This window comes from Streptomyces sp. col6 (genome assembly GCF_008042035.1).
GTDB lineage: Bacteria > Actinomycetota > Actinomycetes > Streptomycetales > Streptomycetaceae > Streptomyces.
Map to the genome: position 1 here is coordinate 1,654,837 of NZ_RDBL01000006.1, position 57,671 is coordinate 1,712,507.

The following is a 57,671-nucleotide window of genomic DNA, read 5'->3' on the forward strand; positions in this document are numbered from 1 at the left end:
CAGCAGCGGCGGCACCGCGTCCCCGCCCTTGCGGACGACGATCAGCGCCTGCCCCTGCACGGTACGGGGGAGCCCGAGCCACTTCACCGGCTGCTGCACCGTCCGTACGGCCGTCGCCCCGTTCCACGGCACGGTCGTCGTCCGGAAGAAGCCCACACGGCGCACACCGTGCCGGCTCACCCAGGCACCGATGCGCAGCATCCGCAGCGCGGACAGGATGATCGCGAGGGCGAGCGCGAGGCACGCCCCCGCTCCGGGCAGCGCTCCGGCGAACGCGATGATCATCCCCGCGAACAGGATGAACGAGGCGAGCAGAAGCAGACCGGCCGCGGCGGCGACCCGCCACGGTCCGGGACGGTAGGGCCGCCGCCAGCTGTCGTGGTCGTCGAACGGCAGCGCGACGTCCTCAGCGTTCGCGTCAAACGCGCGGTCGGCCGTCAGGAAGGGCAGGGGCACGACTGATCCTCACTCACAAGCACGCTCGATTGCTGTGCCCGGTGAGGCTACCGAGGAGATGCCCGGACCGACCACCCCAGGGGGTCCGTCCGGGTCAGCGCCCGTGCGCGGCCTCGGTCTGCTGCGTGTGTGCCGGTGCCTGCTCGGGCCCCAGCGCGGGCAGACCCAGGAGCAGCGATCCGACGAGGCCGCCGACGACGACGAGGCCGACCAGGACCCGTCCCGCCCGCTCGGAGACGGTACTGCGGGGGCGGGGCGGCGGGGTGACGTTACTGCGGAATCGGTCGGCCTCGGCCACGAACGAGAACGGGACGGATTCACGCCGGCGGAACATGGGGTGGCTCTCCTTCGAAACTCTTTCGGGTGGTGCTACCGAGTCAGACGCACGACTACCCCGATCGGTGCCCCGAATCGCCGATTCGTCCGGGAAATCATAAGAAAGCCACCGGGCGGAAGCGGGGGCGGGGCGGCCCGTAGAGTGGACGCCGCCCGAGCGACGCCATTGGAAGGACCCCGTCGGTGACCGACACCCCCGAGCCCACAAAGGCCCACTTCCGCAGCGATGTCACCGTTGACCTGGTGAAATCGGCCGCGGGTGACGCCGACGTACTGTTCGCAGCCCGTGTCTCCACGGCCGGCGAGCAGTCCCTGGAGGAGGTCACCAAGGACCCCGAGCGTTCGAAGGGGCTCATCAACTACCTGATGCGGGACCGGCACGGCAGCCCGTTCGAGCACAACTCGATGACCTTCTTCATCAGCGCCCCGATCTTCGTGTTCCGCGAGTTCATGCGGCACCGCGTCGGCTGGTCGTACAACGAGGAGTCGGGTCGCTACAGGGAGCTGCAGCCGGTCTTCTACGTCCCGGACACGTCCCGCAAGCTCATCCAGCAGGGCCGGCCCGGCAAGTACGAGTTCGTCGAGGGCACCCCGGAGCAGCACGCGCTCACCAGCCGGGCCATGGAGGACTCCTACCGGCAGGCCTACGACGCGTACCAGGAGATGCTGGCGGCGGGCGTGGCCCGCGAGGTGGCCCGCGCGGTGCTTCCGGTCGGCCTGTTCTCCACGATGTACGCCACCTGCAACGCCCGCTCGCTCATGCACTTCCTCGGCCTGCGTACGCAGCACGAGATGGCGAAGGTGCCGTCGTTCCCGCAGCGGGAGATCGAGATGGTCGGCGAGCAGATGGAGGCCCACTGGGCGCGCCTCATGCCGCTCACCCATGCAGCCTTCAACAAAAATGGACGTGTCGCCCCATAGGGCGGTGTCCGTATTGCGGCGTTTCGAGAAGTTCATCTAGGCTGATCAAACGGACCCGGCACTGCTTGAACCCCCGAGCAGGCAGTGCCGGGCTCCTCTTGCTTGTCCCCCCGAGGGGGCACCGTGTGCCGAGCAACGAGTAGCGTGTTACCCATGGCTCCGATCTCCACTCCGCAGACCCCCTTCGGGCGGGTCCTCACCGCTATGGTCACGCCGTTCACGGCGGACGGCGCTCTCGACATCGAGGGCGCGCAGCGGCTCGCCACCCACCTGGTGGACGCAGGCAACGACGGCCTGATCATCAACGGCACCACCGGCGAGTCCCCGACCACCAGCGACGCGGAGAAAGACCAGCTCGTCAGGGCTGTCCTCGAAGCGGTGGGCGACCGGGCGCACGTCGTCGCCGGCATTGGAACCAACGACACCCGCCACAGCATCGAGCTCGCCCGCACCGCCGAGCGCAGCGGTGTCCACGGCCTGCTCGCCGTGACCCCGTACTACAACAAGCCGCCGCAGGAGGGCCTGCTGCGGCACTTCACCGCCATCGCGGACGCCACCGGCCTGCCGGTCATGCTGTACGACATCCCGGGCCGCAGCGGTGTGCCGATCGACACGGAGACGCTCGTACGTCTCTCCGAGCACCCCCGCATCGTCGCGAACAAGGACGCCAAGGGCGACCTCGGCCGCGCCAGCTGGGCCATCGCCCGCTCGGGTCTCGCCTGGTACTCCGGCGACGACATGCTGAACCTGCCCCTCCTGTCGGTGGGCGCGGTCGGCGTCGTCTCGGTCGTCGGGCACGTCGTCACCCCGGACCTCCGGGCGCTCATCGAGGCCCACCTCGGCGGAGACGTACAGAAGGCCACCGAGATCCATCAGAAGCTGCTGCCGGTCTTCACCGGAATGTTCCGCACACAGGGTGTGATCACCACCAAGGCCGCGCTGACGCTCCAGGGCCTCCCGGCAGGCCCGCTGCGCCTGCCCCTGGTTGAGCTCACCGAGCAGGAGACCGCCCAGCTCAAGATCGATCTCGCCGCCGGCGGGGTAGAGCTCTGACAACGGACTTCACAACTGAATACGTGCTTCACCACTGAAGGCGCGAAGAAACACCGAAACACCCGCTCCACAGCACCACCCAAGACAACAGCAAGTGCACGAATGACATGCGCGCCACGTGCCCAAGCGGTACGTGGCGCGCGTGGTAAGGAGAGTCTTTTGAGTCATCCGCATCCTGAACTCGGCACCCCGCCGAAGCTCGCGAAGGGCGCCCTCCGGGTCACCCCGCTCGGCGGCCTCGGCGAGATCGGCCGCAATATGACGGTCTTCGAGTACGGCGGCCGTCTGCTCATCGTCGACTGCGGCGTCCTCTTCCCCGAGGAGGAGCAGCCCGGCATCGACCTGATCCTGCCGGACTTCACGACCATCCGGGACCGCCTCGACGACATCGAGGGCATCGTTCTCACGCACGGCCACGAGGACCACATCGGTGGCGTCCCGTATCTGCTGCGCCTGAAGCCGGACATCCCGCTGATCGGCTCCAAGCTGACCCTCGCCCTGATCGAGGCCAAGCTCCAGGAGCACCGCATCCGTCCGTACACCCTGGAGGTCGCGGAGGGGCAGCGTGAACGCCTCGGGGTCTTCGACTGCGAGTTCATCGCGGTCAACCACTCCATCCCGGACGCCCTCGCGGTCGCCATCCGGACCCCTGCGGGCATGGCCGTCGCCACCGGCGACTTCAAGATGGACCAGCTCCCGCTGGACGGCCGCCTCACTGACCTGCACGCCTTCGCCCGGCTGAGCGAGGAGGGCATCGACCTTCTGCTCTCCGACTCGACGAACGCGGAGGTGCCGGGCTTCGTACCGCCCGAGCGGGACATCCAGAACGTTCTGCGCAACGTCTTCGCCAATGCGCAGAAGCGCATCATCGTGGCGAGCTTCGCCAGCCATGTGCACCGCATCCAGCAGATCCTGGACACCGCTCACGAGTACGGCCGCCGGGTCGCCTTCGTCGGGCGTTCGATGGTCCGCAACATGGGCATCGCCCGCGACCTGGGATACTTGAAGGTCCCCGCCGGTCTGGTCGTCGATGTGAAGACCCTCGACGACCTGCCGGACGACGAGGTCGTGCTCGTCTGCACGGGCTCGCAGGGTGAGCCGATGGCCGCCCTGTCCCGGATGGCCAACCGAGACCACCAGATCCGCATCGTCCAGGGCGACACCGTCATCCTGGCCTCGTCCCTGATCCCGGGGAACGAGAACGCGGTCTACCGCGTGATCAACGGGCTCTCCCGCTGGGGGGCCAACGTCGTCCACAAGGGCAACGCCAAGGTCCACGTCTCGGGCCACGCCTCTGCCGGTGAGCTGCTGTACTTCTACAACATCTGCCGGCCGAAGAACCTGATGCCGGTGCACGGCGAGTGGCGCCATCTGCGAGCCAACGCCGAGCTCGGTGCCCTCACCGGCGTGCCGAAGGACCACATCGTCATCGCCGAGGACGGCGTGGTCGTCGACCTCATCGACGGCAAGGCCAAGATCGTCGGCAAGGTCCAGGCCGGGTACGTGTACGTCGACGGCCTCTCGGTCGGCGATGTCACCGAGACCTCGCTCAAGGACCGCCGCATCCTCGGCGATGAAGGCATCATCTCGGTGTTCCTGGTCGTCGACAGCACCTCGGGCAAGATCGTGGGCGGCCCCCACATCCAGGCCCGGGGCTCCGGCATCGACGACTCGGCGTTCACCGCGGTCGTGCCGAAGATCGAAGAAGCGCTCAACAAGTCGGCCCAGGACGGCGTGATGGAGCCCCACCAGCTCCAGCAGCTGATCCGCCGCACGGTGGGCAAGTGGGTCTCCGACACCTACCGCCGGCGCCCGATGATCCTCCCCGTGGTGGTTGAGGTCTGACCCTCCGGCAGGCTCGAACTCAGGAGCGGGGCCCCCGATTTGCATCGGGGCGCCCCGCTCCAGTACGTTTACGTCTCCGCCTCACCGGGAAGCACCGCGCGCACTCGTGCGCCCAGAAGCTTCCGAAGAGGGGCGGGAATTCCGACTCAGAACTTCTGATAAAGTCGGAGTCGCCGGAAAGGGAAACGCGAAAGCGAAGAACTGGAAAGCGAAACCCGCTTCGGCCGGGAATCGGACACGAAAGAGTCTGATAGAGTCGGAAACGCAAGACCGAAGGGAAGCGCCCGGAGGAAAGCCCGAGAGGGTGAGTACAAAGGAAGCGTCCGTTCCTTGAGAACTCAACAGCGTGCCAAAAGTCAACGCCAGATATGTTGATACCCCGGCCTGCTTCAGCAGGTTGGTGGTTCCTTTGAAAGCCCTGCCGAGTCATTGACTGGGCAGGCAAAAACACAGCGAGGACGCAGTGGACAACGGGTCTTATTCCGGCCTTTGTTGTTCCGCTCTCGTGATGTGTTCCCCGATTACGGGAAAACATTCACGGAGAGTTTGATCCTGGCTCAGGACGAACGCTGGCGGCGTGCTTAACACATGCAAGTCGAACGATGAAGCCCTTCGGGGTGGATTAGTGGCGAACGGGTGAGTAACACGTGGGCAATCTGCCCTTCACTCTGGGACAAGCCCTGGAAACGGGGTCTAATACCGGATAATACTGAAGGGTTAAGGCTCCCAGTAGACGACTGGGTTGATAGGCCAGATGTGGAAGCCCGGTAACGGGTGGAGCTGACTGGTACTAATAGGCCGAGGGCTTGTCCTCAGTTGCTCGCGTCCACTGTGTTAGTTCTGAAATAACGAACGGCCGTGTTTTCATCCGGTTGGTTCAATTTCATAGTGTTTCGGTGGTCATTGCGTTAGGGAAACGCCCGGTTACATTCCGAACCCGGAAGCTAAGCCTTTCAGCGCCGATGGTACTGCAGGGGGGACCCTGTGGGAGAGTAGGACGCCGCCGAACTCCTTTTAGGAAGAGCCCCGTGCCCTTGTGGCACGGGGCTCTTTCGCGTTCCGGGACGATCCTGGTTCATCCACCCCGCCGGCCCGTAGAAGGCGGGCGGGAACGGTGTGTCGGGTGGTTTTGCATAACCCCTGGCTCAGGGTATGCTTTAGCTCGTTGCCGCAGGGCAGCAAGGCCCCAATAGCTCAGTCGGTAGAGCGTCTCCATGGTAAGGAGAAGGTCTGCGGTTCGATTCCGCATTGGGGCTCAGAACAAGAAAGGCCCCGCCTGTCGGCGGGGCCTTTCTTCATGTGTGGGCGAGGGTCAACCGGGCCCGGCTAAGCCGGGTGCGGTTCCGGGACGCGCATCGTGAGGATGGCCATGTCGTCCGAGGGCGGGTCGGCGGCGAAGCGCTCGACGGCCCGGAGAATGCGTGCGGCGACCGCGCCCGCCGTAAGCCCCGTGCAGTGGGCGAGCACGTCCGCCAGGCCGTCGTCGCCGAGCATCCGCGTACCCTCCCGGCGTTCCGTCACACCGTCCGTCACGCACAACAGGACGTCGCCCGGCTCCAGCGTGAACTCCTGCTCGTACAGCTCCAGGTCCTCCATGACGCCCAGCAGCGGCTGCGGGTCCGCCGCCGGCTCGACCGAGCCGTCCTGGCGCAGCCGTAGCGGCAGCGGGTGGCCGGCGCAGACGACCTTCAGCAGCGCGCTGCCGTCCTCCTGCGGCCACAGCTCGCCGTAGAGCAGCGTGAGGAAGCGGCTGCGGCTCCCCTCGTCGAGGATGGCGGCATTGAGTCGTTCCAGGACCGCGGGGCCGCCGAAGCCCTCCCGGGCCAGCAGACGCAGCGCGTGGCGGGCCAGACCCGTGACGGCCGCCGCCTCCGGCCCCGTACCGCAGACGTCGCCGATGGCGAACCCGTAAGCGCCGTCGCGGATCGGGAAGACGTCGTAGAAGTCGCCGCCGACCTCGTTGCCCTCGCCGGCCGCGCGGTAGATGACGTCGACCTCGACGTTGGGCACGGTCGGCAGGCCCGGCGGCAGCAGGCTGCGCTGGAGGGACTGGCTGATCGCCGTGCGCTCCGAGTAGAGGCGGGCGTTGTCCAGGGCCAGGGCGGCCCGGCGGGACAGGTCCTCGGCCAGTTCCAGGATCTCCTGGCGGAAGTGGTCGTCGGACGGCTTGCCGAGCGTGAGCATGCCGATGACCCGGTTGCGGGCGACGAGGGGCAGGACCACGGTCTCCCCGCCGACCGCCGCGGCGGTCGCGAGTGTCGTACGGGTGCCCGCGCCGAGGCCGCCGGGGTCGCCGATGCCGATACTGCGCATCGAGGTCTGCAGCGCCGCCTCGTGGGCGGCCCGGGACGGCGCGGTCCAGACGCGGGCGCCGGGGGTCGGCACCGGCTCCGGCGGGGAGATCTTGGTGAGCAGGGCCTTGAGGCCGTCGATGCGCTCCTCGTCCTCGTGCAGCACGTAGGAGAGCTCCGGCTCCGATGCCTGGTCGGCGATCGTGTAGACGGCGCACCACGTCGCCAGCGTCGGGACCGTCATCTGGGCCATCAGCGCCAGCGTCTGGTCCCGGTCCAGGGTGCCCGCCAGCAGGTCCGACGCCTCGACGAGGAAGGACAGCGAGCCGCGGCGCAGCCGTTCCAGCTCGCCCAGCCGTGCCGACTCGACCGCGAGGGCGATCCGGTCCGCGGCGAACTGGAGACGCAGTGCCTCCTCGTTGGAGTAGCGGCCGGCGGCCTCGGCCGCGACGCCCAGGGAGCCCGTGAGGCGCCCCTCGACCTTCAGCGGGACCGTGACCACCGAACGCATGCCGGTGTTGCCGAGCAGCGGGACCGCGCCCGGCACGGCGTCCAGGTCCTCGTGGACGGCGGGCATCCGTGCGGAGCCGTACCGTCCGGTGCCGGCCTCGACGGGAACGCGGGCGAACCGTTGGCGGGCGGAGGGCAGGCCGGTTGTGGCCCGCACCTCCAGTTCGGTCTCGTCGTCCGTGGCCAGCAGCAGGAAGGCGGCGTCGGCGTCGAGCATGTCGCGTGCCCGCTCGACGGTGCGCTGGAGCAGGCCGTCCAGGTCGTCGGGGGCGGGGGAGCCGATGAAGACCTCGAAGGGGTCCGTCTTGCGGCTCTCGGCGGCGTCGGAGACGGGGACGCGCACCGGGGTCTGGAGGACCGCGCGTTCGTAGTCGCGCACCAGGAGGCAGACGGTCGACGGTTCGCCCTCGGTGTCCCGGACGCGCAGGTGGGAGCCGTAGACCGGGATGGTGCGGCCGTCGGCGCCCCGGATGCCGTAGCTGCCCTCCCAGCGCGAGAGGCGCAGGGCGTCGGCGATGCCGGTGCTGGTCCCGGGGGTCTGCGGCCAGGCGGTGAAGTCCGTGAGCTGCTTGCCGGTGACCTGGTCCGCAGTGTGGCCGAACAGGTACGTGGCGTCGTCGTTCCACGCGGCGATCGCGCCCGAGCTGTCGATCTGGACGACGGCGACCCTGACCCGCTCGTCCGCGACCGGGAGCAGGCCGACGGGCAGGAGCGGCCCGGCCGAGCGGACGCCCACCGGGCGGTCCGGAAGATCGAGCTGGAACCAGACATGTTTGTGGGTGGGGGAGTACTCGACGCCCCACCGGGAAGCGAGAGCCGCGCAGAGCAGCAGACCGCGGCCGTTCTCGCTGTCGGAGTTGCCGAAGTTCAGCCCGGCCGGCTGGAGCGGGATCTCCCGCTCCGGGTAATGGTCGGCGATCTCGACCCGGACGCCGTCCTCCGTGCGCAGACACAGCACGTCCGCGGCGGTGCCCGCGTGGACCACTGCATTGGTGACGAGTTCGCTGGTCAGGACCACCGCGTCGTCGACGACGTCGGTGTAGCCCCAGCCCTGGAGCGTGTCGCGGACAAAGGCACGGGCCGTCGCGACGGAGCGCGCCACCGGGTCGAAAGTGGCAGTCGCACGCGCCGTGATCACAGCACTCCCCATATGGTGTCTCGTCGCTTCCCCGAGTCCTGTGCCCGTTTCTCGCCGCTTCGATTCGCCTGCCAGGCTAGACGTTCCTCCCGCGCACCGGGTACACGAGGTCCGACTTCGGACAGGGCCGGGCGGGAACGGACGGGTGACCGACCAGGATGGGCTTCCCCTCGGAGGGATGTGGGACAACCATGGGACGTTCCACCCCGACCGGTTCCCGCCTGGTAGGTTTCAACGATTTGACGTCCGCATGGTCACCCGTCGACGGTGGGCTGTGGCGGTGAGCCGGCGAAGTTGTGGGCAAGCTCTCGGACGAGGTCCTAGCGAGATGGTCAACCCCTGCGGGAGGGACACGGTGGAGTCTGACGTGGCGGCGCGGGGTTCAGGCACGCGCAGTAAAGGCGGACAGTCCGTGAAGAAGCAGCGCAATGGAACCGTCGAGGTCGACGCCGCGGCGCTCCACAGACTGCTGGCCGGTCTGGTCGCCATGCGCGACGGGAACTTCCGCAGGCGCGTCACGGTCTCCGGCGAAGGCGTGATGGCGGAGCTCGCCGCGGTCTTCAACGAGGTCGCCGACCGTAATGTGCACCTCACCGGCGAGCTGGCGCGGGTCAGGCGCGTGGTCGGCCGCGAGGGCAAGCTCACCGAGCGTCTGGAGACGGGCGCCTGCGAGGGCTCCTGGGCGGCCGCGATCGATGCGTCCAACGAGCTGGTCGACGATCTCGCGCGGCCCGTCTCCGAGGTCGGGCGGGTGCTGTCGGCGGTGGCCGACGGTGATCTCGAACAGCGGATGGAGCTGCGTTCCCACACGGCGGACGAGACGGTACGGCCGCTGCGCGGGGAGTTCCTGAAGGTCGCCCGTACGGTCAACAACCTCGTCGACCAGCTGTCGGCGTTCACCGAGCAGGTGACGCGGGTCGCGGTCGAGGTGGGCACCGAGGGCAAGCTCGGCGGCCAGGCCCAGGTGCGCGGGATGTCCGGGTCGTGGAAGGACCTCACGGACTCCGTCAACACCATGGCGTACCGGCTGACCGCACAGGTGCGCGACATCGCCCTGGTGACGACGGCGGTCGCGAAGGGCGACCTGTCGCGGAAGGTCACCGTCCATGTCGCCGGCGAGATGCTCCAGCTGAAGAACACCGTCAACACGATGGTGGACCAGCTGTCCTCGTTCTCCTCCGAGGTGACCCGGGTCGCCCGTGAGGTGGGGACGGAGGGCGAGCTGGGCGGCCAGGCGGTCGTGCCGGGCGTGGCCGGGGTGTGGAAGGACCTCACGGACTCCGTCAACACGATGGCCGGCAACCTCACCTCCCAGGTGCGGGGCATCGCGGAGGTGACGACGGCGGTCGCCAACGGCGACCTGTCGCAGAAGGTGCAGGTGAGTGCGCGCGGCGAGGTCGCCCAGCTCGCCGAGACGATCAACCAGATGACCGAGACGTTGCGCACCTTCGCGGACGAGGTCACCCGTGTGGCCAGCGAGGTCGGTGGTCAGGGTGTGCTCGGCGGCCAGGCGCAGGTGCCGGGCGCCGCGGGCACCTGGAAGGACCTCACCGACTCGGTGAACACGGTCTTCCGTAACCTGACGATCCAGGTGCGGGACATCGCCCAGGTGACCACGGCGGTCGCCAGCGGTGACATGACGCAGAAGGTCACCGTCAACGTGGCCGGCGAGATGCTGGAGCTGAAGAACACCGTCAACACGATGGTCGACCAGCTCCAGTCCTTCGGTTCGGAAGTGACCCGGGTGGCCCGGGAGGTCGGTGTCGAGGGCCGGCTCGGCGGGCAGGCCGAGGTGCCGGGCGCCGCGGGCACCTGGAAGGACCTCACGGACTCCGTGAACACGGCGTTCCGGAACCTGACCGGTCAGGTGCGGGACATCGCGCAGGTGACGACGGCGGTCGCCAACGGCGACCTGTCGCAGAAGGTCACCGTCGATGTCGCGGGCGAGATGCTGGAGCTGAAGAACACCGTCAACACGATGGTGGCGCAGCTGTCCTCCTTCGCCGACCAGGTCACGCGGATGGCGCGGGACGTGGGCACCGAGGGCCGCCTCGGCGGTCAGGCGCGGGTGGACGGTGTCTCCGGTACGTGGAAGGAGCTGACCGACTCCGTCAACTTCATGGCGGGGAACCTGACCTCCCAGGTGCGCCAGATCGCCCAGGTCACGACGGCGGTGGCGCGGGGCGACCTGTCGCAGAAGATCGACGTGGACGCGCGCGGCGAGATCCTGGAGCTGAAGAACACCATCAACACGATGGTCGACCAGCTCTCCGCCTTCGCGGAGCAGGTGACGCGGGTGGCCCGCGAGGTGGGCACCGACGGCCGCCTCGGCGGCCAGGCCCAGGTGCCCGGCGTGGCCGGTGTGTGGCGTGATCTGACGGACTCGGTGAACGGCATGGCCGGGAACCTCACCGCTCAGGTCCGTAACATCGCGCAGGTCGCCACGGCGGTGGCGCGCGGTGACCTGTCGCAGAAGATCGACGTGGACGCGCGCGGCGAGATCCTGGAGCTGAAGAACACCCTCAACACCATGGTCGACCAGCTCTCGAACTTCGCGGAGCAGGTGACGCGGGTGGCCCGCGAGGTGGGCACCGAGGGGATCCTCGGCGGTCAGGCCGAGGTGCAGGGGGTCTCCGGTACGTGGAAGGACCTCACGCAGTCCGTCAACGGCATGGCGAACAACCTCACCCTGCAGGTGCGGAACATCGCCGAGGTGACCACCGCGGTCGCCAACGGCGACCTGTCCAAGAAGATCACCGTCGACGCCAAGGGCGAGATCCTCGAACTGGTGACGACCGTCAACACGATGGTCGACCAGCTGCTCAACTTCGCCGACGAGGTGACGCGTGTCGCCCGTGAGGTGGGCACCGAGGGCATCCTCGGCGGCCAGGCGCGGGTGCGCGGGGCGACCGGCATCTGGAAGGACCTCAGCGACAACGTCAACCTGATGGCCAACAACCTGACCAGCCAGGTGCGCAACATCTCCCGGGTCTCGTCCGCCGTCGCCAACGGCGACCTGACGAAGAAGGTCACCGTCGAGGCGCGCGGCGAGGTCGCCGAGCTGGCCGACACCGTCAACACGATGGTGACGACCCTGTCCTCGTTCGCGGACGAGGTGACCCGTGTCGCCCGCGAGGTGGGCACCGAGGGCGAACTGGGCGGCCAGGCGCGCGTCCCGGGCGTCTCGGGTACGTGGAAGGACCTCACCGAGTCCGTGAACTCGATGGCGTCGAACCTGACGGGTCAGGTGCGCCAGATCGCCGCCGTCACGACGGCCATCGCCAAGGGCGACCTGACCAAGAAGATCGACATCGACGCGCGCGGCGAGATCCAGCAGCTGAAGAACACCATCAACACGATGGTCGACCAGCTGTCGTCGTTCGCCGAGCAGGTCACCCGCGTCGCCCGTGAGGTGGGTACCGAGGGCCAGCTGGGCGGCCAGGCGCGGGTGCGGGACGTGGACGGCACCTGGCGCGACCTCACCGAGTCGGTGAACGAGATGGCGGGGAACCTGACCCGTCAGGTGCGGGCCATCGCGGCCGTCGCCACGGCGGTGACGCGCGGCGATCTCAACCTGAAGATCGACGTGGACGCGGCGGGCGAGATCCAGGCCCTGCAGGACAACATCAACACGATGATCGCGAACCTGCGCGACACCACCGCCACCAACAAGGAGCAGGACTGGCTCAAGGGCAACCTCGCCCGGATCTCCGGTCTGATGCAGGGGCGGCGCGACCTGGACGACGTCGCCTCGCTGATCATGAGCGAGCTGACGCCCGTGGTCTCCGCGCAGCACGGCGCCTTCTTCCTGGCCACGCCCACCGGCGAGACCGACGCGCTGGGCGGCGAGGCCGAAGGGGCCTACGAGCTCCGCATGCGGGGAAGCTACGGCTACTCGGCCGGCTCCATGCCGACGTCGTTCCGGCCGGGCGAGACGCTCATCGGCACGGCAGCCGAGGAGAAGCGGACGATCCAGGTGGACAACGTTCCGCCGGGCTACCTGAAGATCTCCTCGGGGCTCGGCGAGGCGCCGCCCGCGCATGTGATCGTGCTGCCGGTGCTGTTCGAGGGCAAGGTCCTCGGCGTCATCGAACTGGCCTCCTTCCAGCCGTTCACGCACATCCAGCGGGACTTCCTCAACCAGCTCGCGGAAATGATCGCGACGAGCGTCAACACCATCAGCGTCAACACGACGACCGAGAAGCTGCTCGAACAGTCGCAGGAGCTCACCGAGCAACTGCGCGACCGCTCGCAGGAATTGGAGAACCGGCAGAAGGCCCTCCAGGCGTCCAACGCCGAACTGGAGGAGAAGGCCGAGCTGCTGGCCCGCCAGAACCGCGACATCGAGGTCAAGAACACCGAGATCGAGGAAGCGCGCCAGGTCCTGGAGGAGCGCGCCGAACAGCTCGCCGTCTCGATGCGCTACAAGTCCGAGTTCCTGGCGAACATGTCGCACGAGCTGCGCACCCCGCTCAACTCGCTGCTCATCCTGGCCAAGTTGCTGGCGGACAACGCCGAGGGCAATCTCTCGCCGAAGCAGGTGGAATTCGCCGAGACGATCCACGGGGCCGGTTCCGACCTGCTCCAGCTGATCAACGACATCCTCGACCTGTCGAAGGTCGAGGCGGGCAAGATGGACGTCAGCCCGACCCGGATCGCCCTGGTGCAGCTGGTCGACTACGTGGAGGCGACCTTCCGGCCGCTCACCGCGGAAAAGGGGCTGGATTTCTCCGTACGAGTGTCGCCGGAGCTGCCGGCGACGCTGCACACCGACGAGCAGCGGCTGCTCCAGGTGCTGCGCAACCTGCTCTCCAACGCGGTGAAGTTCACCGACAGCGGGGCCGTCGAGCTGGTGATCAGGCACGCCGGCCAGGAGGTGCCGGACGCCATCCGCGAGCAGCTGCTGGAGGCCGGTTCGCTGCGGGACGCGGACGGCGATCTGATCGCCTTCTCGGTGACCGACACGGGTATCGGGATCGCCGCCAGCAAGATGCGGGTCATCTTCGAGGCGTTCAAGCAGGCGGACGGCACGACCAGCCGCAAGTACGGCGGTACGGGTCTCGGCCTCTCCATCAGCCGCGAGATCGCGCGGCTGCTGGGCGGCGAGATCCACGCGGCGAGCGAACCCGGCCGGGGCTCGACGTTCACGCTGTACCTCCCGCTGCACCCGAGTGAACTCCCGCCGCAGGGCTACCCGCAGATCGCTCCCGGACCGGCCGAGGGCCAGACCGGCACGGCCGAGGGCGGTCGGGCTGTCGAGGCCGGGCAGGTGTATGTGCCGGGCCCCCAGGACATCACGCAGTCCTCGCCGCTTTCGCGCGGTGGACAGGAGCCCGGAGGCGCGGCGGGACGGCTGAGCCAGCGGCGCAAGGCGCTGGGAGGCGGGCGGCAGCAGCCCGCGCTGCCGCCGCGTCCGGCACCCGTACCCGCTCCGCAGCCGGCCCCGGCAGCGCCGCAGGAGTCGTGGGCCCTGGGCGGTCAGGACGAGCCCGAGGTGCGCAGGACGTTCCGGTTCAACGGCGAGAAGGTACTGATCGTCGACGACGACATCCGCAACGTCTTCGCGCTCACCAGCGTGCTGGAGCAGCACGGACTGACGGTCCTGTACGCCGAGAACGGACGCGAGGGCATCGAAGTCCTGGAGCAGCACGATGATCTGACGGTGGTGCTGATGGACATCATGATGCCGGAGATGGACGGTTACGCGACCACCTCGGCGATCCGCAGGATGCCGCAGTTCGCCGAGCTGCCGATCGTGGCGCTGACCGCGAAGGCGATGAAGGGCGACAAGGAGAAGGCGCTGGAATCCGGAGCGTCGGACTATGTCACGAAGCCGGTCGATCCCGACCATCTGCTTTCGGTCATGGAGCGGTGGATGCGCGGAGAGTGAGCGCTCGCTGAGCGAATCCACGTAGATTTGTTGATCGATGATGTCCGGAGGGGTGTGGGAACGCGGATTGCCGGGAACCTTCTGGTCTCCCGCCGCGTTTTCGGTACGTGCACAGTGACATCGCGGTGACAGGGTGTGGTGACCGCCGGGGTGCGGCTACCATGACCGGCACAAGGACGGACGGCGTAAGGGAGCCGTCCCCCGGGGCGGCGCCCGGTGCAATTCCGGGGCGAGGAGGACGGGCCATGGTGCAGAAGGCCAAGATCCTCCTGGTCGATGACCGGCCGGAGAATCTGCTGGCGCTGGAGGCCATCCTCTCTGCGCTCGATCAGACACTGGTACGGGCATCGTCAGGGGAGGAGGCGCTCAAAGCGCTGCTCACGGACGACTTCGCGGTCATTCTGCTGGACGTCCAGATGCCGGGCATGGACGGTTTCGAAACCGCCGCGCACATCAAGCGACGGGAGCGGACCCGGGACATCCCGATCATCTTCCTCACCGCGATCAATCACGGTCCGCACCACACCTTCCGGGGTTACGCGGCCGGCGCGGTGGACTACATCTCGAAGCCGTTCGACCCGTGGGTGCTGCGGGCCAAGGTCTCGGTCTTCGTCGAGCTGTACATGAAGAACTGCCAGCTGCGGGAGCAGGCGGCCCTGCTGCGGCTCCAGCTGGAGGGCGGCGCATCGGCGAGCGCCCAGCAGGAGAAGGAGCCGGCCGGTCTGCTGGCCGAGCTCTCCGCGCGGCTCGCTGCCGTCGAGGAGCAGGCGGAGGCGCTGTCCAAGCAGCTCGACGACGAGTCCGCGGACGCGGGCGCGGTGGCGACGGCCGCCCATCTCGAACGGAAGCTGACCGGACTGCGCCGCGCGCTGGACGCGCTGGAGCCCGGCACCGGCGGGGCATCGGCGGCCGTTCCCTCGTAAGGGCGCACCCGCCTTGTGTGCGGGGCGCCTTCGGGCGGGCCGGGGACAACTGACCGGCGGGTGCGGGCTTTCGGCATGCGCCGGCCGGTGAGGGCGCGTCAGTTTCCGGCCCCCGCAGGGCGACACGGACGGGTGAACCGGTACGCGCACGTGTTCACCGGCGTGGACACCGGTAACCTCGGGCCCATGGCCTCACGTACGTCCGGCAAGGGTTCCCAGGGCACTGCGGACACCGCGAAGCGCGTCGGCGGTGGCCCGGGTCCGGCGAAGAAAGCCGCGCCCGCCAAGAAGACCGCAGCCAAGAAGAGCGCGCCCGCGAAGAAGGCGCCCGCCAGGAAGCCACCGGCCAAGAAGGCCGCCCCGCCGCCACCGGCGCCCTCGCCCACGAACGGGGTGTACCGGCTGGCGCGGGCCGTCTGGCTCGGCGCGGCCCATGCCGTCGGGGCGATGTTCCGTGGCATAGGGCGCGGCGCCAAGGGCCTCGACCCCGCCCACCGCAAGGACGGCGTCGCGCTGCTGCTGCTCGGCCTCGCGCTGATCGTCGCCGCGGGCACCTGGTCGAACCTGCGCGGTCCCGTGGGCGACCTCGTGGAGATGCTGGTCACCGGCGCGTTCGGCCGGCTCGACCTGCTGGTGCCGATACTGCTGGGTGCCATCGCGGTGCGGCTGATCCTCTATCCCGAGAAGCCCGAGGCCAACGGCCGCATCGTCATCGGACTGTCCGCCCTGGTCATCGGGGTGCTCGGCCAGGTCCACATCGCGTGCGGCTCGCCGGGGCGCGACGAGGGAACCGAGGCCATGCAGGACGCGGGCGGCCTCATCGGCTGGGCCGCGTCCAAACCGCTGATCTTCGCCATGGGCGAGGTGCTGGCCGTCCCGCTGCTCCTGCTCCTCACCGTCTTCGGCCTGCTGGTCGTCACGGCGACCCCGGTGAACGCCATCCCGCAGCGGCTGAGGCTGCTCGGCGTCAAGCTCGGCATCGTCGAACCGGCATACGACCCTGAGGCGCCGGAGGACAACGACGACGAGCGGTACGACGACCAGTGGCGCGAGAGCCTGCCGGCGCGCTCGCGCCGCTCCCAGGCGCCCGACGCGTACGACCCGGACCATGCCGAGGCCGAGGCGCTGTCCAAGCGCCGCAGGCCGCGCAGGCCCTCGGTGCAGCCCGCGATGAACCGCCCGATGGACGCGGTCGACGTCGCTGCCGCCGCTGCCGCGGCGCTGGACGGGGCCGTGCTCAACGGCATGCCGCCCTCGCCGGTCGTCGCCGACCTGACCCAGGGCGTCTCGGTGGACCGCGAGCGTACGGGCACGCCGGTGCCGGGTGCCAGGGAGGCGGAGTCCGCCGAGAGGCCCGCCGGGAAGCGCAGGGAGACCACACCGGCCGGTGGCGTACCCGATCTGACCAAGCCCGTTCCCGACCGCTCCGAGTCGCAGCCGCTGCCCGCCCGCGCCGAGCAGCTCCAGCTCTCGGGCGACATCACGTACGCGCTGCCCTCGCTCGATCTCCTGGAGCGCGGCGGCCCCGGCAAGACCCGCAGCGCCGCCAACGACGCGATCGTGGCCTCACTGACCAACGTCTTCACCGAGTTCAAGGTGGACGCCGCGGTCACCGGCTTCACCCGCGGGCCGACGGTGACGCGGTACGAGGTGGAGCTCGGCCCGGCCGTGAAGGTCGAGCGGATCACCGCGCTCGCCAAGAACATCGCGTACGCCGTCGCCAGCCCCGACGTCCGCATCATCTCGCCGATCCCGGGCAAGTCCGCGGTCGGCATCGAGATCCCCAACTCGGACCGGGAGATGGTCAACCTCGGCGACGTGCTGCGGCTCGCGGACGCGGCGGAGGACGACCACCCCATGCTCGTCGCGCTCGGCAAGAACGTCGAGGGCGGCTACGAGATGGCCAACCTGGCGAAGATGCCGCACGTCCTGGTGGCCGGTGCGACCGGCTCCGGCAAGTCCTCCTGCATCAACTGCCTGATCACTTCGATCATGGTGCGGGCGACGCCGGAGGACGTCCGGATGGTCCTCGTCGACCCCAAGCGCGTCGAGCTGACCGCGTACGAGGGCATCCCGCACCTGATCACGCCTATCATCACCAACCCCAAGAAGGCCGCCGAGGCCCTGCAGTGGGTCGTGCGGGAGATGGATCTGCGCTACGACGACCTCGCGGCCTTCGGCTACCGGCACATCGACGACTTCAACCACGCCGTGCGCACGGGCAAGCTCAAGACGCCCGAGGGCAGTGAACGGGAGCTCGCGCCGTACCCGTATCTGCTGGTGATCGTCGACGAGCTGGCCGACCTGATGATGGTCGCCCCGCGCGACGTCGAGGACTCGATCGTCCGCATCACCCAGCTGGCCCGCGCCGCCGGCATCCATCTGGTGCTCGCCACGCAGCGGCCCTCGGTGGACGTCGTCACCGGTCTGATCAAGGCGAACGTGCCCTCCCGGCTCGCCTTCGCCACCTCCTCGCTCGCCGACAGCCGGGTCATCCTGGACCAGCCCGGCGCCGAGAAGCTCATCGGAAAGGGTGACGGTCTGTTCCTGCCGATGGGGGCGAACAAGCCGACCCGCATGCAGGGCGCCTTCGTCACCGAGGACGAGGTCGCGGCCGTCGTCCAGCACTGCAAGGACCAGATGGCCCCCGTCTTCCGCGACGACGTGGTGGTCGGGACGAAGCAGAAGAAGGAGATCGACGAGGACATCGGCGACGACCTCGACCTGCTGTGCCAGGCCGCCGAGCTGGTCGTCTCCACCCAGTTCGGATCGACCTCGATGCTCCAGCGCAAGCTGCGGGTGGGCTTCGCCAAGGCCGGGCGGCTGATGGACCTGATGGAGTCCCGCAACATCGTGGGACCCAGCGAGGGCTCCAAGGCCCGCGACGTCCTGGTGAAACCGGACGAGCTGGACGGGGTGTTGGCACAGATTCGCGGGGAAACCGGTTCGTAAGAGTTTTGCGGGCAACCGTTTCGTCGGGCCGTACGTCAAGTTGAAGGGAGGGACGGAACGTCCTTCCCCGGGGCGGCCCGGCGAAACCGGCTCTGTTCGAATCTGATGGCGTACAAAGTCCACCCGCCCGGTTGCCCCACCCTTTCGTACCCCCCCTAGACTGAACACCCAGCAGGTGGCTCACGCTCGAAAGGCGCCCCCGTGTCCATCGGCAACTCCCCCGAAGAAGACCGGCCTTCGATCGGTCGAGTGCTCCAGCAGGCTCGCATCGCCGCAGGTCTCACGGTCGAAGAGGTCAGCACGTCCACCCGGGTGCGCATCCCCATCGTGCACGCGATCGAGCAGGACGACTTCTCCCGCTGCGGCGGCGACGTGTACGCCCGCGGCCATATCCGCACGCTCGCCCGTGCCGTCGGCACCGATCCGGAACCCCTGGTCACGGAGTACGACGCCGAGCACGGCGGCCGTCCCGCGCCCACTCCGGCGGCGCCGCTGTTCGAGGCCGAACGCATCCGTTCCGAACCCCGCCGGCCCAACTGGACGGCGGCCATGGTCGCGGCGATCGTCGCCGTGATCGGCTTCGTCGGCTTCACCTTCTTCAAGGGCGGTGACGAACCCTCGACCGCCGGCCGTGTCGCCGAGGGACCGACGTCCGACAAGATCGCGCCGAAGCCCTCCGCCAGCAAGCCCGCCGACCCCAAGCCGGCCCCCTCCGAGAGCGCCATCGCCGCGGCGCCCCAGGACAAGGTCACGGTCAAGCTCAGCGCCACCCAGGGCCGCAGCTGGATCTCGGCCAAGGACCACAACGGCCGGTCCCTCTTCGACGGCACCCTCCAGCAGGGCCAGTCGAAGACCTTCCAGGACAAGGAGCGCGTCGACCTCGTTCTCGGCAACGCCGGATCGATCGAGCTCTTCGTCAACGGCAAGAAGGTCGAGGACGAGTTCCAGCCCGGACAGGTCGAGCGGCTCTCGTACACGAAGGGCGACCCCGAGGTCGGCTGACCGTACGGACGGAAACACAGCGGCGCGGCGAGCGCCCGGCCACCCGGCCGGGCGCTCGCCGCTTTGTGACTCCGGGTAACGGACCAACCCTCCGCGGCGGGGCCGACGCCGGGACAAAGTAGTCTTGAGTCCATGCCCGAACGCCGTACCGTCGCCCTTGTCACTCTTGGCTGCGCCCGTAACGAGGTGGACTCGGAGGAGCTTGCAGGCCGCCTGGCAGCGGACGGCTGGGAGCTCGTCGAGGAAGCCTCCGATGCCGATGTCGCCGTCGTCAACACCTGTGGGTTCGTCGAGGCCGCCAAGAAGGACTCCGTCGATGCCCTGCTCGAAGCCAATGATCTGAAGGACCACGGCCGCACCCAGGCCGTCGTCGCCGTCGGCTGCATGGCCGAGCGCTACGGCAAGGACCTCGCCGAGGCCCTGCCGGAAGCGGACGGCGTCCTCGGTTTCGACGACTACGCCGACATCTCCGACCGCCTCCAGACCATCCTCAACGGGGGCATCCACGCCTCCCACACCCCCCGCGACCGCCGGAAGCTGCTGCCGATCAGCCCCGCCGAGCGGCAGGACGCCGCGGTGGCCCTGCCGGGCCACGCACAGGAGGTGGCTCCCGCCCCGGCCGACCTGCCGGAGGGCGTCGCCCCGGTCTCCGGGCCGCGCGCGCCGCTGCGCCGCCGGCTGGGCACCAGCCCCGTCGCCTCCGTCAAGCTGGCCTCCGGCTGTGACCGCCGCTGCTCCTTCTGCGCCATCCCGTCCTTCCGCGGCTCCTTCATCTCCCGGCGTCCCTCGGACGTGCTGGGCGAGACCCGCTGGCTGGCCGAGCAGGGCGTCAAGGAGGTCATGCTCGTCTCCGAGAACAACACCTCGTACGGCAAGGACCTCGGTGACATCCGTCTCCTGGAGACGCTGCTGCCCGAGCTCGCGGACGTCGACGGCATCGAGCGGATCCGGGTCAGCTACCTGCAGCCCGCCGAGATGCGGCCGGGCCTGATCGACGTCCTCACCTCGACGCCGAAGGTCGCGCCCTACTTCGACCTGTCCTTCCAGCACTCCGCGCCCGCCGTGCTGAGGGCGATGCGCCGCTTCGGCGACACCGACCGCTTCCTGGAGCTGCTGGACACGATCCGGGGCAAGGCACCGCAGGCGGGAGCCCGGTCCAACTTCATCGTGGGCTTCCCCGGCGAGACCGAGGAGGACCTCGCGGAGCTGGAACGGTTCCTCACGGGGGCGCGTCTCGACGCCATCGGCGTCTTCGGCTACTCCGACGAGGAGGGCACCGAAGCGGTCGGCTACGAGAACAAGCTCGACGCCGACGTCATCGCGGAGCGCCTCGCGCACATCTCGCAGCTCGCCGAGGAACTGACCTCGCAGCGGGCCGAGGAGCGCATGGGCGAAACGCTCCAGGTGCTGGTCGAGTCCGTGGAACCCACCGAGGACGAGCCGCGTGCCATCGGCCGTGCCGCGCACCAGGCGCCCGAAACGGACGGCCAGGTGCTCTTCACCACACGCGAGGGCCTGGTCCCGGGCCGTATGGTCGAGGCAAAGGTCGTGGGCACCGAAGGCGTGGACCTGATCGCCGAGTGCAGTGAGCTTGTGGAGGTAGCCAGATGACCGGAGTCCCGGCATCCGCGGCAGGCGGGTCCGGCTCGACGCCGGTCCGCGGCGGAAAGCTGGGCGCCGCTGCGGTCAATCAGGCCAGTCTGTGGAACATCGCCAACCTCCTGACGATGGCCCGGCTCGTGCTCGTCCCCGGCTTCGTGGTGCTGCTTCTCCACAACGGCGGGTACGACCCGGCCTGGCGTTCCTTCGCCTGGGCCGCCTTCGCCATCGCCATGATCACCGACCTGTTCGACGGACATCTGGCGCGTACGTACAACCTGGTCACCGACTTCGGGAAGATCGCCGACCCGATCGCCGACAAGGCGATCATGGGCGCGGCGCTCATCTGCCTGTCCTACCTCGGCGATCTGCCGTGGTGGGTCACGGGCGTGATCCTCTTCCGTGAGCTCGGCATCACCCTGATGCGTTTCTGGGTGATCCGGCACGGGGTCATTCCGGCCAGCCGCGGCGGCAAGATGAAGACGCTGGCGCAGGGGACGGCCGTCGGGATGTACGTCCTGGCGCTGACCGGTCCACTGGCCACCCTGCGCTTCTGGGTGATGGGGGTGGCCGTCGTGCTGACGGTCGTCACCGGCCTCGACTACGTCCGCCAGGCCGTTGTGCTGCGGCGCCAGGGGCTGGCGGCGGAACGTGCGGCCCAGGCCGAGGGCGCCTCCGAAGTGGCCGGGACGGTCGCGGGGGCGGCCTCCTCGACCCGGGGGCCGGCGGAGGCCGAGCGGTGACTGCCGCGGGCCGCGTGCTGCGGCTGCTCGTGGAGCGGGGGCAGACCCTCGCCGTCGCGGAGTCGCTGACCGGTGGTCTGGTCGCCGCCGAACTGACGTCCGTACCCGGTGCCTCACGGGCCTTCCGGGGCTCGGTCACGGCGTATGCGACCCCCCTCAAGAGTGAAGTCCTGGGGGTCGACGCGGACCTCCTGGCGGAGCGCGGGGCGGTCGACGCCGAGGTCGCGCGTCAGATGGCAACAGGCGTACGGCGGGCTCTGGGCGCAGACTGGGGAGTGGCGACCACCGGCGTCGCCGGCCCGGAACCGCAGGACGGCCGGCCCGTCGGAACGGTCTTCGTCGCGGTCAGCGGCCCGCACGGCGCCGGGAAAGTCGCTGCGCTGCGGTTGAACGGCGACCGGGCGGACATCCGTAAGGAGAGCGTACGAAGCGCGCTCGACCTGCTCTCAGGCGAACTCCACGAGAATGCGAGCGCACAGGATACGGAAGAGAACGGGGGGAATTGATGTTTGCAGCCCTGAGTGAACACGACATCGCTCCCCGCACGGCCGCAGCGCTAGGCGGTACGGTGGGGCGTGAAGGATGCGGCTACGCGGTCCGAGGAGGGAGCCACCGATGATTCTGCTCCGTCGCCTGCTGGGTGACGTGCTGCGTCGGCAGCGCCAGCGCCAAGGCCGTACTCTGCGCGAAGTCTCCTCGTCCGCCCGAGTTTCGCTCGGCTATCTCTCCGAGGTGGAGCGGGGGCAGAAGGAGGCATCCTCCGAACTGCTCTCCGCCATTTGCGACGCGCTTGACGTACGGATGTCCGAGCTCATGCGTGAAGTGAGCGATGAGCTGTCCCTGGCCGAACTGGCCGAGTCGGCAGCGGCCAGCGATCCGGTACCTGTACCGGTGCGCCCCATGCTCAACTCCGTCTCCGTTACTTCGGTGGCGGGTGTACCGACGGGGCGGGTGACCATCAAGGCACCCGCGGAAGCGGTGGACGTCGTCGCCGCCTGATCCGATCGGTTCGGTGTGAAGCCGAGGCCCCGGTCCTCCCCTCTCGTGGGGGCGGACCGGGGCTTTCGCGTGTGACGGGCCGCTCATTTCCCGGCGATCGGTGTGTCAGCGGGGCGATGGCGGGCAGGCGCGTGGATGAGAAGAGACCGAGGAACGCTCCGGAACGCACTTGTCCGTAGTCACCTACTTCCTCGAATGACCGTTTTGCTTCGTTTGTGCCATCGTGGGTGGTGCTGAACGGAACGGATTCCAGATCGGAGACGTGCATGTCTGTGGTGAAGAGCCCACTGTCCGAGACCGACCTCAAGACCGTCGGAGACGCCCTCCAGGGCGCTCTGGTGGATCTCCTCGACCTTTCTCTGGTGGCCAAGCAGGTCCACTGGAACGTGGTCGGGCCGCGGTTCAGGTCCGTGCACCTCCAGCTCGACGATGTCGTCGACACGGCCCGCCAGCACTCCGACACGGTTGCCGAGCGCGCGTCCGCCCTCGGCGTCAACCCGGACGGCCGAGCCGCGACGGTCGCCAAGAGCACGGCCATCGCCTCCGTGTCCGAGGGCTGGATCAAGGACGTGGACGCGGTGAAGGCTCTGATCGACGCCCTCGGTGTGGTGATCGGCCGGATGCGCGAGCGCATCGAGGCGACCGAGACCCCGGACCCGGTCAGCCAGGACATCCTGATCACGCTGACCGCCGAGCTCGAAAAGCACGCCTGGATGTTCCAGGCCGAGAACGCCTGAACGGACCCGCGAGGCCGTACGAGGTACCGACCGCTTCTCTCCGATGGAGGAACGAGCATGAAGAACGAAGGCGCGAAGGACAAGATCACCGGCAAGGCGAAGGAAGCCATGGGCAAGATGACCGGCGACCGTCGCAAGGAGGCCGAGGGCAAGACGGACCAGGCCAAGGGCAAGGCCAAGGACGCCATGGGCGGAGCCCGTGACCGGGCGGACGGCATCAAGGACTCCCTGTCCGACGACAAGGACTGACGTGTCCGCGGTGAGCCCCCACCCGCACGGTGGGGGCTCCGCGCTGAGAGGGTGCGCAGACCTGAGGCAGCGCGGCGGGATTGCGCGACCGGGGCGGGCCCGGGTGGTGCGACCGCCCCGCGCGCGCCGGTGGTGCACCGGTGCGCTCTCGCCCCGGGCGAGCGGGCGCGACTAGGTTCGGCCGGAGGAGGCAGCCATGGTAAGGCGATGGGTGCCGGCGCTCGTTCTCTGCGGCGTGTGGTGGTGGGCCGTGTTGCGACTGGTGCTGGCCCCGGCGCACGCCGGGGTGGTGGAGGGAACGGTGGCGGCGGGTGGATGGGGGCTGAGCCTCCTGCCCGTCCACGTGGCGACGACCGCCCGGCCCATGGGCATCTTCGACGCGGGGACGAGTCTGCTGCGGCGCGGTACGGCGTGGGCGCGCAGGACGGCGCGAATATGGCGTCGGCGGCTTGTCAGGTAGGCGCGGGGCCGGACTGGCAGCGGGGGCACCAGTAGGCGGGACGGCCGTCCTGCTCGGCCGCGCGGATCGGCGTCCCGCAGCGCAGACAGGGGCGGCCCGTCCTGCTGTACACCCAAAGGTCCTCGCTCGGCCTCCGCGCGCGGGAAGCCGCGCGCGCGACGGTACGGGAACGGCCGCCCAGGGTCGTGATGCGGTTCGGGCGGTCGCGGTTGGCGTCGAGCAGCTGGCGGGCGGTCCCGACCAGGAGGGCGGCCGTCGGAGCGGGCAGCTCACCGACGGGAAGCCACGGAGTGGCACGGGCCAGGAAGCACAGCTCGGCCTTGTAGATGTTGCCGATGCCGGCCAGATTGCGCTGGTCGAGCAGAGCTTCGCCGAGGGGGCGGGCGGGGTCGCTCAGGAGATTGCGCAGCGCCGTGTCGGCATCCCAGTCCGGGCCCAGCAGATCGGGGCCGAGATGGCCGACCGCCTGCTCCTCGTCCCGGGTCCGCAGGAGTTCGAGCACCGGCAAGCGGTAGCCGACTGCGGTGTGTGCCGCGTTGCCCAGGACGGCCCGGATCTGGTGGCCGGGGCCGCCGCGCCAGCGCTCGCCCGGGGCGTAGATCCGCCAGGCCCCGTCCATCCGTAGGTGGCTGTGCAGGGTGAGACCGCCCTCGATCCGGGTCAGCAGGTGCTTGCCGCGCGCCGTGACGTCCAGGACGGCCCGGCCGGTGAGGTCGGCGGTGGCGAACCGGGGGACGCGGAGATCGGACGTGGTCAGGACCTCGCCGGCGAGCGCGTGGTGCAGCCGCCCGGCGGTCTGCAGAACGGTGTCTCCTTCGGGCATGCCTCCATCATGCGTCGCGGGGCGGGGGACCGGTGCTTCCAGGGGCTGTACGGCCACCCGTCGTGAGTCACGTCGCGCGGAGGCGCAGCCCTCTCGGGGTGGCGAGGAAGCCGGCCGCCTCCAGCGTGCGTCCCAGGGGGGAGGTCAGGGAGGAGGCGCCGTTGGTCCGCTCGACGGTCACCGTGCCGAGGGCCCCGGCGCGGGCGGCCGCGGCCAGCGCTGCGGCCGCCGCCCGGAGCGCCGGGTCGTCAGGATCGGTCGGCCAGGCCAGCAGCGTCTTGCCGCCGCGCTCCATGTACAGCGTCAGCTCGCCGTCGACCAGGACGACGAGCGAGCCCGCCTTGCGGCCCGGTTTGTGCCCGGCCCCGTCCGGGGGCTCCGGCCACGGGAGGGCGGCGCCGTACGCGTTGGCGGGGTCGGCCGCCGCCAGCACGAGGGCGCGGGGGTCCGCGCCCGGCTCCGTACGGTCCCGGGCGGTGGAGACCGCGCGGAGCCGGTCGACCGCCCCGTCCATCGCGAACTGCGCGGCCCCCAGCCCCTCCACGACGTAGCCCCGGCGCGCCTGCCCGTTGTCCTCGAAGGCCGACAGCACCCGGTACGCCGCCGAGAAACCGCCCTCGACGCCCTCGGCCTGGACCGCGCCCCGGGTGACCACCCCGTGCCGGTCCAGCAGGGTGCGGGCCAGGGCGTGGGCGCGGTGCGTGGGCTCGGGTTCGATGGGAGGCAGCAGGGACCAGCGGCCCGAGACCGTGGGCGGCCCGGTGCGTGAGGCGGGGCGGGCGGCGGCGGTGAGGGTGCCGTAACGGCCGCGCGGGACGTTGCGCCTGGCGCGGTGCGCGGTGGATCCCGCTGTGCGGCCGGAGCCGAGCAGGGAGCGCAGCGGCGCGAGGGTGTCGTTGGTCAGCCGGCCCGACCAGGCGAGGTCCCACAGGGCGTCCGCCAGTTGCGGATCGGTGCAGTCGGGGTGGGTGGTGGCGCGGACCTGGTCGGCGATCTGGCGGAAGAAGAGGCCGTAGCCGCCGCCGAGCACGGTCAGCACGGACTCGTGCAGGGCGCTGAGCTCCAGCGGGCGGGGCGGAGGGAGGAGCAGGGGCGCGCTGTCGGCGAGGTAGAGGGAGATCCAGCCGTCCTTTCCGGGCAGCGCTCCGGCGCCCGCCCACACGACCTCGCCGGTGGTGGTCAGCTCGTCGAGGAGCGCGGGCGTGTAGCGGGTGACGCGGCCGGGCAGGACGAGCCGCTCCAGCGCGGAGGCCGGGACGGGGGCGCCCTGCAGCTGCTCGATGGCGCGGGCCAGCCCGTCGATCCCGCGCAGGTTGTTGCCGCCGAGGTGCTGCCACTGCGGCAGGAATCCGGCGAGGGCGGCGGGCGGGACCGGCTCCAGCTCATGGCGGAGCGCGGCCAGTGAACGGCGCCGCAGCCGCCGAAGGACCGTCGCGTCGCACCACTCCTGGCCGATGCCCGCGGGGTGGAACTCGCCCTGGACGATCCGGCCCGAGGCCGCGAGCCGTTGCAGGGCTCCGTCGGTGACGGCCGTGCCGAGTCCGAACCGGGCGGCGGCCGTGGTGGAGGTGAACGGGCCGTGCGTACGGGCGTAGCGGGCGAGGAGGTCGCCCAGGGGGTCCTTCACCGGTTCGGTGAACGCTTCGGGGACGCCGACCGGGAGCGCTGTGCCCAGCGCGTCGCGCAGCCGGCCCGCGTCCTCGATCGCCGCCCAGTGCGCCGCCCCGGCGATCCGGACCCGGATGGCCCGGCGGGCGGACTCCAGCTCCGGCGCCCAGGCGGGCTCGGCACCGCGCTCGGCCAGCTCCTCGTCGGTGAGCGGGCCGAGGACCCGCAGCAGGTCCGCGACGCCCTCGACGTCCTTGATCCGGCGGTCGTCCGCCACCCACTGGAGTTCGCGCTCCAGCTCGGTCAGGACGTCGGCGTCGAGCAGCTCGCGCAGCTCCGCCCTGCCCAGCAACTCGGCCAGCAGCCGGGAGTCCAGGGAGAGCGCGGCGGCCCGCCGTTCGGCGAGCGGCGAGTCGCCCTCGTACAGGAACTGGGCGACGTACCCGAACAGGAGGGAGCGGGCGAAGGGGGAGGGCTCCGGTGTGGTGACCTCGACGAGGCGGATGCGGCGGGCCTCCAGGTCGCCCATGACCTCGGTGAGCCCAGGGACGTCGAACACGTCCTGGAGGCACTCGCGGACCGCTTCGAGAACGATGGGGAAGGAGCCGAACTCGGAGGCGACCTGGAGGAGCTGCGCGGCGCGCTGGCGCTGCTGCCAGAGCGGGGTGCGTTTGCCGGGGCTGCGGCGGGGGAGCAGCAGCGCCCGCGCCGCGCACTCGCGGAAGCGCGAGGCGAACAGGGCGGAGCCGCCGACCTGGTCGGTGACGATCTGCTCGATCTCGCCCTTGTCGAAGGCCACATCGGCGGCGCCGACCGGGGGCTGGTCGCTGTCGAAGGCGGCGTTGGCCGGGGCGAGCGGTGCGGAGGTGTCCGGGGCGGGGTCCTGTGCCGGGTCGAAGTCGAGGAGGTCCAGGCCCATCATGTCGGCGTCGGGCAGCCTCAGCACGATGCCGTCGTCGGCATGCATGACCTGCGCGTCCATCCCGTACCGCTCGGCCAGTCTGGCGCTGAGCGCCAGGGCCCACGGCGCGTGCACCTGCGCGCCGAACGGGGAGTGCACGACGACGCGCCAGTCGCCCAGCTCGTCCCGGAAGCGCTCGACCAGGATGGTCCGGTCGTCCGGCACATGACCGCAGGCGCGGCGCTGCTCGTCGAGATACGCCAAGACGTTGTCCACGGCCCAGGTGTCCAGGCCCGCGGAGAGGAGGCGGTCGCGGGCGTCCTCGTGGGAGAGCCCGCCGAGCTCGCGCAGGAAGGCCCCCAGGGCGCGGCCCAGCTCCAGCGGGCGGCCCAGCTGGTCGCCCTTCCAGAACGGCAGCCTTCCGGGCACCCCGGGCGCGGGGGAGACGAGGACCCGGTCGCGGGTGATGTCCTCGATGCGCCAGGAGGTGGTCCCGAGGGTGAAGACGTCGCCGACCCGGGACTCGTACACCATCTCCTCGTCCAGCTCACCGACCCGGCCGCCGCCCTTCTTGGGGTCGGCGCCGGCCAGGAAGACCCCGAACAGGCCGCGGTCGGGGATCGTCCCGCCGGAGGTGACGGCGAGGCGCTGGGCGCCGGGGCGGCCCGTGACCGTACCGGCGACGCGGTCCCAGACCACGCGGGGCCGCAGCTCGGCGAAGGCGTCGGACGGATAGCGGCCGGCGAGCATGTCGAGGACCGCCGTGAACGCCGACTCGGGGAGCGAGGCGAAGGGGGCGGCCCGGCGGACCACCGCCAGCAGGTCGTCCACCTGCCAGCTGTCCAGCGCCACCATGGCGACCAGCTGCTGGGCCAGCACGTCCAGCGGATTGGACGGAACGCGCAGCGCCTCGATGGAGCCCGTGCGCATCCGCTCGGTGACCACGGCGGCCTGCACCAGGTCGCCGCGGTACTTCGGGAAGACGACGCCGGTGGAGACCGCGCCCACCTGGTGGCCGGCCCGGCCGACCCGTTGCAGCCCGGAGGCGACCGAGGGCGGCGACTCGACCTGGATCACCAGGTCGACCGCTCCCATGTCGATGCCCAGCTCCAGGCTGGAGGTGGCGACCACCGCGGGCAGCCGGCCCGCCTTGAGGTCCTCCTCGACCTGGGCACGCTGCTCCTTGGAGACCGAGCCGTGGTGGGCCCGTGCGAGCAGGGCGGGAGCGCCCTTGGCCGCGCCGGACTCCGCCATGATCTCGGCGGGGGAGTGGGCCTCCGGCATGGTCTCGCCGGTGGCTCGCTCGTACGCGATCTCGTTGAGCCGGTTGCACAGGCGCTCGGCGAGGCGGCGGGAGTTGGCGAAGACGATGGTGGAGCGGTGGTCCTGGACGAGATCGGCGATCCGCTCCTCCACATGGGGCCAGATCGACGGCTTCTCGGCCTGCCCGGAGGTGTCGTCGGTGGCGGGGGAGCCGCCCAGCTCGCCCAGGTCCTCGACCGGCACGACCACCGACAGATCGAACTGTTTGGTGGACGGCGGCTGGACGATCTCCACCTTGCGCCTGGGGGAGAGGAAGCGCGCGACCTCGTCGACCGGCCGGACCGTCGCCGAGAGGCCGATGCGCCGGGCCGGCCGGGGCAGCAGCTCGTCCAGGCGCTCCAGCGACACGGCGAGATGGGCGCCGCGCTTCGTGCCCGCCACCGCGTGCACCTCGTCCAGGATCACCGTCTCGATGCCGGACAGGGCCTCCCGGGCCGAGGAGGTCAGCATCAGGAAGAGCGACTCGGGCGTCGTGATCAGGATGTCCGGCGGCCGGGTCGCCATCGAGCGGCGCTCGGCCGCGGGGGTGTCACCCGATCTGATGCCCACCCGGACCTCGGGCTCGGGCAGGCCCTGGCGCACGGACTCCTGGCGGATGCCGGTCAGCGGCGAGCGCAGATTGCGCTCCACGTCGACCGCGAGCGCCTTGAGCGGGGACACGTACAGCACTCGGCAGCGCTTCTTCGCCTCGGCGGGCGGTGGGACGGCCGCCAGCCGGTCCAGCGCGGCGAGGAAGGCGGCCAGCGTCTTGCCGGAACCGGTCGGTGCGACGACCAGCACGTCCGACCCCTCGCCGATCGCCCGCCAGGCACCCTCCTGCGCGGCGGTCGGCGCGCTGAACGCTCCCGTGAACCAGCTGCGGGTCGCGGGGGAGAAGGAATCGAGTGCGGAGCCGGTCATGCTCCCCATCGTGCACCCCGCCACTGACAACGGCCGCGACAACCGCCTCCCGTGCCGCCCCGCCGACGGCCGGGGCGCCCGCGAGCTGGGACAATCCCACTATGGCAGGGGCACAGCAACCGGCGGAGTGGGCGCGGCACTGGAGTTACGCGGAGCTGCCCGACCTCGATCTGCTGAGGGCCCGCTACATCCGGCACACCTTCCCGCGCCACAGCCACGAGGGCTATGTCCTCGCCTCGGTCAGCCAGGGCGTCGAGTCCATCGGAACACCCGGCGGCACCCTGCACGCGGGCCCCGGCACCGTCGTCATGATCAACCCGGAGGTCCCGCACACCGCCCGCGCCGGCGTCCCCGAGGGCTGGGTGTACGACACGCTCTACCCGTCCGCGCAGGTGGTCAACGACATCGCCGCCGATACGACGGACCTGCGCGGCACCGTCGGCTTCACCGAGACCGGGGTGGCCGATCCGTACGCGGCCCGGCTGATCGGCGAGGTCCACCGGGCGGCCGAGGAGGGCAACGCCCTGGCCGCCGACAGCGTGCTGCGGATCGTCGTCACCCGCCTGCTCATCCGGCACGGCAGCGCCGTCCCCGCCCGCGCGCCCCGCGCCGGAGGAACCCGTGACGCGACACGCGCACGGGCCCTGCTGGAGTCCCGGATGGCCGACCCGCCCACCCTGGAGGCGCTGGCCGGCGAACTGGGCACCAGCCCCTTCGCCCTGCTGCGCGCGTTCAAGAAGCAGTACGGCATGCCTCCGCACACCTGGCTCACCGACGCCCGGGTCCGGCAGGCGCGCCGGATGCTCGACGCGGGCACGGCCCCCGCGGTCGCGGCGGCGGAAGTCGGCTTCACCGACCAGCCGCATCTCAACCGTCACTTCACCCGGATCGTGGGCGTACCACCCGGCGCCTACCAGCGTGAACGTGCAAGAACGTACAAGACCGGTCCGGAGCGGTCCCGGTAGCGTTGCGGAACGTGGCAGAACAGACAGCTCCCCTTCGCACCACCGCCGAACCGGCCGGCGGCAGCACACTCGCCGCCGGGGCCAAACCGGACGCCGCCGTCGTACGCGACGCCCTCGGCGTCGGCATAGCCGTCGGCCTCTCCGGCTTCGCCTTCGGCGTCACCTCGGCCGGTTCCGGCCTGAGCCTGCTCCAGACCTGCGCGCTGAGCCTGCTCGTCTTCACCGGCGCCTCGCAGTTCGCCCTGGTCGGCGCGCTCGCGGCCGGCGGCAACCCGTACACCGCGGCCGCCGGGGCCTTCTTCCTCGGCGTACGCAACGCCTTCTACGGCCTGCGGCTGTCCCAGCTCCTCGCCCTGCCGCGCGCCCTGCGCCCGCTCGCCGCCCAGTGGGTCATCGACGAGACGACCGCCGTGACGCTGCCCCAGCCCACCCGGCGGGCCGCGCGCATCGGCTTCACCGTCACCGGGCTCACCCTCTACGTCCTGTGGAACCTGACCACCCTGGTGGGGGCTCTGGGGGCCGAGGCGCTCGGCGACACCGACGCCTGGGGGCTCGACGCGGCCAGCCCGGCGGTCTTCCTCGCCCTGCTCGCCCCGATGCTGAAGTCCACGACGGAGCGCGTGACCGCCGCGCTCGCCGTCCTGCTCGCCCTCGGCCTCCTGCCGGTGCTGCCGGCCGGGGTGCCCGTCCTGCTGTCCGCGCTCGCCGCTCCCGTCGTCCTGTTCCTGATGGGCCGGGCCAAGGGCGGCGACACGGGCGGGACCGGGGCGAAGGACGCGGGCGCGACCCCGGCGGAGGACGGCCGATGAACGTCTGGATCGCCATCGCCCTGACCTTCGTCGGCTGCTACCTCGCCAAACTCCTGGGCCTCCTGGTGCCTGCGGGCGCTCTGGAACGCCCTCTCGTGCAGCGCCTCGCCGCCCTGCTGCCGGTGGCCCTGCTGGCCGCGCTCACCGCCCAGCAGACCTTCGGCGACGGACAGCACCTCGTCCTGGACGCCAGGGGCGCGGGTCTTGCGGCGGCAGCGCTCGCCCTCGTTCTGCGCGCCCCCTTCCTGGTCGTCGTGGGCGCGGCCGTGGTCGTCACCGCCGGGGTGCGGGCGCTGGGCTGAATCCCGGACCCGTGAGCGTAAGGGGCACACCCCATGGGCCCCTGCCCCTTACCGCGCCGCTCATCGGTCCAGGACGCGTCCGTGGGCCCGCAGGGTCTCCAGTGCCCTGAGGGTCACCAGCGGCCGCCCCTCCAGTGCCGTCCCGGGCGCCCACTGCCGCCAGGTGACCGGCCAGCCGCCGTCCTCCTCCTGCGCGGCGGCGAGGTGGTCGAGCGCGCGCCCCATCTCGGCGTCGGTGAACCACCGCCGGGCGAGCGATCCAGGTGTACGGGCGTAGTCGTACGGGAAGTGCTGCTCGCCCGCCGCGTACCCCGCCGCCACCGGGTACTCCGCGCGGCGCTCCGGATCGAGCACGGCGAGCCTCTGGTCGCGCACCAGCCGTCCCAGCCGTTCGGCGGCGGCCTCCGCCCGGGGCCGGTCCGGTACCCCGTCCAGGAAGGCGACCGCCGCCTCGATCTCGTACGGATGCGACACGTCCAGGGCGTCCACGGCCGACCAGCAGAAGTCGGTCGCCCGGAAGAGCCAGGCGTGCCATACGGCGTTGCGGTGCAGCAGCCCGACGACCGGCCCGGTCGCCAGCAGTTCGGCCGGCGGGTCGTCGACGATCGGGATGAAGGGGGCCGCAGGATAGCGGCGCTGCGAGGGGAGCAGCGCGGGCAGGGCGCCCTCCTTGGTCGACACCTCGGTCAGGTACCGGCAGATCCGCTCCACCCGCAGACCGCCGCAGCGGCCGATCGAATCGAGGACGCTGAGCGCGTGGGCGGTGTGCAGCGGCTGACTGACGGGCCCGCGCAGATCGGGTTCGAGCGCGTGGCCGTAACCGCCGTCCTCGTTGGCGTACGCGGTGAGAGCCGTCTCCACCGGGTCCGCGCCTCCCGCGAGGTATTGATGGGCGAAGCGGCGTTGTTCGAGGACACGGGCCGTGAGCCAGATGAACTGCTCGGCACGGTCGAGGGGACTTGTTCCAGTTGCAGCCATGGACCGACCGTAGGGCGTCAGGTGCCCCGAGCAGGGCCGGAGCCGTCGGGCTGCACTCTCAGGAGCGGGATACTGAGGGCATGCGGTTGACGATTTTCTGGGAACGGATGGCGGACCACTTCGGCGCGGCCTACGCGGATTCCTTCGCACGCGACCATGTGATGGCCGAGCTGGGCGGACGCACGGTCCACGAGGCGCTGGCGGCGGGCTGGGAAGCCAAGGACGTCTGGCGCGGGGTCTGCGTGGCAATGGGCATCCCCGCCGACAAGCGCTGAGGTCGGGCCGCCTCCGGCCCGGACCGGAGGCGGGCCGTCCACCTTCCGGGGTGGGCGACGCGTTGTCACCCACATAGGCGAGACTTGCTCCGTGGCACCCACAGACGAGACCGCTCAGATCCAGCCGCCCAGCACGCCGCCCGTACCACCGGCTCCGCCGTCCGGCCCCGGGCCCGCCCGCATGCCCGCCTGGCTGCCGCGTGCCATGGTCCTCGCCCTCGCGCTCTACGCCTGCTTCCGGCTCGGCAGCTGGGCCTTCGACCAGCTCATCGGCCTGCTCATCAATGTGCTGATCGCCTTCTTCCTGGCGCTCGCCATCGAGCCCGCCGTGAGCCGGATGTCGGCCCGCGGCATGCGCCGGGGGCTCGCCACCTTCCTGGTCTTCCTCCTCGTGCTGGTGGCCGGGGCCGGTTTCGTCTTCCTGCTCGGCTCGATGCTCGCGGGCCAGATCGTCGACATGGTGGAGGACTTCCCGAACTACCTCGACTCGGTGATCAACTGGGTCAACCAGTCTTTCCACACGGAACTCTCCCGCGTCGAGGTCCAGGACAGCCTGCTGCACTCCGACTGGCTGCAGAAGTACGTCCAGAACAGCGCGACCGGTGTGCTCGACGTCTCGGCGACGGTCCTCGGGGGCCTCTTCAGACTGCTGACGATCTTCCTGTTCTCGTTCTACTTCGCGGCCGACGGCCCCCGGCTGCGCCGCGGGCTGTGCTCCGTGCTGCCGCCCGCCCGGCAGGCCGAGGTGCTGCGGGCCTGGGAGATCGCGGTCGACAAGACGGGCGGCTACCTCTACTCGCGCGGCCTGATGGCGCTCATCTCCGGCATCGCGCACTACATCCTGCTGGCCGCCCTCGGCGTGCCGTACGCGCCGGCGCTCGCGGTCTGGGTCGGACTCGTCTCCCAGTTCATCCCCACGATCGGCACGTATCTCGCGGGCGCCCTGCCGATGCTGATCGCCTTCACCGTCGACCCCTGGTACGCGCTGTGGGTCCTCGGCTTCGTCGTGGTGTACCAGCAGTTCGAGAACTACATGCTCCAGCCGAAGCTGACCGCGAGGACGGTGGACATCCACCCCGCGGTGGCGTTCGGCTCGGTCATCGCGGGTACGGCACTGATGGGGGCCGTCGGCGCGCTGATCGCCATCCCGGCCGTGGCCACGCTCCAGGCGTTCCTCGGTGCTTACGTGAAGCGGTACGACGTCACGGACGACCCGCGCGTCCACGGCAGCCGCCCCGGCGTGCGGGGCGAGCCGCTGTGGACGCGTCTGCGACGGATGCGTACCGCCTTCGCGGGCGAGGACGACGGGGAGGCGGACGGCCGGGAGCCGGAGGGCCCGCAGCGGCCGGACGGGCCTTCCGGGCCGAGCGTCTGAGGGGACGCCCGGAGGCCCGCCGCCCGCTCTCGTCAGGCCGCCGGGCGGTCCGCCGCAGGGCGGCGTGGTGCGCTTGACACTAAAATCGAACATCCATTCTCATGGGATTCCGGCCGGGTTTTCCCGGGCCCGACCGTGGAGTTGTCCACAGGCCGGGAGGACGTCGAGGCCCATTGTCAGTGGCAGGGGTTAGCGTCTTTGACGTGAAGCGATCGACTCAAGCAAATCGGGTGGAACCCATGGCAGGAACCGACCGCGAGAAGGCGCTGGACGCCGCACTCGCACAGATTGAACGGCAATTCGGCAAGGGCGCGGTGATGCGCCTCGGCGAGCGGCCGAACGAGCCCATCGAGGTGATTCCCACCGGGTCCACCGCGCTCGACGTCGCGCTCGGCGTCGGCGGCCTGCCGCGCGGCCGTGTGGTGGAGGTGTACGGACCGGAGTCCTCCGGTAAGACGACGCTGACGCTGCACGCGGTGGCGAACGCACAGCGGCTCGGCGGCTCGGTGGCCTTCATCGACGCGGAGCACGCCCTCGACCCCGAGTACGCGAAGAAGCTCGGCGTCGACATCGACAGCCTCATCCTGTCCCAGCCGGACAACGGTGAGCAGGCCCTCGAGATCGTCGACATGCTGGTCCGCTCGGGCGCCCTCGACCTGATCGTCATCGACTCCGTCGCGGCCCTGGTGCCGCGCGCGGAGATCGAGGGCGAGATGGGCGACTCGCACGTGGGTCTCCAGGCCCGTCTGATGAGCCAGGCGCTCCGGAAGATCACCAGCGCGCTCAACCAGTCCAAGACCACCGCGATCTTCATCAACCAGCTCCGCGAGAAGATCGGTGTGATGTTCGGCTCGCCGGAGACCACCACCGGTGGCCGCGCGCTCAAGTTCTACGCCTCGGTGCGCCTCGACATCCGCCGCATCGAGACGCTCAAGGACGGCACCGACGCGGTCGGCAACCGCACCCGCGTCAAGGTCGTGAAGAACAAGGTCGCGCCGCCCTTCAAGCAGGCCGAGTTCGACATCCTCTACGGCCAGGGCATCAGCCGCGAGGGCGGTCTGATCGACATGGGCGTGGAGCACGGCTTCGTCCGCAAGGCCGGCGCCTGGTACACGTACGAGGGCGACCAGCTCGGCCAGGGCAAGGAGAACGCCCGCAACTTCCTCAAGGACAATCCCGACCTCGCCAACGAGATCGAGAAGAAGATCCTGGTGAAGCTGGGCGTCGGGGTCCAGCCCGAGGACGCCTCCGCCGAGACCGGTGCGGACGCGGCGGGCGCGGCGGCTCCGGCCGAGGGTGCGGCGAAGCCGGCGACGGCCGCTGCCGGCAAGAGCAAGCCGGCCAAGGCGGCCGCGGCCAAGAGCTGAGCCCGTGACGCGTCGTACGGAATGGCCGGACAGCGCCGCCGACCCCGGCGGGGCCTCCGGACCCGGTGAGGGAACGGGACGCCGATCCCGCTCCCGGTCCAGTGACAGCGGTTCCCCCTCCTCGTCGAGGGCCGAGAAGGGGGAACCGCGCGACCCCGTCGAGCGGGCACGCAACATCTGCCTGCGCCTGCTCACCGGCACACCGCGCACCCGTAAACAGCTCGCGGACGCCCTGCGCAAGCGGGAGATCCCGGACGAGGCGGCCGAGGAGGTGCTGTCCCGCTTCGAGGACGTCGGGCTCATCGACGACGCGGCGTTCGCCGACGCCTGGGTGGAGTCCCGGCACCACGGCCGCGGGCTCGCCCGCCGCGCGCTGGTCCGCGAGCTGCGGACCAAGGGCGTGGACGCGGCGGTCATCGACGAAGCCGTCGGGCAGCTCGACTCCGAGCAGGAGGAGGAGACCGCGCGGGAGCTCGTGGCCCGCAAGCTCCGGCCCACCCGGGGCCTGGACCGCGACAAACGGCTGCGCCGCCTCGCGGGCATGCTCGCCCGCAAGGGGTACGGCGAGGGGATGGCCCTGCGCGTGGTGCGCCGGGCGCTGGAGGAAGAGGGGGAGGACACGGAAGGGCTGGACGAGCGCTTCTGACGAGCCCTTGTGACGGCGCCGGAACGTCGTGGAAGCGGCGGCCGTTACTGGCCCGCGCGGGCCGCGCGGGCGATGGTGGCATCGACCAGGGCGAGGGCGTCCGCGGCAGTGCGCCCCGGGTAGCGGTTCCACGGGCCGATCAGCCCGGTCCAGCCCTGGGAGCGCAGTTCGGCGATGAGCCAGGCGCCGGCCCGGTCGACCGTGTCCGCCGAGCCGTAGCCCAGGCGGTGCGCGGTGAGCATGGCACCGCAGACGCAGCGTGCGCCCCGCACATCGCGCAGCCGGTACGGGGTGTTCTGCCAGCCCCACTCCGTGAGGATCTGCCGGGCATGGGCGAGGTGGACGGACGGCCGCACCTCGGGCTGCCCGATGCGCCGCCAGGTGTGGAGCCGGTCGGGCAGCATCGCACCGATGCGCCCGGGGAGCGGACGCGTACGCGGTGCGGCGGGGGGCAGCGCGCGGACCGTGTCGGCGATCAGCTGGTCCACCGGCACGGAGAGCAGCGCGCGCCAGTCGCCGGGGGGCGCCGTCTGCGGGGCGACGGCTCGGGGGCGGCGGCCGGGGCGGTCAGATCCCAGCCGGTGACGAACTGCTGCCAGGCGTCCGTGTCGTGGAGGCGTACGGCCTGGGCGTCGAGTTCCTCGGGGGTGAGGGCGGTCGTCGGCATCGGTGGGTGCTCCCCGTCGTAGCGGCGGTCCGGCGCCCTGACGGCGCTTCGGCGTGCCGGCGGACGGGCCGGATGCGCCATGAGCGGCCCCGCTCGCCATGAGGCGAATGTCCGTCCGGTGACCGGATCGCTCCACCGGAGCGGTGCCATACGGGTGTGTCGCGGCGCATTCAGGTCGAGCGGGCGCCCGCCGCCGACGGGACAGGGGACGGACCCTCGATCGGCCCGCGCCCCGCCGCCGACGGGACACGGGGCCGTACGGGGGACAACCCCCGTACGGGGGACAACCCCCGTACGGAGACGCCGGAATGCTCCAGTGCACAGACATCTGTGCACAGAGCAGTGTGTGAGGCATGCCAGAGAAGCCCGGTGGAACCGAGATCTCGGAGCTGGCCGCGCTCAAGGCGCTCGCCCAGCCCCGACGCCAGCAGATCCTTCAGCACCTCACCCTGCACGGCCCGGCGACCTCCGCGATCCTCGCCCGCGCCCTGGGACTGAACACCGGCGCGACCAGTTACCACCTGCGCGAACTCGCCCGCTACGGCTTCGTGGCCGACACCGCGCCCCAGGAGCCGGCCGGGCGCCGGGCCAGGTGGTGGCGTGCTGTTCCCGGAGACCGCCGCTTCCCGCCGCCGTCCCGCCGCACGCCCGAACTGCGCCTCGTCATGGACGAGCTGAACCGGCACGCGTACGCCGCCGACCTCGCCCTCTTCGAACGCCTCCAGCGCGAGAGCGCCGACGCGGCGGAGGCCGACACCTCCGACGAGTGGGCCGACGCCTTCGCGTACTCGCGCGGTGCCCTGAGCCTCACGCTCCCCGAACTCCGCGCGTTCTTCGAGGAGTACATCGCCCTCATGAACCGCTACCGGCGCCCCGGGGCCGAGACCGCACCGGGCGCCCGGACGGTCCACACCCGCCTGCTCGCCTTCCCGGCCCCGCGCGCGGGCGCCCCCGGATCCCCCGCCTCCTCCTTCCGTACCGACCGACCAGAGACGGACGCCTCATGATGCTGCGCTATGCCCTGCGGACGATCCGGCACCGCAAGGCGGGATTCCTCGGGGCGTTCCTCGCCCTCATGTGCGCCGCCGCTCTCGTCACGGCCTGCGGCACCCTGCTGGAGACCGGTCTGCGCGGACGGATCACCACCGAGCGGTACGCGGCCACCCCGCTGATCGTCTCGGCCGACCAGAACGTCCACCGCACGACCGTCAAGCACAAGGGCAACGGCAAGACGAAGACCAAGCACAAGGCGAAGCCCGTTGCCGAGCGGGCCTGGCTGCCCGCAGCCACCACCGACCGGCTCCGCACCCTTCCCGGCGTCCGCGCGGTCGTCCCGGAACTGACCTTCCTCGCCCAGCCGCTCGGCCTCCCGGGCGACGACGGCCTCCCCTCCTACGGGCACGCCTGGTCGTCCGCCCCGCTGACCCCCTTCGCCCTGACCGCGGGCCGTGCCCCCGCCTCCGCCGACGAGGTGGTGATCGACGGGGCCCTCGCCGTGCGGGCGGACCTGGCGACGGGCGACCGGATCACCGTGCAGTCGACCCGCGCCCCGCGCACGTACCGTGTCAGCGGCATCGCGACGCCCGGGGGACGGGGCGAACTCCGGCAGCAGAGTGCACTGTTCTTCTCCGCCGCGGAGGCCGAGCGCCTGGCGGACCGTGCGGGCCAGGTCACCGCGCTCGGCGTCATGCCCCGGCCCGGCACGGATCCCGGCACGCTGAAGCAGCGGGTCGAGGCCGCGCTCGACGGCACCACCGCCCAGGTGGCCACGGGCGACGGACGCGGACCGGTCGAGTTCCTCGACGCCGCGGGCGCCCGGGTCAAGTTGGTCTCGATGGGCGGGGCCATGGGCGGCACCTCACTGCTGGTCGCCGTGCTCGTCGTCGTCGGGACGTTCGCGCTCTCCATCCAGCAGCGCCACCGCGAGCTGGCCCTGCTCCGTACCATCGCCGCCACCTCGCGGCAGATCCGCCGGCTGCTCGGCCGCGAGGCCCTGGTCGTCGGGGCCTTCGCCGGGATCCTGGGCGCGCTCGCCGGACTGCCGCTCGCCGCGTGGCTGCACGGCCGGTTCGTCGCCATGGGCGTGGTCCCGCCGACCCTGGAGCGGACCGTCGGGGTCTTTCCCGCCGTCGCCGCTCTTGCCCTCACTCTGCTCGGTGCCTGGGCCGCCGCCCGGATCTCCGGCCGCCGGATCGCCGGGCTGCGTCCGGCCGAGGCGATGGCCGAGTCCGCGGCCGAGCGCCACCGTCCGGCACTGGGCCGCACCCTCGTGGGGCTGCTCCTGCTCGCCGGCGGTGGTGCGCTGGTCGGTGTCCTGAGCATGCTGCACACCGAGGCCGCCTCGACGCCCGTCACCTTCCTGGCGGTGGTGGTGCTGGCCACGGCGGTCTCGCTGCTGGGCCCCTTCCTCGTCCGGGCCGCCGCCTTCCTGATGGCGGGCGTGCTCCGGCGGACCGGCCCGATGAGCACCCTGGCCACCGCGAACCTCCGCGGGAACTCCACCCGGATGGCCTCCGTCGTCACCCCGCTCACCCTGCTCATCGGCATGACCTGCACGGTTCTCTTCCTCCAGCCGACCGTCGGCGATGCCGCGCGCGCCCAGGCCAGGGAGGGCACCCGCGCCACCTGGGTGCTCGGCGCGCGGGGCCCGGGTGTCCCCTCGGCCGCCACCGAGGCGGTCCGTGCGACCCCCGGCGTCACCGCGGCGACGGAGGTGGTCCGTACCTCCGTGCGGGTCGGGCTGGAGAAGTACGCCGCGCAGGGCGTCACCGGGGCGGGCCTCACCCGCACCTGGGACCCGGACGTGACGAGCGGTTCCCTCGCCGCGTTCGCCGCGAACGGGCGGTCCGCCGCGATCAGCGAGCTGGCCGCCGACCGCCTCGGACTGCGTCCCGGCGGCGAACTGAAGCTGCACCTCGGCGACGGCACCCCCGCCACCCTCACCGTCGCCGCTGTCTACCGCCGGGGCCTCGGCTTCGGTGACCTGACCCTGCCGCACGACCTGGTCGCACGGCACATGGACAACCCGCTGGCCACGACGGTCCTGGTGGCCGGCAAGGCATCCGAGGGCCAACTGTCCGCCTCGGTCGAGAAGTTCCCCGGCGTCACGGTCGTCGCCCCTGCCGTCGCCGACCGGCTCCAGGCGGACCGGCAGCAGGAGAACGCCGAGGTCAACCTGCTCGCCATGGGGCTCGTCCTCGCCTTCACCGCCATCGCCGTCGTCAACACGCTGGCCATGTCCGTCTCCGAGCGGTTCCGCGAGTTCGCCCTCCTGCGGCTCGCCGGCGCCACCCGCCGCCAGGTGCTGCGGATGCTCCGGACCGAGACCCTGTCGGTCCTGGTCATCGCCACCGCTCTCGGCACCGGCATCGCGCTCGCCGTGCTGACCGCCTTCAGCATCGGGATGACGGGCACCGCCGCGCCCGGCGTCCTGCCGCTCGTGTACGGGACCGTGGTGGGCGTCGCCGCCCTGCTCGCCCTGACCGCGACGGCGCTGCCCGGCCGGTTCGCGCTGCGGACCCGGCCGGTGGAGGTGGCCGCCGGGCGGTGACGGGAAGACGGGTGAGGGGACGGCGGAGGCCGCCCCCTCACCTCACGCTTCGACCGGGAGACCCGCCGCACGCCAGGCCTGGAAGCCACCGTCCAGGTCCGTCGCCCGGTGGAGCCCGAGCCGGTGCAGGGATTCGGCGGCCAGGCTGGACGCGTACCCCTCGTTGCAGATCACCACCACCCGGATCCCGTGGTCCACAGCCTCCGGGACACGGTGGCTTCCCCGCGGATCCAGCCGCCACTCCAGCTCGTTGCGCTCGACGACCAGCGCCCCCGGGATCAGACCGTCCCGCTCGCGCAGCTCCGCGTACCGGATGTCCACGAGCAGGGCGCCCTCGGTGGCCGCGGCCCACGCCTCCTGCGGGCCGAGCCGTTCGTAGCCGGATCTGACCCGCTCCAGCAGCTCGTCGATCCCGGGCGGGGTGTCGTCGCCTTCGTGCGGTCCGTGGCTCACTGCCAGTCCTCCGGTCCCTCGGTCTGCTCCAGGCGGAGGACCGCACCGGTGCGGCTGTAGCGCCGGATGCGCGGCAGCGGCGGGTAGTACGCGTGCACGGAGACGGCGTGCTCCGTGGCGGACTCGTTCAGCACCTCGTGGACGTGGTGACGGCCGAAGGCCCTGCCCCTGCCAGGCGTCAGTTCCCGGGTCCGGTCGATGTCCTCGGCCAGCTCCAGGGACTTCCAGCCGTCGGTGGGCAGCCGGGCGGCCAGGGAGTGCTCCCTCAGCGTGCCGGCCGCGGTGAGGAAGGCGCCGACCGAGTCGGCGTGGTCGTGCCAGCCGGTGCCGGTGCCCGGCGGCCAGCCGATCAGCCAGGCCTCGCTGCCGCCGGGCCCGTCGAGCCGGATCCAGGTCCGGCCCTCGGGGTCGAGGGGAAGGGAGGCGATGAGTGCGGTGTCCTCGGCGGTCCGACGGACGAATTCGAGCAGTTCCGCGGCGGTCGGAGCCGGGGCGGAGGTGCGCATGGGCACGGGAACAACGGGGAACGAAGAGGCAGACACGGAGACCGTCCTGAGAGTTCGCGCGGACGCCCCGACGTACGGCACAGCGCACGGCGAGGGCAGGAGAAGGCGATTCAGCAGGACGGACGACACACGCAGCCCGCATAGCGGAGCAGGTCCATATGGACCCTCCGCCACAGGCGCACATCGGTGTCGGTCATGACCCGGAGTAGACCATGCGCGCCAGCGAGGGTCAATTGACGTCTGCGGTCCGGTCGGCGCGCTCGGATGCCCGGGGCGCGCCGCCGCGCGCCGCCTCCGCCGCCGCGAACAGCTCCGCCGGACGCACCCCGCCGAACGCCTCGACGAGATGCCCGTCCGGCCTGACCAGCAGAACCGTGTGCGCGGAGGCTCCCGGATAGTTCTCGGCCACCAGCAGTTCCGCCTTCACCGGCAGTGCCGTCACGGCCTCCGCCAGACGGGGCATCACTCCGGCGCGCATCCAGTGGCGCCGGTCCCATACTCCGGTTCCCGGCGCGACGAGCACCACCAGCAACTGCCCCTGGCCCAGCCGCTCCCGCAGCCGCGCCGTGGTGCCGTCGGGTGCCGTGACCCGTACATCGGCCACCGGCGCACCGGGGGGCGTACCCACCGAGGTGTGCGCCTCGGCGCGCGGGGGCGCAAGGGGGGACAGCGCGTAGGAAGGGGGCGCACCGAGGGGGCCGCAGCCCAGATGCCCGTCCATGAGCAGCGAGTCGTGCCCCCGTGCGCTCCCCGGTACGAGCGTCCGCAGACCTCCGCCGCCCCGCAGTATCGGCAGCGACTGGTCGGCCGCGCGCAGCCGCGAGGCGACGGCGGCCCGGCGCTCGGCCTGGTAGCTGTCGAGAAGCGCGCCGGACGCCCCGTGGTGCCAGGCCAGGGCCAGCTTCCACGCCAGGTTCTCGGCGTCCCGCAGCCCCTCGTCGAGCCCCTGGGTGCCCAGGGCGCCCAGCAGATGGGCGGCGTCCCCGGCCAGGAAGGACCGCTTCACCCGCCAACGGCGTGCCAGTCGGTGGTGGAGCGTGTAGACCCCGGTGTCCAGCAGCTCGTACGGGGGAGTCTCGCCGCACCAGCCGGCCAGGGTGTCCCGGACCCGCGTGACCAGCGCGTCCGGCGTGACCAGTTCCCCGCGCGCGGGCAGCAGCCAGTCCAGCCGCCACACATCGCCGGGCAGCGGGCGCGCGGTGACCTCGGCGCCTCCGGTGCGCCACGGCGGCGAGCGGTGCAGTACTGCCTCGCCGGGCCAGGGCAGTTCGGTGCGCAGTGCGGCCACGGCGTGCCGTTCCACCGCCGTACGCCCGGGAAACCTGATGTCGAGGAGCTTGCGCACGGTGGACCGGGCGCCGTCGCAGCCGACCAGGTAACTCCCGCGCCACCAGGTCGAACCGGGCTCCCTGGTGTGCACGGTGACGCCTGCCGGGTCCTGCTCCAGTGTGTCGATGCGGCTGGGCCCGGCCGTCTGCACCAGCTCCTGGGCGGCCACCGCGTCCCGCAGGCTCCGCACCAGAGCGTGCTGCGGTACGTGCACGGGGGCGGCCGGCATACCGCTGCCCGGGGACGGCTCCTCGCCCAGTGGCAGCTCGCGCACCAGTTGCCTGCGTCGCACGGACCGCCAGCCGGTCCAGCGCAGCCCCTCGTCCTGCAGCGCCTTGCAGCCCAGCCGCTCCAGGAAGGCCGCGGTGTCCTCGCGCAGGACGGCCGTGCGGGCGGGGCGTGTCTCGTCCTTGGCGGGGTCCTCGTCGAGCAGGACGGATGGGACGCCCTGAGCGGCGAGGGCGAGCGACAGTGCCAGGCCGACCGGCCCGGCACCGACGACGATCACCGGGTCCACGACGCGTCCCCCGTCGAGAGGCCGGTGAAACGGAACGGAAGGTGCGCGGGCGTCGAAGGGAGTGCTGCGGCGTCGGGGACTCGGTGCGCGATCACAGAACGTATGCAACCTACTGCCGGTGCTTGCGTCAAGCGACGCCGGAACGCGGCGAGGGGCGGTGGCAGGTGTGCCACCGCCCCTCGCGGGCGTCGTACGACGAGCCGTCAGGCGGCGCTTCCGTCGTCCAGCTTGAGCGACGGCGCACCGATCGTCGCCGGCTCGCCCCCCGGGCCGGTGCCCACGACCGCGCCCGTGCTCTTCTTCCCGCGCCGGAGCCACCGCTCCAGCCAGCTCGCGAAGGACGTCAGGGCGAAGTTCAGCGCGAGGTAGACCAGCGCGACGACCGTGAAGCAGGCGATCGTGTTCGACCCGTAGTTCGCGGACATCGGCCGGACCGAGGCCAGCAGCTCCGGGTAGCTGAGCACCGCGCCACCGAGGGCGGTGTCCTTCACGATGACCACGAGCTGGCTGACGATGGCCGGCAGCATCGCGGTGACCGCCTGTGGCAGCAGCACGAAGACCATCGTCTGGCCCTTGCGCATGCCGATCGCCTTGGCCGCGTCCGTCTGCCCGCGGGGGAGCGTCAGGATGCCGGCGCGCACGATCTCGGCGAGCACCGAGGCGTTGTAGAGCACCAGGCCCGTGACGACGGCGTAGAGCAGACGCGTGTCCGGTTCGAGGTCGGTGTACTCGGAGTACATCGCGTTGGCGATGATCATCAGGAGCAGCACGGGAATGGCGCGGAAGAACTCCACGACCACGCCGCCCGGCCCGCGCACCCAGCGGTGGTCCGAGAGCCGTCCGATGCCGAACAGTGCGCCCAGCGGCAGAGCGATGATCAGGGCGAAGAACGCCGCCTTGATCGTGTTCTGGAAGCCCGGCCAGATGAACGTCTCCCAGGCCTGAGTGCCGGTGAAGAACGGCTTCCACTTGACCCAGTCGAGTTGGTGCTTGTCGGCGAGGCCGTCGTACACCCACCACAGCACCGCCGCGGCGGCCAGCACGAAGAGGACGGTGTACAGGATGTTGCGCCGCTTGGCGCGGGGCCCCTGCGCGTCGTAGAGGACGGAACTCATCGCTTCACCGCCACCTTCTTGGCGACCCAGCCGAGGATGAGGCCGGTCGGGAGGGTCAGGACGATGAAGCCGAGGATGAACACACCCGAGATCAGCAGCAGCTGGGCCTCGTTCTCGATCATTTCCTTCATCAGGTACGAGGCTTCCGCGACCCCGATCGCCGCAGCGACGGTGGTGTTCTTCGTCAGCGCGATGAGCACGTTGGACAGCGGGTTGACCACCGACCGGAACGCCTGCGGGAGCACGATCAGCCGCAGTACCTGGGTGAAGCTGAGCCCGAGTGCCCGTGCCGCCTCCGCCTGGCCGACAGGCACCGTGTTGATGCCTGAACGGAGGGCCTCGCACACGAACGACGCCGTGTAGGCGGTGAAGGCGAGCACCGCGAGCCGGAAGTTGATGACCTTGAAGTCGCCGCCGCCCCCGAGTGTGATCTGAAGGGTCTGGAAGAGGCCCAGCGAGGCGAAGACGATGATCACGGTCAGCGGAATGTTCCGGACCACATTCACGTAGACGGTCGCGAAACCGCGCATCAGGGGGACCGGGCTGACCTTCATGCCGGCCAGCAGCGTTCCCCATATGAGGGAGCCGAGGGCGGAGAACACGGTGAGCTTCACCGTGACCCAGAAGGCCCCCAGCAGGTCGTAACCATCAAGAAAGTCGAACACGATCTCCCGCGCTTCCGCGTGTAGGAGGGCACGGCGCGCCGCCGTTCAGCGGCGGCGCGCCCGGTCAGCCCTGCTTCACTTGACGACGTTGCCGATCTTCGGGGCCTTCTCGTTCTTGTAGCCGGCCGGACCGAAGTTCGCGTCCACGGCCTTCTGCCACGAGCCGTCCGAGACCATCTTGGTCAGCGCGTCGTTGATCTTCTTCTTGAGGTCGGCGTCGCCCTTCTTGAGGCCGATGCCGTAGTTCTCGTTGGTCATCTTGAAGCCGGCCAGCTTGAACTTGCCCTTGTTGGCGTCCTGCGAGGCGTAGCCGGCCAGGATGCTGTCATCCGTGGTCAGAGCGTCGACGGCCTTGTTCTCCAGGCCGGTCAGGCACTCGGAGTAGCCGCCGTACTCCTGCAGCTGCGCCTTCGGGGCCAGCTTGTCCTTGACGTTCTGCGCCGAGGTCGAGCCGGTGACCGAGCAGAGCTTCTTGTTGTTCAGGTCCTCGGGCTTCGTGATCGAGTTGTCGTCCGCGCGGACCAGGATGTCCTGGTGGGCGAGGAGGTACGGGCCTGCGAAGTCGACCTTCTGCAGGCGCTCGTCGTTGATCGAGTAGGAGGCGACGATGAACTTCACGTCACCACGGGAGATCGCCGTCTCGCGGTCGGCGCTCTTCGTCTCCTTGAACTCGATGTTCTTGGCGTCGTAGCCGAGTTCCTTGGCGACGTACGTGGCGACGTCGACGTCGAAGCCGGTGTACTTGCCGTTCGGCGTCTTCAGGCCGATACCCGGCTGGTCGATCTTGATCCCGATGGTGATCTTCTTGCCGCCGCCCGAAGCCGAGTCGTCCTTGTCGTCGGACCCACAGGCGGTGGCGGTCAGGGCGAGGGCGAGCACGGCGGCCGAGGCGGCGGTGACCTTACGAAGCTGCATGGTGAAATTCCCTAGAGTTGGCGCGAAGTGAGTGATCAGCGGATACGGGAGCCGGTGCCGCGGGCTCCGTCAGTGGTGAAGGATCTTCGACAGGAAGTCCTTGGCCCGGTCACTGCGCGGGTTGCTGAAGAACTGGTCGGGCGTGGCCTCTTCGACGATCTTTCCGTCCGCCATGAAGACGACCCGGTTCGCCGCGGAGCGCGCGAAGCCCATCTCGTGGGTGACGACGACCATCGTCATGCCCTCGCGGGCGAGCTGCTGCATGACCTCCAGCACCTCGTTGATCATCTCCGGGTCGAGGGCCGAGGTCGGCTCGTCGAAGAGCATGACCTTCGGGTCCATCGCCAGGGCGCGGGCGATCGCCACACGCTGCTGCTGGCCGCCGGAGAGCTGGGAGGGGTACTTGTCGGCCTGGGTCCCGACGCCCACCCGGTCGAGCAGCGAACGCGCCTTGTCCTCGGCCGCCTTCTTGTCCGTCTTGCGGACCTTCAGCTGCCCGAGCATCACGTTCTCGAGGACCGTCTTGTGGGCGAACAGGTTGAACGACTGGAAGACCATGCCGACATCGGCACGCAGCCGGGCCAGCTCCTTGCCCTCAGCGGGCAGCGGCTTCCCGTCGATCGTGATCGCACCCGAGTCGATCGTCTCCAGGCGGTTGATCGTGCGGCACAGCGTGGACTTCCCGGACCCGGACGGCCCGATGACGACCACGACCTCGCCGCGGGCGATCGTCAGGTCGATGTCCTGGAGCACATGCAGCGCGCCGAAGTGCTTGTTGACGTTGCTCAGCACCACCAGATCGCCACCGGGCGCGGGTGCAGCGTCCTCGGCGCCCTTGGTCACTGAAACTCCGCTCATCGGCTTCTTGCTCCGTCCTCCTCGGTTGGGAAGGACCCTAGTGACGCAGTGCTACCAGCGTCATTACATCTGAGCGGAAATTGAGCATAACGATCCGGCGGCAACCGGACACTCCGTGTGAACGGGACGTCACGCCTGCCGCATCGGGCGTACCGGGTGCATAACGGAAACCCGGTTACATCGGACAGGCCCTTGACTGTCCACCCGCGATCGGCGTGGATTCCCTGGTACACCCCTACGTGAAACACCCCGGAACGGGGAAGTGACCGGGGGCGTACGCGACCGTTCGGACCGACCGCCGACACACCACTGCCAGAGGGGGGCCATGAGACTGCTGCTCGTCGAGGACGACAACCACGTCGCCGCCGCCCTGTCCGCGATCCTCGCCCGGCACGGCTTCCAGGTGGTCCACGCCCGCAGCGGCGACGAGGCCCTGCAGGCGCTCCTGCCCACCGACACCGAGCCCTTCGGCGTCGTGCTGCTCGATCTCGGGCTGCCCGACCAGGACGGCTACGAGGTGTGCGGCAAGATCCGCAAGCGCAGTTCCGTACCGGTGATCATGGTGACCGCCCGTGCCGACGTGCGCTCGCGCATCCACGGACTCAACCTGGGCGCCGACGACTACGTGACCAAGCCGTACGACACCGGCGAACTGCTGGCCCGTATCCATGCGGTCAGCCGGCGCAAGGCGAGCAACGAGGACACCGTGTCGACGCCCGTCGCGGCACTGCGCCTGGGGCACGTGCAGATCGAGCTGCCGACCCGCCGGGTGAGCGTCGACGGCAGCGAAGTGCAGCTCACCCGCAAGGAGTTCGATCTGCTCGCCCTGCTCGCCCAGCGGCCCGGCGTGGTCTTCCGCCGTGAACAGATCATCAGCGAGGTGTGGCGCACCAGCTGGGAGGGAACGGGGCGCACGCTGGAGGTGCACGTCGCCTCGCTCCGTTCCAAGCTGCGGCTGCCCGCACTGATCGAGACGGTGCGCGGGGTCGGCTACCGCCTCGTCTCCCCGTCCGCGTAGAGGCGTACGTCCCCGGTGCGTACCCGGCTGCTCCCGCTGCTCATCGTCCTGATGGCGAGTGTCCTGCTCGCCCTCGGCTTCCCGCTGGCCGTCAGCGTGGCCGCCGCCGAGCAGCAGCGCGTCGTGATCGACCGCATCGACGACACGGCACGCTTCGCCGCGCTCGCCCAGTTCATCACCGAGCGCACCACCGGCTACGACGAACGGCGCCGTACCCTCCAGACCGAGCTGGAAACGTACAACTCGGTGTACGGCATCCGGGCCGGTGTCTTCTACCGCGACGACTCCGCCATGGCGAAGGCCCCGGCCTCCTGGCGGCTGCCCGCCGAGGGGGAGGGTCGTGCCGCGTTCAGCGAGGCGCTGCTCGGCCGCCGCAGCCACGACCCGCCGCAGGTCTGGCCCTGGCAGGACGGGCGCGTGGTCGTCGCCTCGCCCGTCGTGCGCGACGGCGACGTCATCGCCGTCGTCGTCATCGACTCGCCGACCGGCCAGATGCGCGGCGACACGATCCGGGGCTGGCTGCTGATCGCGGCGGGCGAGGCGGTCGCCATGCTGGTGGCCGTCGGCGCCGCGATCCGCCTCACCGGCTGGGTCCTGCTGCCGGTCAAGACGCTGGACGCGGCCGCCCACGACATCGCCAGCGGCCGGATGCGCTCCCGGGTCGCGGCGTCCGGCGGGCCCCCGGAACTCAGGCGGCTGGCCCGCTCGTTCAACGAGATGGCCGACAACGTCGAGGACGTGCTGGAGCAGCAGCGCGCCTTCGTCGCCGACGCCTCCCACCAGTTGCGCAACCCGCTGGCCGCCCTGCTCCTGCGCATCGAACTCCTCGCCCTCGAACTCCCCGAGGGCAACGAGGAGATCGCCTCCGTGCGCACCGAGGGCCGGCGCCTCGGCCAGGTCCTCGACGACCTCCTCGACCTCGCGCTCGCCGAGCACGCCGAGAGCGACCTCCGGCTCACCGACATCGGGGCGCTCACCGCGGAACGGGTCGCGTCCTGGCGGCCGGTGGCGGAGGAGAAGGGCGTACTGCTCCGGGCCGAGGGACCGCCCGCCGTCACCGCCTGGGCGGACCCCATCGCCCTGTCCAGTGCGCTGGACGCCATCATCGACAACGCCCTCAAGTTCACCCCGGCCGGCGAGGAGGTCCGCGTCACGGTCGCCTCCGGCGGCCGGGACGTCACGGTCGTCGTCGCGGACGGCGGCCCCGGCCTCACCGAGCAGGAACTCGAACGGGTCGGCGACCGCTTCTGGCGCAGCTCCCAGCACCAGAACATCCGGGGCTCTGGCCTCGGCCTCTCCATCTCCCAGGCGCTCCTGGCGGCGGGCGGCGGCTCGCTCTCGTACGCGCGCAAGGAGCCGTACGGACTGAGCGTGACGGTCTCCGTGCCCCGCCACGACCCGAAGAGCTGAAGCGCGCCCCCAGTTGTCGCCCTACGGCTTGACCGAGCGGTAGTAGCGTTTCGCCCCTTCGTGCAGCGGGAGCGGGTCCGTGTAGATGGCCGTGCGCAGGTCCACGAGCTGCGCCGCGTGCACCTCGCGCCCGATGCGGTCGCGGCTGTCGATCACGGTCCGGGTGAACGCCTCGGTCATCGCCGCATCCGTGCGGTCCGTGGTGACCAGCACATTGGCGACCGCCACCGTGGGGACGGCCTGGCCCTGCTGCGCGTTGCGGTAGGCGTCGGCGGGCATCACGGCCGAGCGGTAGTAGCGCGTGGAGCCGCCCGCCGCCTGGAGCTGCTTGATCAGCGGCTCCTCCAGCGGGACCAGCCGGATCGAGAACCGGTCCGCCAGATCGGCCACCGCCGTCGTGGGCAGCCCGCCGGACCAGAAGAACGCGTCGAGCTTCCCCTCCTCCAGCAGCTTCGGCATGGTGTCGATGCCGACCGGGAACGGCGTGACGTCGTTGACGGGGTCGAGGCCGGCGGCCGTCATCAGCCGGTCGGCGACCAGCTTCACACCGGACCCCGGCTGCCCCACAGCGACCTTCCTGCCCCGCAGGTCCGCCACGCTTTGGATGTCCGAGTCCCGCTTCACGATCAGCTGTATGTAGTCGTCGTACAGCCGGACACAGCCGCGCAGCCGCTGGTAGCCGGGCTTGCGGGCGCGCAGATAGGTGGCGACGGCGTCGGTGGTGGCGATGGTGAAGTCCGCCTTGCCCGCCGCGACCCTGGCGAGGTTCTGCTGCGAGCCCTCGCTCGTCTGGAGCTTTATCGACACATGGGGCAGATCCTTGGCCAGGGCAGCCTCCAACCGCACCCCGTACCGCTGGTAGACGCCGCTGCGCACCCCGGTGCTGAACGACAGGGTGCCGGTGGGCGTCGGGTCGCCGAGGGGGAGGAACCACCACAGCAGCATCCCGAGCACGACGGTGAGGGCGGCGCCCGCCCGCAGCGAGCGACGCCGGCCGATTCGGGACAGGACCGGGAGCATGGCGGCGATCCTGCCAGGTGGTTCCCCGCCGTGGCCAGGGGCGCCGGCGGATCGCCCGCCCGGTGCGGGGTACCCCACACTGCCCGAGACGGAGAGGGTCCGGGCAGCGCCTACCCTTGTCGCATGAGCAGTGGCAACCGGAGCGAAGCAGTGGACGTCAGAAAAAGCTATGAGGTGCGCACCTACGGGTGCCAGATGAACGTCCACGACTCCGAGCGCTTGTCGGGGCTCCTGGAGGACGCCGGATACGTCCGCGCGCCCGAGGGCTCCGACGGCGACGCCGACGTCGTCGTCTTCAACACCTGCGCGGTCCGTGAGAACGCCGACAACAAGCTCTACGGCAACCTCGGCCGGCTCGCCCCGATGAAGACCAAGCGTCCCGGAATGCAGATCGCGGTCGGCGGCTGCCTCGCCCAGAAGGACCGCGACACCATCGTGCGGCGGGCGCCCTGGGTGGACGTCGTCTTCGGTACGCACAACATCGGCAAGCTGCCGGTGCTGCTGGAGCGCGCCCGTATCCAGGAGGAGGCGCAGGTCGAGATCGCCGAATCCCTGGAGGCCTTCCCCTCCACGCTGCCCACCCGCCGCGAGTCCGCGTACGCCGCGTGGGTCTCCATCTCCGTGGGCTGCAACAACACCTGCACCTTCTGCATCGTTCCGGCCCTGCGCGGGAAGGAGAAGGACCGCCGCACCGGCGACATCCTCGCCGAGATCGAGGCCCTGGTCGCCGAGGGCGTCTCGGAGATCACCCTGCTCGGCCAGAACGTCAACGCCTACGGCTCCGACATCGGCGACCGCGAGGCCTTCTCCAAGCTGCTGCGCGCCTGCGGGAAGATCGAGGGCCTGGAGCGCGTCCGCTTCACCTCGCCGCACCCGCGCGACTTCACCGACGACGTCATCGCCGCCATGGCCGAGACGCCGAACGTGATGCCGCAGCTGCACATGCCGATGCAGTCCGGTTCGGACACGGTCCTCAAGGCGATGCGCCGCTCCTACCGGCAGGAACGCTTCCTCGGGATCATCGAGAAGGTCCGCGCCGCGATGCCCGACGCCGCGATCTCCACCGACATCATCGTCGGCTTCCCCGGTGAGACCGAGGAGGACTTCGAACAGACCATGCACGCGGTCCGCGAGGCGCGCTTCGCGAACGCCTTCACCTTCCAGTACTCCAAGCGGCCCGGCACGCCCGCCGCCGACATGGAGGGGCAGATCCCCAAGGAGGTCGTCCAGGAGCGCTACATGCGCCTGTCCGCCCTCCAGGAGGAGATCTCCTGGGAGGAGAACAAGAAGCAGGTCGGCCGCACCCTGGACGTCATGGTCGCCGAGGGCGAGGGCCGCAAGGACGGCGCCACCCACCGGCTCTCCGGCCGCGCCCCCGACAACCGCCTGGTCCACTTCACCAAGCCGGACCAGGACGTGCGCCCCGGCGACGTGGTGACCGTCGAGATCACCTATGCCGCCCCGCACCACCTGCTCGCCGAGGGCGTCCCGCTCGCGGTGCGCCGGACCCGCTCGGGCGACGCCTGGGAGAAGCGCAACGCCGCCGCTGCCGCCAAGCCGGCCGGCGTCATGCTCGGCCTGCCCGGCATCGGCGCCCCCGCGCCCCTGCCGGCGGCGGCCGCCCCGGGCTGCGGCTGCGACTGACGCACGGAGCGGGGGCGGGGCCGGCCCTGTACGCGTAGGCGTGCTCGGCGGGCCGCAGTACGCTGCCGACCATGCTTGTCGCCGCCGCTGTCTGCCCCTGCCCGCCGCTGCTCGTCCCCGACGTGGCCGCCGGTGCCGCGCCCGAGCTGGACGCCGCCAGGACGGCGTGCGCCGACGCCCTGGGCGTCCTCGCGCCCTCCCGGCCGGATCTGCTCGTGGTGATCGGTCCGGCCGGCCCGGCGGGTCACGGCACCCACCCGGAGGGCGCCGTCGGAGATTTCCGAGAGTTCGGCGTCGGTCTGGAGGTCCGGCTCGGCCGGGACCGGGGAACGCCCGCCGGGCGCCCGCTCCCACCCTCGCTCGCCGTGGGCGCCTGGCTGCTGGCCCGTACGGGCTGGACGGGCGCCCCCGTCGAGGGCCTGGGCGTGGAGGAGACGCTGGAGACCGCACGCTGTACGGAGACGGGGCGGGAGCTGGCCGGCCGGGCGGACCGGGTCGCGCTGCTGGTGATGGGCGACGGCAGTGCCTGCCGCACCCTGAAGGCCCCGGGATACCTGGACGAGCGCGCCGCGGCGTTCGACGCGGAGGCCGCTCGGGCCCTGGGCGCCGCCGACCCGGAGGCGCTGACTGCGCTGGACGCGTCGCTCGCGTACGCACTCAAGGCCGCGGGCCGTGCGCCCTGGCAGGTGCTCGCGGGGGCGGCGGACGGCGCCGGTCCGGCCGGACGGCTGCTGTACGAGGACGCGCCGTACGGAGTCGGCTACCTGGTCGCCGCCTGGTCCTGAGGACCGCGGGACGCGCGAAGGGCCCCGAAGCGCAACGCTTCGGGGCCCTTCGCCGCTCGCTGTCAGGCGGCGGGCGGCGGTGTGGTGCCGCCCGCGGGCGGCTGCGTGCCGCCGTCCTTGTGCGCCAGCTTGTCCACCGCGTCCTTGGCCTTCTGCCGGCCGGTCACGATCTTGTCGCTGTATTTGCCCTTGGTCTTCTCGTCCACCGTCCGGGCGGCCTTCTCCAGGCCCTGGTCGATCTTGTCCCCGTGCTGCTGCGCGAGGTCGCTGACCTTCTCCTTCGCCGGGGCCAGCTTCGCCTTCACATTGTCCATGAAGCCCATCGGGCACCTTCTCCGCTCGGAAACTGTGAGAAATAACCCATATGTACAACCACTGTACGGGGAAGACCGCACTGTCGCGTCACCTTCCCCGTCCGGGCTTCCCTCATTCGGGATACGCGGCGCAGGTTTGAGGGAGACTGAGCCGGTGACAAGCTCAGCTCCCGCACCTCGGGTCATCACCGTCGTCGGCCCCACCGCAGCAGGCAAGTCCGACCTGGGGGTGTACCTCGCCCAACGGCTCGACGGCGAGGTGATCAACGCCGACTCCATGCAGCTCTACCGGGGGATGGACATCGGCACAGCCAAGCTCACGCTCGCCGAGCGCGCGGCCGTCCCGCACCGGCTGCTGGACATCTGGGACGTCACCGAGACCGCCAGCGTCGCCGAGTACCAGCGTCTCGCCCGCGCCGAGATCGACCGGCTGCTCGCCGAGGGCCGCACCCCGATCCTGGTCGGCGGCTCCGGCCTGTACGTGAAGGGCGCGATCGACGCCCTCGAGTTCCCCGGCACGGACCCCGGAGTCCGGGCCGCGCTGGAGGCGGAGCTGGCCGAGCACGGCTCCGGGGCCCTGCACGCGCGGCTCGCCGCCGCCGACCCCGAGGCCGGCCGCGCGATCCTGCCGAGCAACGGCCGGCGCATCGTCCGGGCCCTGGAGGTCATCGAGATCACCGGCAAGCCCTTCACCGCGAACCTCCCCGGCGACGACGCGGTGTACGACGCCGTCCAGATCGGCGTCGACGTGGCCCGCCCCGAACTCGACGAGCGCATCGCCCTGCGCGTCGACCGCATGTGGGAGGCCGGACTCGTGGACGAGGTGCGCGCCCTGGAGGCGCAGGGGCTGCGCGAAGGGCGTACCGCCTCCCGCGCGCTGGGCTACCAGCAGGTGCTCTCCGCGCTCGTCGGCGAGTGCACCGAGGACCAGGCGCGCGCCGAGACCGTGCGCGCCACCAAACGCTTCGCGCGCCGTCAGGACTCCTGGTTCCGCCGCGACCCGCGCGTCCAGTGGCTGAGCGGCGCCGTGGAACACCGCGGGGAACTCCCGCGCCAGGCGCTGGCGTTGGTCGAACGGGCGGTTACAGCCTGATCACGTGATGGCATCGGGACGCTCCGCCCGTCATTTCGGCGACCCCGGCCGTGCCATCATCGAGCATCGATCGACTGGAGTCCGAGTTGGGAGGGCGCGTGGCGATGGAGGCCGGCCCTCGCGACACGGAACAGGACGCGCCGGAACACGGCGCACCGGGCGCCGGGCCCGAGGCGGGGAGCCTCAGCCCGGACGGGCCCGACGAGCTCGACGTGACCCCCGAGGTCGAGGTCGAACTGCGTCCCGCCCGCAGGCTGCGCATCTGGCAGCTGGCGCCCATCGTCACGCTCGCCGCGGTGGGATCGCTGATGTTCGCCTTCCCCCTCGCCTTCGAGTTCGGCGACGGTGGCGCGGTCGTGGCCATGCTGGGCCTCCTGATCAGCTGCTGTGCCGCCGGGTGGTCCATGATGGCCGCCCGCCGCGTCGGCCACACCTGGCCGGGACTGCCGTCCAGGGCTTCGTCCCAGCGCCCCGACTGGCGCGTGGTGGCGCTCTACGCCGGGGTCTGCGCCGTGCTCGTCGCGCTCGCCGTCTGGCGCGTGGCGCGGCTGCGCTGACCTGCGGGAGCCGCGGGGCCGAGGCGCGGTCCGGGCCGCTGTCCGCACGGTGGGCCGTTTTTCCCGCCGTCGGAGCCGCCTCGTACAGTTGATCCGTGACCACCTCGCAGATCAGCTTCCTCAAGGGCCACGGCACCGAGAACGACTTCGTGATCGTTCCCGACCCGGACAACGCCGTCGCCCTGCCCGCTCCCGTTGTCGCGCGGCTCTGCGACCGCCGCGCCGGCATCGGCGGCGACGGTCTGCTGCACGTCGTGCGGTCCGCGGCGCACCCCGAGGCGCGGGACATGGCGCAGGACGCCGAGTGGTTCATGGACTACCGGAACTCCGACGGCTCCGTCGCCGAGATGTGCGGCAACGGCGTACGGGTCTTCGCGCGCTACCTCCAGCGCGCCGGTCTCGTCGAGGAGGGCGACCTCGCGGTCGCCACCCGGGGCGGCGTGAAGCAGGTCCACCTCGCCAAGAACGGCGACGTCACCGTCTCCATGGGCCGCGCCCTGCTCCCCGCCGACGGCGTCACCGTCACCGTCGGCGGCCGTGACTGGCACGCCCGCAACGTCAACATGGGCAACCCGCACGCGGTGGCGTTCGTCGACGACCTGGCGCACGCCGGTGATCTGTTCACCGAACCCGCCTTCGCGCCGGCCGCCGTCTACCCCGACGGGGTCAACATCGAGTTCGTCGTGGACCGCGGCCCCCGCCACGTCGCCATGCGGGTCCACGAGCGCGGCTCCGGCGAGACCCGCTCCTGCGGGACCGGAGCCTGCGCGGTGGCCGTCGCGGCGGCCCGCCGGGACGGGGCCGACCCCGCGAGGACCGGCGAGCCGGCCACGTACACCGTCGATCTGCCGGGTGGCAGCCTCGTCATCACCGAGCGTCCGGACGGCGGGATCGAGATGACCGGACCGGCCGTCATCGTCGCCGAGGGCAAGATCGATCCGGCCTGGCTCGAAACGCTGAACGGGTAACTCATCGCTCGAATGGGTGATCCGTTTCACGCTGGGCGAGAGCGGGACTCCGCCACGTGGTGGGCTCGGTAGCATCAAGCACCGGCCCGGAGGCGCGCCGCACCTCCCCACCGCCGGTCGACGTCGCCGGAGGTGCCCCATGAGTGCAGAGGCCACCAGCCCAGGTGCTCCCATCCGCAGGCGGGGCCTTCCCCGGATCGATCTCCGCAGGCTCGGCAGGGCCGCCCTGTTCGGCCCGGTCTCCCGCGACCGGCTCTCCGACGCCATCGCGCACGTCGCCGAGGCGCACCGGGCCCACCACCCCGACGCCGACCTCTCCGTCCTGCACCGGGCCTACCTGCTCGCCGAGACCTCGCACCGGGGGCAGATGCGCAAGAGCGGCGAGCCCTACATCACCCATCCGCTCGCCGTCACGCTCATCCTCGCCGAGCTGGGGGCCGAGACCACCACGCTGACCGCCTCCCTGCTCCACGACACGGTCGAGGACACCGAGGTGACCCTCGACCAGGTGCGGGAACAGTTCGGCGAGGAGGTCTGCTACCTCGTCGACGGCGTCACCAAACTCGAAAAGGTCGACTACGGGGCCGCCGCCGAACCCGAGACCTTCCGCAAGATGCTGGTCGCCACCGGGGACGACGTCCGGGTCATGTCGATCAAGCTCGCCGACCGGCTGCACAACATGCGCACCCTCGGCGTGATGCGCCCCGAGAAACAGGCCAGGATCGCCAAGGTCACCCGCGACGTGCTGATCCCCCTCGCGGAACGGCTCGGCGTCCAGGCGCTCAAGACCGAGCTGGAGGACCTGGTCTTCGCCATCCTCCACCCCGAGGAGTACGCCCGTGCCAGCGCGCTGGCCGAGGCGGCGGCGGAGGGACCCGACCCCCTCGGCGCCATGGCGGTGAACGTGGCCTCGGTCCTGCGGGAAGCGGACATCTCGTCGGAGGTCCTGGTCAGGCCCCGCCACCTCGTCTCCGTCCACCGCGTCCGGATGAAACGCGGCGAACTGCGCGGCAGCGACTTCGGACGGGTCCTGGTGCTCGTCGGTGAGGACGCCGACTGCTACGCCGTCCTCGGCGAGCTGCACACCTGCTTCACGCCGGTGATCTCCGAGTTCAAGGACTTCATCGCCGCCCCCAAGTTCAACCTGTACCAGTCGCTGCACACGGCTGTGGTGGGCCCGGACGGCGAGGTCGCCGAGGTCCTCATCCGCACCCACCGCATGCACAAGGTCGCCGAGGCCGGCGTCGTCGCGCTCGGCAATCCGTACGTCCCGGACGCCACCCCCCAGACCGCCGAACCGGCCGACGGCGAACGCGCCGACCCCACCCGCCCCGGCTGGCTCTCCCGCCTTCTCCAGTGGCAGCAGTCGGCCCCCGACCCCGACACCTTCTGGACCACCCTGCGCGCCGATCTCGCCCAGGACCGCGAGATCACCGTCTTCCGCACGGACGGCGGCATGCTCGGCCTCCCCGCCGGCGCCAGCTGCGTCGACGCGGCCTACGCCCAGCACGGGGACGCGGCCCACGCCTGCATCGGGGCCCGGGTGAACGGACGGCTGGCCACGCTCGGCACCGTGCTCAAGGACGGCGACACCGTGCAGCCGCTGCTGGCCGAGGACGCCGCGTCCGGCCCCTCGCCGGACTGGCTCGACCACGCGCGCACGCCCGCCGCCCGCATCGCGATCACCGGCTGGCTCGACGCCCACCCGCAGACGGCGGAGACCGGGCAGCCGGGCGTACCGGCCCGCCGCGATCCGCAGCCCGCCGCGCCGGAGTCCGCCCCGCCCGCCGCGCCGGAGCCCGCCCGGACCCGTACCGCGACCGCCGTGGCCGAGCGGCCGGACACCGCCGTTCGGCTCGCCGGGTGCTGTACGCCCGTACCCCCCGACGAGGTCACCGGCTTCCCCGTGCG

47 protein-coding genes, 1 tRNA gene, 1 rRNA gene and 1 pseudogene (2 of these 50 only partly in view) are annotated in these 57,671 nt (G+C 71.0%); 33 read left to right on the plus strand and 17 right to left on the minus strand.

Features of this window, described 5'->3' with window-relative positions:
• Together EAO73_RS11405 and EAO73_RS11410 are read right to left on the minus strand one after the other, a co-directional pair.
• Positions 1 to 456, minus strand: partial view of a hypothetical protein gene (locus EAO73_RS11405; protein ID WP_147971249.1) — the 5' portion only. It extends 96 nt beyond the left edge of the window; only the first 456 of its 552 coding nucleotides appear in the window; it begins with the start codon at positions 454 to 456; its stop codon lies off the left edge, out of view.
• Positions 457 to 550: 94 nt separating this feature from the next.
• The gene (locus EAO73_RS11410; protein WP_147971250.1) at positions 551 to 790 is read right to left on the minus strand and encodes a hypothetical protein; all 240 of its coding nucleotides are present in this window, start codon (positions 788 to 790) and stop codon (positions 551 to 553) included.
• A gap of 185 nt (positions 791 to 975) precedes the next feature.
• Between EAO73_RS11410 and thyX the strand changes: the two genes are divergently transcribed.
• From thyX to EAO73_RS11440, 5 genes are all read left to right on the plus strand, one after another.
• Positions 976 to 1,713, plus strand: coding sequence for an FAD-dependent thymidylate synthase (gene thyX, locus EAO73_RS11415; protein ID WP_147971251.1), 738 nt, complete (start codon positions 976 to 978; stop codon positions 1,711 to 1,713).
• A gap of 153 nt (positions 1,714 to 1,866) precedes the next feature.
• Positions 1,867 to 2,766 carry a 4-hydroxy-tetrahydrodipicolinate synthase gene (gene dapA / locus EAO73_RS11420; protein WP_147971252.1) on the plus strand — a complete coding sequence of 300 codons (900 nt, stop codon included), beginning with the start codon at positions 1,867 to 1,869 and terminating at the stop codon, positions 2,764 to 2,766.
• A gap of 159 nt (positions 2,767 to 2,925) precedes the next feature.
• Positions 2,926 to 4,611 (plus strand): ribonuclease J, encoded by a 1,686-nt coding sequence (locus tag EAO73_RS11425; RefSeq protein ID WP_147971253.1) that lies wholly within the window; start codon positions 2,926 to 2,928, stop codon positions 4,609 to 4,611.
• An 892-nt stretch (positions 4,612 to 5,503) separates the two neighbouring features.
• A 5S ribosomal RNA gene (gene rrf, locus EAO73_RS11435) occupies positions 5,504 to 5,620 on the plus strand.
• A 174-nt stretch (positions 5,621 to 5,794) separates the two neighbouring features.
• Positions 5,795 to 5,867, plus strand: a tRNA-Thr gene (locus tag EAO73_RS11440).
• 70 nt (positions 5,868 to 5,937) lie between these two features.
• Here the strand turns inward: EAO73_RS11440 and EAO73_RS11445 are convergent.
• A complete protein-coding gene (locus EAO73_RS11445; RefSeq protein ID WP_224756236.1) occupies positions 5,938 to 8,562 on the minus strand; it encodes a SpoIIE family protein phosphatase in 2,625 nt (874 codons plus the stop codon).
• 400 nt (positions 8,563 to 8,962) lie between these two features.
• On the opposite strand from EAO73_RS11445, the gene EAO73_RS11450 reads away from it, so the two are divergent.
• From EAO73_RS11450 to EAO73_RS11500, 11 genes are all read left to right on the plus strand, one after another.
• On the plus strand, positions 8,963 to 14,440 hold the full coding sequence (locus EAO73_RS11450; RefSeq protein WP_147971255.1) for a HAMP domain-containing protein: 5,478 nt from the start codon (positions 8,963 to 8,965) through the stop codon (positions 14,438 to 14,440).
• A 245-nt stretch (positions 14,441 to 14,685) separates the two neighbouring features.
• Entirely contained in the window at positions 14,686 to 15,363 is a 678-nt protein-coding gene (locus EAO73_RS11455; protein WP_147971256.1) for a two-component system response regulator, read from the plus strand.
• A 186-nt stretch (positions 15,364 to 15,549) separates the two neighbouring features.
• Complete coding sequence (locus tag EAO73_RS11460; protein WP_147971257.1) at positions 15,550 to 18,315, plus strand: DNA translocase FtsK; 2,766 nt, start codon at positions 15,550 to 15,552, stop codon at positions 18,313 to 18,315.
• A 201-nt stretch (positions 18,316 to 18,516) separates the two neighbouring features.
• Positions 18,517 to 19,317 carry a helix-turn-helix domain-containing protein gene (locus EAO73_RS11465; protein WP_147971258.1) on the plus strand — a complete coding sequence of 267 codons (801 nt, stop codon included), beginning with the start codon at positions 18,517 to 18,519 and terminating at the stop codon, positions 19,315 to 19,317.
• Between the two features lie 132 nt (positions 19,318 to 19,449).
• A complete protein-coding gene (rimO, locus tag EAO73_RS11470) occupies positions 19,450 to 20,928 on the plus strand; it encodes a 30S ribosomal protein S12 methylthiotransferase RimO (protein ID WP_147971259.1) in 1,479 nt (492 codons plus the stop codon).
• Positions 20,925 to 21,659, plus strand: a complete 735-nt coding sequence (gene pgsA / locus EAO73_RS11475; protein ID WP_147971260.1) for a CDP-diacylglycerol--glycerol-3-phosphate 3-phosphatidyltransferase — start codon at positions 20,925 to 20,927, stop codon at positions 21,657 to 21,659. Before rimO ends, pgsA begins: the two co-directional genes overlap by 4 nt.
• Positions 21,656 to 22,165 carry a CinA family protein gene (locus tag EAO73_RS11480; protein WP_147971261.1) on the plus strand — a complete coding sequence of 170 codons (510 nt, stop codon included), beginning with the start codon at positions 21,656 to 21,658 and terminating at the stop codon, positions 22,163 to 22,165. Before pgsA ends, EAO73_RS11480 begins: the two co-directional genes overlap by 4 nt.
• A gap of 109 nt (positions 22,166 to 22,274) precedes the next feature.
• Complete coding sequence (locus EAO73_RS11485) at positions 22,275 to 22,658, plus strand: helix-turn-helix domain-containing protein (RefSeq protein WP_018105285.1); 384 nt, start codon at positions 22,275 to 22,277, stop codon at positions 22,656 to 22,658.
• 266 nt (positions 22,659 to 22,924) lie between these two features.
• Entirely contained in the window at positions 22,925 to 23,395 is a 471-nt protein-coding gene (locus tag EAO73_RS11490) for a Dps family protein (RefSeq protein WP_147971262.1), read from the plus strand.
• A gap of 57 nt (positions 23,396 to 23,452) precedes the next feature.
• Positions 23,453 to 23,644 carry a CsbD family protein gene (locus EAO73_RS11495; RefSeq protein WP_147971263.1) on the plus strand — a complete coding sequence of 64 codons (192 nt, stop codon included), beginning with the start codon at positions 23,453 to 23,455 and terminating at the stop codon, positions 23,642 to 23,644.
• Between the two features lie 196 nt (positions 23,645 to 23,840).
• Positions 23,841 to 24,104: a hypothetical protein gene (locus tag EAO73_RS11500; protein WP_147971264.1), complete on the plus strand. Its 264-nt coding sequence runs from the start codon at positions 23,841 to 23,843 to the stop codon at positions 24,102 to 24,104.
• Here EAO73_RS11500 and EAO73_RS11505 read toward each other — a convergent pair.
• Together EAO73_RS11505 and EAO73_RS11510 are read right to left on the minus strand one after the other, a co-directional pair.
• Positions 24,097 to 24,927, minus strand: a complete 831-nt coding sequence (locus EAO73_RS11505) for a DNA-formamidopyrimidine glycosylase family protein (RefSeq protein WP_147971265.1) — start codon at positions 24,925 to 24,927, stop codon at positions 24,097 to 24,099. The two genes, EAO73_RS11500 and EAO73_RS11505, sit on opposite strands and share 8 nt — an antisense overlap.
• A gap of 67 nt (positions 24,928 to 24,994) precedes the next feature.
• Positions 24,995 to 29,659: a DEAD/DEAH box helicase gene (locus tag EAO73_RS11510; RefSeq protein ID WP_147971266.1), complete on the minus strand. Its 4,665-nt coding sequence runs from the start codon at positions 29,657 to 29,659 to the stop codon at positions 24,995 to 24,997.
• 101 nt (positions 29,660 to 29,760) lie between these two features.
• On the opposite strand from EAO73_RS11510, the gene EAO73_RS11515 reads away from it, so the two are divergent.
• The 3 genes from EAO73_RS11515 to EAO73_RS11525 are packed head-to-tail and all read left to right on the plus strand — an operon-like array spanning position 29,761 to position 31,735.
• Positions 29,761 to 30,624, plus strand: coding sequence for an AraC family transcriptional regulator (locus EAO73_RS11515; protein ID WP_147971267.1), 864 nt, complete (start codon positions 29,761 to 29,763; stop codon positions 30,622 to 30,624).
• Positions 30,625 to 30,635: 11 nt separating this feature from the next.
• Positions 30,636 to 31,433, plus strand: coding sequence for an AzlC family ABC transporter permease (locus EAO73_RS11520; RefSeq protein ID WP_147971268.1), 798 nt, complete (start codon positions 30,636 to 30,638; stop codon positions 31,431 to 31,433).
• A complete protein-coding gene (locus EAO73_RS11525; protein WP_147971269.1) occupies positions 31,430 to 31,735 on the plus strand; it encodes an AzlD domain-containing protein in 306 nt (101 codons plus the stop codon). The genes EAO73_RS11520 and EAO73_RS11525 overlap by 4 nt, the downstream gene beginning before the upstream one ends.
• A 60-nt stretch (positions 31,736 to 31,795) precedes the next feature.
• Here EAO73_RS11525 and EAO73_RS11530 read toward each other — a convergent pair whose 3' ends face one another.
• Positions 31,796 to 32,713 (minus strand): hypothetical protein, encoded by a 918-nt coding sequence (locus EAO73_RS11530; protein WP_147971270.1) that lies wholly within the window; start codon positions 32,711 to 32,713, stop codon positions 31,796 to 31,798.
• Positions 32,714 to 32,793: 80 nt separating this feature from the next.
• Here EAO73_RS11530 and EAO73_RS11535 point away from each other — a divergent pair, with 80 nt between their 5' ends.
• The 4 genes from EAO73_RS11535 (at position 32,794) to recX (ending at position 36,376) form a co-directional block, all read left to right on the plus strand.
• Complete coding sequence (locus EAO73_RS11535) at positions 32,794 to 32,988, plus strand: DUF3046 domain-containing protein (RefSeq protein WP_147971271.1); 195 nt, start codon at positions 32,794 to 32,796, stop codon at positions 32,986 to 32,988.
• Between the two features lie 181 nt (positions 32,989 to 33,169).
• Positions 33,170 to 34,363 (plus strand): AI-2E family transporter, encoded by a 1,194-nt coding sequence (locus EAO73_RS11540; RefSeq protein WP_147971521.1) that lies wholly within the window; start codon positions 33,170 to 33,172, stop codon positions 34,361 to 34,363.
• Between the two features lie 239 nt (positions 34,364 to 34,602).
• Entirely contained in the window at positions 34,603 to 35,730 is a 1,128-nt protein-coding gene (gene recA, locus EAO73_RS11545) for a recombinase RecA (protein ID WP_147971272.1), read from the plus strand.
• A gap of 4 nt (positions 35,731 to 35,734) precedes the next feature.
• Complete coding sequence (gene recX / locus EAO73_RS11550) at positions 35,735 to 36,376, plus strand: recombination regulator RecX (RefSeq protein ID WP_147971273.1); 642 nt, start codon at positions 35,735 to 35,737, stop codon at positions 36,374 to 36,376.
• Positions 36,377 to 36,420: 44 nt separating this feature from the next.
• Here the strand turns inward: recX and EAO73_RS11555 are convergent.
• A pseudogene (locus tag EAO73_RS11555) lies at positions 36,421 to 37,043 on the minus strand (hypothetical protein).
• 353 nt (positions 37,044 to 37,396) lie between these two features.
• On the opposite strand from EAO73_RS11555, the gene EAO73_RS11560 reads away from it, so the two are divergent.
• Positions 37,397 to 38,050 carry an ArsR/SmtB family transcription factor gene (locus tag EAO73_RS11560; RefSeq protein WP_147971274.1) on the plus strand — a complete coding sequence of 218 codons (654 nt, stop codon included), beginning with the start codon at positions 37,397 to 37,399 and terminating at the stop codon, positions 38,048 to 38,050.
• The gene (locus EAO73_RS11565) at positions 38,047 to 40,593 is read left to right on the plus strand and encodes an FtsX-like permease family protein (RefSeq protein ID WP_147971275.1); all 2,547 of its coding nucleotides are present in this window, start codon (positions 38,047 to 38,049) and stop codon (positions 40,591 to 40,593) included. The genes EAO73_RS11560 and EAO73_RS11565 overlap by 4 nt, the downstream gene beginning before the upstream one ends.
• Positions 40,594 to 40,635: 42 nt before the next feature.
• Here the strand turns inward: EAO73_RS11565 and EAO73_RS11570 are convergent, their stop codons facing one another.
• From EAO73_RS11570 to EAO73_RS11600, 8 genes are all read right to left on the minus strand, one after another.
• Positions 40,636 to 41,046: a rhodanese-like domain-containing protein gene (locus EAO73_RS11570; RefSeq protein WP_147971276.1), complete on the minus strand. Its 411-nt coding sequence runs from the start codon at positions 41,044 to 41,046 to the stop codon at positions 40,636 to 40,638.
• Entirely contained in the window at positions 41,043 to 41,552 is a 510-nt protein-coding gene (locus EAO73_RS11575; protein ID WP_147971522.1) for a cysteine dioxygenase, read from the minus strand. The genes EAO73_RS11570 and EAO73_RS11575 overlap by 4 nt, the downstream gene beginning before the upstream one ends.
• Before the next feature lie 110 nt (positions 41,553 to 41,662).
• Positions 41,663 to 41,749: a putative leader peptide gene (locus tag EAO73_RS37290; RefSeq protein ID WP_311307652.1), complete on the minus strand. Its 87-nt coding sequence runs from the start codon at positions 41,747 to 41,749 to the stop codon at positions 41,663 to 41,665.
• 32 nt (positions 41,750 to 41,781) lie between these two features.
• Positions 41,782 to 43,398, minus strand: coding sequence for an FAD-dependent monooxygenase (locus tag EAO73_RS11580; RefSeq protein WP_147971277.1), 1,617 nt, complete (start codon positions 43,396 to 43,398; stop codon positions 41,782 to 41,784).
• Between the two features lie 203 nt (positions 43,399 to 43,601).
• The gene (locus EAO73_RS11585) at positions 43,602 to 44,513 is read right to left on the minus strand and encodes an amino acid ABC transporter permease (protein WP_147971278.1); all 912 of its coding nucleotides are present in this window, start codon (positions 44,511 to 44,513) and stop codon (positions 43,602 to 43,604) included.
• Positions 44,510 to 45,178, minus strand: a complete 669-nt coding sequence (locus EAO73_RS11590; RefSeq protein WP_147971279.1) for an amino acid ABC transporter permease — start codon at positions 45,176 to 45,178, stop codon at positions 44,510 to 44,512. The genes EAO73_RS11585 and EAO73_RS11590 overlap by 4 nt, the downstream gene beginning before the upstream one ends.
• A 75-nt stretch (positions 45,179 to 45,253) precedes the next feature.
• Positions 45,254 to 46,093, minus strand: coding sequence for a glutamate ABC transporter substrate-binding protein (locus EAO73_RS11595; protein ID WP_147971280.1), 840 nt, complete (start codon positions 46,091 to 46,093; stop codon positions 45,254 to 45,256).
• A gap of 69 nt (positions 46,094 to 46,162) precedes the next feature.
• On the minus strand, positions 46,163 to 46,951 hold the full coding sequence (locus tag EAO73_RS11600) for an amino acid ABC transporter ATP-binding protein (protein WP_147971281.1): 789 nt from the start codon (positions 46,949 to 46,951) through the stop codon (positions 46,163 to 46,165).
• A gap of 325 nt (positions 46,952 to 47,276) precedes the next feature.
• Between EAO73_RS11600 and EAO73_RS11605 the strand changes: the two genes are divergently transcribed.
• Positions 47,277 to 47,969 carry a response regulator transcription factor gene (locus EAO73_RS11605; protein ID WP_147971282.1) on the plus strand — a complete coding sequence of 231 codons (693 nt, stop codon included), beginning with the start codon at positions 47,277 to 47,279 and terminating at the stop codon, positions 47,967 to 47,969.
• A gap of 15 nt (positions 47,970 to 47,984) precedes the next feature.
• Positions 47,985 to 49,379, plus strand: coding sequence for a sensor histidine kinase (locus EAO73_RS11610; protein ID WP_147971283.1), 1,395 nt, complete (start codon positions 47,985 to 47,987; stop codon positions 49,377 to 49,379).
• Positions 49,380 to 49,400: 21 nt separating this feature from the next.
• On the opposite strand, the gene EAO73_RS11615 is transcribed toward EAO73_RS11610, so the two are convergent.
• Positions 49,401 to 50,399 (minus strand): TAXI family TRAP transporter solute-binding subunit, encoded by a 999-nt coding sequence (locus tag EAO73_RS11615; RefSeq protein WP_147971284.1) that lies wholly within the window; start codon positions 50,397 to 50,399, stop codon positions 49,401 to 49,403.
• A gap of 123 nt (positions 50,400 to 50,522) precedes the next feature.
• On the opposite strand from EAO73_RS11615, the gene miaB reads away from it, so the two are divergent.
• On the plus strand, positions 50,523 to 52,043 hold the full coding sequence (gene miaB, locus EAO73_RS11620; protein WP_191133994.1) for a tRNA (N6-isopentenyl adenosine(37)-C2)-methylthiotransferase MiaB: 1,521 nt from the start codon (positions 50,523 to 50,525) through the stop codon (positions 52,041 to 52,043).
• 71 nt (positions 52,044 to 52,114) lie between these two features.
• Positions 52,115 to 52,828, plus strand: coding sequence for a class III extradiol dioxygenase subunit B-like domain-containing protein (locus EAO73_RS11625; RefSeq protein ID WP_147971285.1), 714 nt, complete (start codon positions 52,115 to 52,117; stop codon positions 52,826 to 52,828).
• Between the two features lie 62 nt (positions 52,829 to 52,890).
• On the opposite strand, the gene EAO73_RS11630 is transcribed toward EAO73_RS11625, so the two are convergent.
• The gene (locus tag EAO73_RS11630) at positions 52,891 to 53,151 is read right to left on the minus strand and encodes an antitoxin (protein WP_147971286.1); all 261 of its coding nucleotides are present in this window, start codon (positions 53,149 to 53,151) and stop codon (positions 52,891 to 52,893) included.
• 145 nt (positions 53,152 to 53,296) lie between these two features.
• On the opposite strand from EAO73_RS11630, the gene miaA reads away from it, so the two are divergent.
• From miaA to EAO73_RS11650, 4 genes are all read left to right on the plus strand, one after another.
• A complete protein-coding gene (gene miaA / locus EAO73_RS11635) occupies positions 53,297 to 54,235 on the plus strand; it encodes a tRNA (adenosine(37)-N6)-dimethylallyltransferase MiaA (protein ID WP_147971287.1) in 939 nt (312 codons plus the stop codon).
• Positions 54,236 to 54,339: 104 nt separating this feature from the next.
• A complete protein-coding gene (locus EAO73_RS11640; protein ID WP_147971524.1) occupies positions 54,340 to 54,792 on the plus strand; it encodes a hypothetical protein in 453 nt (150 codons plus the stop codon).
• 95 nt (positions 54,793 to 54,887) lie between these two features.
• The gene (gene dapF, locus EAO73_RS11645; RefSeq protein WP_147971288.1) at positions 54,888 to 55,760 is read left to right on the plus strand and encodes a diaminopimelate epimerase; all 873 of its coding nucleotides are present in this window, start codon (positions 54,888 to 54,890) and stop codon (positions 55,758 to 55,760) included.
• Between the two features lie 139 nt (positions 55,761 to 55,899).
• Positions 55,900 to 57,671 carry the 5' portion of a RelA/SpoT family protein gene (locus EAO73_RS11650; protein WP_147971289.1) on the plus strand. The gene runs 337 nt beyond the window's last position, so only the first 1,772 of its 2,109 coding nucleotides appear in the window; the start codon lies at positions 55,900 to 55,902; the stop codon falls past the right edge of the window.

Coding starts and splice junctions, on each gene's coding strand:
- EAO73_RS11410 (WP_147971250.1), bottom strand. CDS start 790: ATGTTCCGCCGGCGTGAATCCGTCCCGTTCTCGTTCGTGGCCGAGGCC.
- dapA (WP_147971252.1), top strand. CDS start 1,867: ATGGCTCCGATCTCCACTCCGCAGACCCCCTTCGGGCGGGTCCTCACC.
- EAO73_RS11445 (WP_224756236.1), bottom strand. CDS start 8,562: ATGGGGAGTGCTGTGATCACGGCGCGTGCGACTGCCACTTTCGACCCG.
- EAO73_RS11455 (WP_147971256.1), top strand. CDS start 14,686: ATGGTGCAGAAGGCCAAGATCCTCCTGGTCGATGACCGGCCGGAGAAT.
- EAO73_RS11460 (WP_147971257.1), top strand. CDS start 15,550: ATGGCCTCACGTACGTCCGGCAAGGGTTCCCAGGGCACTGCGGACACC.
- rimO (WP_147971259.1), top strand. CDS start 19,450: ATGCCCGAACGCCGTACCGTCGCCCTTGTCACTCTTGGCTGCGCCCGT.
- pgsA (WP_147971260.1), top strand. CDS start 20,925: ATGACCGGAGTCCCGGCATCCGCGGCAGGCGGGTCCGGCTCGACGCCG.
- EAO73_RS11485 (WP_018105285.1), top strand. CDS start 22,275: ATGATTCTGCTCCGTCGCCTGCTGGGTGACGTGCTGCGTCGGCAGCGC.
- EAO73_RS11490 (WP_147971262.1), top strand. CDS start 22,925: ATGTCTGTGGTGAAGAGCCCACTGTCCGAGACCGACCTCAAGACCGTC.
- EAO73_RS11495 (WP_147971263.1), top strand. CDS start 23,453: ATGAAGAACGAAGGCGCGAAGGACAAGATCACCGGCAAGGCGAAGGAA.
- EAO73_RS11500 (WP_147971264.1), top strand. CDS start 23,841: ATGGTAAGGCGATGGGTGCCGGCGCTCGTTCTCTGCGGCGTGTGGTGG.
- EAO73_RS11505 (WP_147971265.1), bottom strand. CDS start 24,927: ATGCCCGAAGGAGACACCGTTCTGCAGACCGCCGGGCGGCTGCACCAC.
- EAO73_RS11510 (WP_147971266.1), bottom strand. CDS start 29,659: ATGACCGGCTCCGCACTCGATTCCTTCTCCCCCGCGACCCGCAGCTGG.
- EAO73_RS11515 (WP_147971267.1), top strand. CDS start 29,761: ATGGCAGGGGCACAGCAACCGGCGGAGTGGGCGCGGCACTGGAGTTAC.
- EAO73_RS11525 (WP_147971269.1), top strand. CDS start 31,430: ATGAACGTCTGGATCGCCATCGCCCTGACCTTCGTCGGCTGCTACCTC.
- EAO73_RS11530 (WP_147971270.1), bottom strand. CDS start 32,713: ATGGCTGCAACTGGAACAAGTCCCCTCGACCGTGCCGAGCAGTTCATC.
- EAO73_RS11535 (WP_147971271.1), top strand. CDS start 32,794: ATGCGGTTGACGATTTTCTGGGAACGGATGGCGGACCACTTCGGCGCG.
- EAO73_RS11540 (WP_147971521.1), top strand. CDS start 33,170: ATGCCCGCCTGGCTGCCGCGTGCCATGGTCCTCGCCCTCGCGCTCTAC.
- recA (WP_147971272.1), top strand. CDS start 34,603: ATGGCAGGAACCGACCGCGAGAAGGCGCTGGACGCCGCACTCGCACAG.
- EAO73_RS11560 (WP_147971274.1), top strand. CDS start 37,397: ATGCCAGAGAAGCCCGGTGGAACCGAGATCTCGGAGCTGGCCGCGCTC.
- EAO73_RS11565 (WP_147971275.1), top strand. CDS start 38,047: ATGATGCTGCGCTATGCCCTGCGGACGATCCGGCACCGCAAGGCGGGA.
- EAO73_RS11575 (WP_147971522.1), bottom strand. CDS start 41,552: ATGCGCACCTCCGCCCCGGCTCCGACCGCCGCGGAACTGCTCGAATTC.
- EAO73_RS37290 (WP_311307652.1), bottom strand. CDS start 41,749: ATGACCGACACCGATGTGCGCCTGTGGCGGAGGGTCCATATGGACCTG.
- EAO73_RS11585 (WP_147971278.1), bottom strand. CDS start 44,513: ATGAGTTCCGTCCTCTACGACGCGCAGGGGCCCCGCGCCAAGCGGCGC.
- EAO73_RS11595 (WP_147971280.1), bottom strand. CDS start 46,093: ATGCAGCTTCGTAAGGTCACCGCCGCCTCGGCCGCCGTGCTCGCCCTC.
- EAO73_RS11600 (WP_147971281.1), bottom strand. CDS start 46,951: ATGAGCGGAGTTTCAGTGACCAAGGGCGCCGAGGACGCTGCACCCGCG.
- EAO73_RS11605 (WP_147971282.1), top strand. CDS start 47,277: ATGAGACTGCTGCTCGTCGAGGACGACAACCACGTCGCCGCCGCCCTG.
- EAO73_RS11615 (WP_147971284.1), bottom strand. CDS start 50,399: ATGCTCCCGGTCCTGTCCCGAATCGGCCGGCGTCGCTCGCTGCGGGCG.
- miaB (WP_191133994.1), top strand. CDS start 50,523: ATGAGCAGTGGCAACCGGAGCGAAGCAGTGGACGTCAGAAAAAGCTAT.
- EAO73_RS11625 (WP_147971285.1), top strand. CDS start 52,115: ATGCTTGTCGCCGCCGCTGTCTGCCCCTGCCCGCCGCTGCTCGTCCCC.
- EAO73_RS11630 (WP_147971286.1), bottom strand. CDS start 53,151: ATGGGCTTCATGGACAATGTGAAGGCGAAGCTGGCCCCGGCGAAGGAG.
- EAO73_RS11640 (WP_147971524.1), top strand. CDS start 54,340: ATGGAGGCCGGCCCTCGCGACACGGAACAGGACGCGCCGGAACACGGC.